The following is a 55232-nucleotide window of genomic DNA, read 5'->3' as shown; positions in this document are numbered from 1 at the left end:
CGGCTGGTGTCGCACGTCGGTCGTGGCTCGATGGGCATCGTGTGGCAGGCACGTGACGAGCGGCTGGACCGGGTCGTCGCCGTCAAACAGCTCGTCGCGGACGGCGGCACCGCGGTGCGGCAGGCGTTGCGCGAAGGGCGGCTCGCCGCGCGGCTGAAGCATCCGCACGCGATCGCCGTGCACGACGTGGTCGAGCACGGCGGAAAACCGTGGCTGGTACTGGAATTCCTGCCCTCACGAAGCCTGTCCGCGATACTCGCCGAGCGCGGCACGCTGCCGCCGGAGGCCGTGGCCACGATCGGCGGGCAGGTCGCCTCGGCGCTCGCGGCCGCGCACGCCGAGGGCATCGTGCACCGCGATGTCAAGCCGGGCAACGTGCTCATCGCCGCCGACGGCACCGCGAAGATCGCGGACTTCGGCATCGCCCGCGCACTCGGCGAAGGCACCGCGACCGGCGCGGGCATGATCGCCGGTACGCCCGCCTTCCTCGCGCCCGAGGTCGCCGCCGGCGAGGACGCCGGGTTCGCCGCGGACGTGTTCTCCCTGGGCGCCACGTTGTACACGGCGCTGGAGGGCGCGCCGCCGTTCGGCACCGACGACAACCCGCTCGCGCTCGTGCGGAAGGTCGCGCAGGGGCGGATCGATCCACCGCGTCGCAGCGGGCCGCTGACCGGAATCCTGCTGCGCGTCCTGCGGGCCGGACCCGCCGAACGACCGTCGATGGCGGAGTTTCACGAGGCGCTGCAAGCGATCGCGGCCGGGCGCACCCTGCCGCCGCCGAGGGATCCGACGCTGCTTCTGCCGCGCCGGCGAGAATTCCCGCGCCGCACCGTCCTCGCCGGAGCCGGGGCCGCGTGCCTGGTCGCGGCCGGTGTCCTCATCGGCACCACGCTGGGCCGCGACGGCGGCGACGCCGCGGCGACAACCCCTCCGCCGACGGCCACGACCCTGCGGGCCGTTCCGCGATGCCAGGCGGAGTACCGGATCACCAACGCGTGGCCGGGCGCCCACCAAGCCGAGGTGACCGTCCGCAATACGGACCAGCGCGCCATCACCGGCTGGACGGTCACCTGGACCCTGACCGGCGGTCAGCAGGTCGGGAACCTGTGGAACGGCTCGCTGAACCAGCAAGGCACCTCGGTGACGGTCTCGAACGCCGACTGGAACGCGATCGTGAAACCCGGCGGCTCGACGACGTTCGGCCTGATCACGTCCGGGGATCCGGTGCAGCCGCGGCTGACCTGCACGAGTCCCTGAAAGATCGCCTGTGTGCAGGCCACGGGGCGTTAGCCGAGGCGCCCGTTCATCCGCAGCACGGCGACGGCGTTGACGGTGGCGTAGCCGCGCCATTCGAGTGCGGCGGCCTCGGAGTAGCTGGCGAAGTCGACACTCCAGCCGCCGTCGGGCTGCTGCCCGTTCTCCAGCCGGTCGAGGTCGGCGGCGACAGCGGCGTCGTCGACCAGGGCGCGCACCGGTCGTCCGGGCTCCGGGGCGAAATCGAGCAGGTGCAAGGTTTCGCCGGGAGAGCCGCCGGCGACCGGTACCGCGCCGTCGGACGGGACGAACTGCCCGAGATGGGCCAGCAACTTGTGCGCTTCGGGATGGTGATCGGCCGCCGCGTCGAGGAACCGCAGGGCGAAGGACAACACATAGGCGAACGGCGGCTCGCTGATCCGCGCGATCGTGTCGAAGCAGTAGTGAGTGACGGTTTCGAGCCAGGGATGGTTCTTCGCGTCGTCGTCCCACTGAGCGACCCGATACGCCTGCGCGGCGACGGCGGCCGTGATCTGCAGCGATGAGGTATGTGGATCGGCCTGCACCCAGAACGGCGCACATGCGGTGGGGTCGCCGATGGGCAGCGCGAAGGGCAGCCCGCCGTCGGGAAGGCCGGCAGCCTGAAGCCAGTCGAGAAGTGCGGCGGTTCGGGGAGAGGTAGCGGGCCCGGCGTCGGCGATGGCCTCCATGGCGTGCAGCGCCCCGCCCGGCTGGCTCTCGGCTGCACGCAGGTCGGGCTCGAGCCCCCACCCGTAGCCCCCGTCGGCATTGCGATACCCATCAACGGCGGCGAGCACAGCGTCCCGCGCGGCCGGGTCACCACCCGTCAGCAACTCGAAACGCCGCCGATCGAGGATGCGCGCACACCCCGCCATGAACGTCCCGGCGCGGCTGAGGTTGATCGTCATGCCTGGCAGTCTGCTACGACGGGGCGGCGGGGGATTGAACGTTTCGGCCATGCGCTGAGGTGCGCACATGAATCGGCCCCTACCGCGTTTCGCTGGCAGGGGCCGGTTTTGTGTGTTCAGACTGGGTGCCCTCGGCGGGACTACCAAAGGATGGGAACGGGTCTGACCAGGGACTTCTCATCGGCACGTTGACGGTCGAGGCGACCTTCGAGCTTCCGGGCTCGCGTGGGAGCACCTCATGAACGCCAACTCACAGACAGTTGCTCGGTTTGTCACGGTCACGATGGGGTTGGTCATCGGGCTCACCTTCCTCTTCGGGTTCGGCAATGTGTTGAACCTGGCATTGACGCTGCAGGTACCCGCGTTTGTGGCGCCGCTGGTGGCACCGGCTGTTGATCTGACGGTGCTGGGGTTGCTTGTCGGTACGCGGCACCTGGCGCTGTCCGGGGCCAGCGATGACGTGCTTCGGCCGGCACGGCGCCTCTTGGTCGGGGCGAGCGTGGTGACCCTGCTGTTGAACGTTGCTGACCCGGTGTGTGCTGGTCAGTGGGGTAAGGCCGCGTTCGACTCGGTCGGCCCGCTCCTGCTGATCGGATGGGCCGAGGCCGGGCCTGGCCTGCTCCGCGCGCTTAGCGCCGCAAGCGCTGATCCCGGACCAGGGCAACCGTCCGGCGCCTCGTCTTCAGAGCCGAAGCGTGACGATGCGGAGCCGGATGCGCGCAGGCCCACGGCCCTACTTCATGACCAGCGGGTAGGAGCGGAGCCCCGCCGGACTACTGCTCTCGACGAGGAACTCGTAGAGCGCGCTCGCCGCGCGGACGCCGACCACTGGCGACGTTACCGGCGTCCGATCTCCGCGGAGACGCTCCGGAAGCAACTTCGGGTTGGCGCAACAACATCGCGGGCTCTAGTGGCGGAGGTTCGGCCAAAGAACACTCCGCAAAGTTCGACGAACACTGAGGTGGCGAGTGATCGGCTAACGGTCTGACTGGAACCGGCAGTCAATGGCGTTGGATTCGGGCGGCGAACGTGGCTGCCGTGCCACCTTCGCCGCACCCGAAGCAGTGGTAGGTGCCGTGAGGCGGGCGGACCTGGAAGGTCGTCGACGTGCAGAACGGGCAGGGGCCGTACCAGCGACCGGGAACGTGTTCGCGCAGCGCGACGTGGCGGGCGATCACGGTCAGGATGTCGCTGCCGTGGGACGGGTCCGGGGTTGCCGTGGCGGTGGTCATTTCTGCCACCGTAGCGGCGCTGACCGACAGCGCGTCGTCATGTGGACTCGGTGGCGGGTGGCAGATCGAGGGGCTCGGCGCGTTCGTGCAGGGCGGAATCCCGTCTCATCGCGGTACGGAAGAACGTTGTCGCGACGATCGAGCAGGGTGCTGGCAGAGCTGTCAGTGCCTTCGGCTCGGCCTCGCCCGTGGTGATCTGGCGGAGGTACCAGCGCACGCGATCCAGGACCTGGTTGGTGGCCTCGCGGACATTGGCCAGATGTCCCTGCCGGAGTTGCTCGTGTGCACGCTCGGTCGCGGTCTCGATCAGGTAGACCGCCTCCGCCAGCGTCAGCCTGTCGGCCAGGCGGCCCATGATGTCGCGTTCGAGGTCGTGGCGTGGTGCGGGCAGGCCGCGCTCGTGCAGCGCTCGGATCAGATAGCCGGTGTTCTCGGCGTGCAGTAGCTTGCGGCACTCCACGGCGCGCTGCCGGTGCCACCGCTCGGGCCATGGACCGGTCAACGCTGCCACGAGATCGGCGACGAGGGCTTCGTTGCGCGGGCCGGTCGGCCCCGGCCCAGGTGCGGTCAAGCGGGCCGTTTCGAAGTTGAGCGATACCTCCTGAGCCCGGCTGTGGACGGCGCGATACCCCGAGGACGGGCAGTCCGGATGCGGGAACAGGAGTCCTGCTTTGATCAGCTCCCGCAACCGCGCGCGGGCGTCTAGCTCGGTTCCCGCGTAAGGCGGCACTAGCCTCCGCCGCCACCGTTGCAGCGGCGTGGTCGAGGTGAACGCGCTGTCGAAGGGCACCCGAAATACCGCCAGCAGGCTCACCGCCTCCCGCAGCGACAAGGCCGCGACCTTCACCGGCGGATGCTCGTCGTACCAGCCGTGGTCCGCACGCCACCGCTTCACGGCGACTGCTCGATCTGCCGCGTCGACCGCGGACGCACGGCACGGCGCGCAGGCCTGAACCTCGCCTGCATCCAGCCGCTTGAGCACCTTCTGGTAGTCGGGCCGGTTGTCGACATGGACACGAGCACCGCAGCTCGGACACGATGCCGCCGGGACATGCGCACGGACCCGCTTACGCAGGTAGTACGCCAAACCCGGGATCCGCTGCCGGGCTAACGCCGGACGCTCGTCGTAGGCCCGCCGCTCCAGGTCACCGACCTTGTAGACGAACTTCCCGTCGCCATCCACGAGCCAGTAGTCCCGAGCCAGCTGCTGCTCCCACGGATCGTCCGTGATGAACTCCAGAACCAAGCGCCGATCGCGTTGCCCCGACTCCTCCACATTGGGCATCGCCCGCTCACCTCGCCACCGACCATCACGGAGACCAACACCGACTGCCGTATCGCTCTCGACCCGCGCCCGTATCGCCCTCGACGAACATAGCCCAGCCGGCCTTCGACAACGCGTTCCCCAGGCCGTCGCCGCAGTGGTCACGCCAGGTCACGTGGGCGAATTCGGCAGCAGAGGGGCCTAGACTCGGTAATGTCGATATTGGCTGGCGAGTCGATATCGAGGGGGCTATGGCTGAGCGGGTGGGGATACCTGCGGCGCGAGATAGCCGCGGGCGAACATACGGGCGGGCCGCCATCGATGCGGTTCCGCCTCCGTTCGAGGCGTACAAGCCGCTGCGGTGCGGTGCCTGCACCACCGCTGTGATCGCGGTGCCGTCCTACCCGCGCCGCACACCCAATGGCGGGACGACCCAGGTGATGGCGTTCTACCGGCTGACAGGCAACGGCGAACACGACCCGGGCTGCGACTACGACTTCAAGAACCGCGCCGAGACCCTCATCCGCGACAGCCGCGGCACCCTGGTCAAAGACGGCGAGGATTACGAGCTGCGGCTACCGGACCCCGACACGATCGAACCGCCCGACCCCCGGCCACCCGGTAACCCTGGCGAGCCCACAGCTCGCTTGAGGGTCACCACCTCCAATCGCACGCTCGTCCCGGCGCTGAGTACCGCCGCCGGCATCCTGCGGCTCTTGCGCGAGTTCGACGATGACCCCGACGCGGCCCGCCGATTCCGCGCCCGCTACGCCGGGAAGAAACTGCGGTGGAACCAGTTCTGCCGCCACGCGACCGAGGCCGCCGCGATCGCCGCCCACCTGGAACGGCCACCGAAGACCCGGCATCCCCTCGCGGTCCACGGCACGGTCCGCGACATCGGCACTGCACACTCTGGCAACACCCAGCAGCTCCGCGACGAGCACGAGGACTACCTCGACCACGCCGGAGAACGACGACGCCTGCGCATCGTCGTCCGGTCCAGAAACCCCGACACCTTCACCGACGTGCACCCTGGTGATCGATGGCTCGGATACGGACACTGGCGACTGTGGCTCGCCCCGCGCGCACCCATCGCCGAAATACAGCTGTGGATCGACGGCCCTTGGTCACTCGCCACCTGGCGCTAACGCGGGCCGCGGCGCTCCCCGACGGTCGCGCCGGGCCAGAGCAAACTGCCGAGGCGTGCACCGAGGGCGATACCGATGCCAGTGGCGAAGCCTGTGACGAGACCGTTCAACGGCACTTGGGTCTGTCGCTTCGATCGGGATGGCGCGCGGTGCCGCGTGAGGTGCCCGGAGTTGCCGGTGGCCTCGGGCCGAACTGGGACGTCGCCTTCGGCCAGTCGAGGGAGCCGGCGCACGTGGTCGGCGGCTGCGGCGAGGCCGGTGGCGACCGGTTGTCCTTGCCAGACAAGGACTTCGAGAGACGAGGCGTCCGCGTCGCCGAGAACGGCGAAGGCGTGATCGCCGGAGCAGACGGTGAAGCAGGCGCAGCCGTCGGCCTGCATCCGCCGCGCGTGCGCGAGCAGGGCGAGTTCCGCGGCGTCGGGCCCGGGCGTAACACGCAGGGGCGCGACGCCGAGCGCCGCCAGCGTGGAGGCGGTGACGTCGTCGGTGTCCTCGAGGGAGGCGTAGGCGGCGACGGCATGGTGCCGGGGACCGGCTGCGTCGAGCAGCGCGGTCATCCGGGTACGCAGAGTTCGTCGCTTGGGCCGAAACCCCACCACGTTCTCCAGGTCGACCAGCACGACCCGATCTGTCGGCAACATGCTCAGATCATTTCCGCTTCGGCGTGCGCTTCTTCTTGCCCTGCTTGGGTTTCGCGCCCGCCGACGGCATCTTGCGGTCGCCGATGAGATCCCGTCCGCCATTCAGGTACGAGCTGAGCTTGCCCTCCCAGCAGTTCGACAGCTCGTAGGCCAGCCTGGTGCCGTGCTCGCACGCGAGGCGGTCGTCCGGTGCGGCGGCGTTCTCAGCGGCTTCGGGCAGCAGCGTGTTCAGTTCGAGTGCGAGCGCGAGGATCCCGCGGCGGACCTGGCCCGCCGCTGACAGGTCCGCCACCACGTTTGGGTCGTCGAACTGGTCGCTGTCGTCCGTCGGCCGGTAGCCCTCGGGGACCAGGCCGCTGACGTTCTCCACCACGAAGTCGGTGTAGGGCATCGACGGTGCCTGCCGCATCAGCACGGCGACGGCCTCGAACACCGGCGTCGCGTTGCGCGCGAGCACGGCGTCCTCGTCGTTGTCCTCGCGCAGCATGCGGCCGGCGGCCTCGGCGGTGCCGAACCCGTGCCACGCCGCCAGAAGCGAGGCCCGCGTGTCGGTGGGATCGGTCATCCGCAGCCGTAGGACGCACTCCGCGATCAGTTCCAGCGCGCTGGGCTTGTGGCGAGCACCCGCTTGCGTTTCGGTCACGTCAACGACCGTAGCCAGCCACAGCGCCGACACGAACGGGCGATCGGTCAAGTCCGACGCCTCCGTGCCGGACGGAGGCGTCGACGCCCAGGGGCCGTCGGGCATCGGCCTGACGGGGAAGGACGACGAGGCCAGAGCGGCGATCAGGAATGCGCCGCCCCGACCTCTCGTGGGTCCGGTGGTCGTCCCGCGTGGTCGAGCCGTCGCCAGGTGTTTCGGCCTACTGCCAGACGACGGTGATGGGGTGGTGGGGGCGGTCGAGGAAGAACCGGCCGCGTGTCGGGTCGGAGGTGTCGGTGCCGTCGGCGGGGATCTCGAACCGGACGCTGCGGTGCCGGAAGTCCCGGTCCCAGGTGCGGATCTCGTCGGCGACGCGGGCCGCCAGTTCACCACCGTGGGGGCCGTGCCCGACGACGCCGGTTTCGGTCAGCTCGTGGCCCTCGCTGTCGTGGCCGCCGGGACGCTTAGCGAGGTAGGCCAGTTCGCCGTCACCGGGCACGGCCATCCCCGTGCGGAACATCGGGGTGATGAGGCCGGAGTCGATCGCGGTCTGCTCCGCTGGCATGCTGCGCAAGCCGCCAGGTAAAGCGCAGGTGAGCCAGAGGTACAGCCATTCCAGGGATTCCATCCGGGCGAAGGTGACCCCGGTCCATATCTCGCTGCGGGGCTGGTCGAGTACGCCGGTCAGGCGTTCGGGGGCGAAGGGCTGGTCCTGGTGGGACTGGAGGGTGACGGTGTTGTCGCCGGTCAGGTCGATCCGGCTGCGGGGGTCGTCGGCGATCCCGCCGCGCAGCGGGACGAACCCGCACATCGCGTGCTCGGCACTGCGCCAGCCGCCGTCGGGGGCTCGCTCGAACGCGATCGAGCGAGACACGCTCCCGCGAATCCGCAGGGGTATCACCAGCCGTCCGCCGGGTGCCAGCTGAGACAGCCAGTCGCCGGGGATTCCGTACGCGCCGACGGAGGCGATGATGCCGTCGTAGAATGCGCCGGGCTCGTGTCCGCGGGCACCGTCGCCGAGCACGACCTCGACATTGCCGATGCCGGCGGCAGCGACGCGTTCGCGGGCGTAGTCGACGATGTCGCCGTCCACGTCAATGGCAGTGACGCGGCCTTCCTTGCCGACGAGGTGCGCCAGCAGTGCCGCGTTGTATCCGGTTCCGGCACCGATTTCGAGAACACGGTCACCGGGCTGCGGGCGCAGCTGGTCCAGCAGGAGAGCGACGATGCCGGGCTGCGAGGCGCAACTCAACACCTCGCCGTCCGGGGTTCGCTTGGTGACCACGATGTCGTTCGCGTAGGCGTCGGCCAGCTCGACGTCCGGGACGTAGTGGTGGCGTTCGACCGTCCGCAACGCGTCTTCGACGGCCCCGTTGCGGGCATAGCCAGCTTCCTTGACTTTGCCGATCAGGGCGTCCCGCAGGGCTTCAGGCGACATGTCGGTCGTGGTGAGGTTCATCAGCGCCTTTCGTGAGGGTGCCGGGTGACGTGGCCGGTCGGCGCCCGCGGGCACGCGGGCGAGTTCCGGTCGCCGATTCTGGGCCAGACCCCCGACAGAAAGCGGGCACGACGCCCGCCCCTGCGTCGCGCGGCGCTGTCTCCGATCGGCGCGGCGCGGTGGCAACGTCCACCTGCCACGAGTCGGGTGTAGTGAGTGCTTCTCGCTGCTTCGCCGCCCGCCATCAGCCCCGATGCACACGCTGTGACACTGATTCAGCACATTCGGTGTCAACGCGGGCAAGGTCTTCTAGGGATCGGAGCTACCCTGATGGGTAGTGGCGGGGGTGTCTCCGGGAGGGAGCGTGGCCGTGGCAGCCGAGGACCGCGGGCCGGCGGGTGTCGGGCGGCGAGTCCGCGCCGCGCGCAAGCTGCACCCGAACCTGGGCCAGCGGCAGCTCGCCGCCCGGATGCATGTGTCGGTCTCGCTGGTGCGTGCGGTCGAGCAGGGCCGCAAACCGGCGTCTCCGGCGTTCGTCGCGGCGGCGGCGCGGGCGCTGAACCTGACCGTGTACGACCTCTACGAGCAGCCCAGCCCGCAGTTCGGTACCGAACGCGACGGCATCGCCGAGCTGGAGACCGCCGTGATCGCGGGCCCCGCCCTGGCCACCGACGACCCGCCGAGTCCCCTGGACACGCTGGCGCGGGCGGTGGCCACGGTCGCCGACCTCCAGCGGAAATCGCGCTACGACCGGTCGTCGGCGGTGATGCCCGATCTGCTCGCCGCCCTGCACACCGCCGCCGCCCACGCCCGTGCGGGGGCCGAGGCCGAGCGGGCGCACGCGTTGCTGACCCACCTCTACCAGTGCGTCACGATCTGCCTGCACCGCCTGGGCTCACCGCTGGCCGGCCAAGCCGCCGAACGCGCCGCCACCGCCGCAGGCTCCTCGGGCGATCCGCTGCTGGCCGCGCTGTGCGAGGGCGAGATCGGCCTGCCCCTGATGCACCGCGGCGCCTACGGCGCCGCCGAGCGCCTCGCCGCGACCGGACGGTCCCTGGTCGAAGCCGAACCCACCGGCCCGGCGTCGCTGACCGTGCGGGGCTATCTGCATCTGCGCTCGGCGATCCTGTCCGCCCGCTCCGGTGACCGCGCCACCTCCGACGCGCACCTGGCCGAAGCTGCCGACTGCGCCCGCGTCCTCGAGCCCGGCACGGACTTCTACGACACCGCGTTCGATCCGGCCAACGTGACCATCCATTCCGTGGCCGCGGCCGTCGAACTCGGCGACGGAGCCACCGCACTATCCCGGAACACTCCGCTCCCGCCCAGTACCCTGGCTTCCCGGAAAGGGCATCACCACGTCGACCTCGCCCGCGCGGCCCTGCTGCACGGGCGGCGTGACCAGGTCCTGGCCGAACTCAACAACGCGCGGGCCCTGGCGCCGCAGCTGACCCGTTACCACCCGCAGGTCCACGAAACGGTGGTCACCCTCGCCCATCAGGACCGCCGCCGCTCCGATTCCCTGGCCACCTTCGCCCGCTGGGCCGGAATCCAGCTCTGAACCGGAACCCTTCCGGCCGCGACCGGCGCCCTAGCGGACAACGCTGCGCGACGGCAAGGGGCCGTTCACACCGGCCCGGGGTCCTCGGCGGTCGGTCGCTTGCCGAGCACGAACCGCTCGATCAGTGCTCGCGGGCCGTCGAACTGGCACAAGGTGGCCAGCAGGATCACGGCGGGCCAGGCCACGACCGCCATGCCGGTCAGCAACACCGCCCGCGCGACGAACGACCAGTACCAGCTGCGCGTCAACCCCGGAATGTAGGCGCGCCACGCCATCCGCCACACGGTGATCCCGCAGCACACTCCCATCAGCAACGCCAACCCGGCCAGCGTGCGATCGGGAAAAGGGAACACGTGCATGTACAGCTGCGTGATCACGTCGTCCACTGAATTGCCGCCTCGTCTTCCGTATCTTCGAAGGTGATGTTGTGCGCCGTTGAGCACAACGGCGCCGACAGAATGCCGCGGCACGGCACCGTCGAAGTACCACCGCAATGCCACACTCACCCGCGCTGACCGGCGACGATGCTGAGAACGAAGCCCTATGAGGTGACTGGCGGGAGCACCGGAACGGGCGCATGCTGAAAGTTCCAGTCGACGCGTACAAGGGGGGAACTGCATTGAGCACCGCGACCAACACCGAGGTCCGCACCGGATTCGGTGCGGCGATCCTGCTGGGCATCGGCGACGACGACAACATCGCCTGCGTCGCCGAACACGACGCCGCCACCAAGGACGAGGCCCGCCGCTGGATCGAGCAGACCCTGCCCACCACCGCGATGCCGGACTGGGTCCATCAGCGCCCCCACGGCACGGCTGGAGCTTTCCTGTTCGCGGTCTACACCGAAGGCATCCGAGTCCACGACGGGCCGGGCGAGTCCCGCTGGGAGAACTACCCGGACGACGCGCCCGAACACACCGCCGACCTCATCGACGGCGCCGTGCGCTGGTGGCCCCGCGAGGACACCCAGCGATAACGGCCGATGGCGCGCGGCGGGGCTCGTCGTGACGGTCCCGCTGCCTAGACTGCCGCCGTGGCACCCACTGGATCGGAGTCGACACGCCTGGCGATCGTGCGCGGCAACTCGGGCTCGGGCAAAAGCTCCGTGGCGCTGGCCGTCCGGTCACACCTCGGCCGGACGTGTGCGGTGGCGGCCCAGGACGTGGTCCGCCGGACCATCCTCAAAGAACGTGACGTGCCCGGTGGCGTGAACATCGGTTTGCTCTCGACCGTGAGTCGCTACGCCCTCGACAATGGCTTTCATGTGATCGTGGAAGGCATCCTGCATGCCGAGCGCTACGGCGACATGCTCGCCGACCTCGTCGCCGATCACCGCGGTCGCACCGGCGTCTACTACCTGGATGTCTCGTTCGAGGAGTCCCTGCGCCGGCACGAGACTCGGCCGCAAGCGGCCGAGTTCGGCCCCGAACACATGCGCGAGTGGTACCGCGAGCAGGACCTGCTCGGACTGGCCGGCGAGCAGCTCATCCCGCCAACCTCCAGCCTGCAGGACACCGTCAGGCGCATCCTCGCCGAAGTCTTCGAACAGCAGCACAAACGAGATCCCGGCTCGGCCGATCCCGTTGCCTTGGGCAGCGCCGTACGCCAGTGACCACCACCTGCGTGCTCAGCTTCGCTCGGCGGGCGACGGTGTAGATCTGGGAGTCGCGGCCAAGCTCGTAACGCTGATTAGAACAAGCTCTCTTGCTCGGCGGCGTCTGTCGCCGGGTGTTTGGGCTCCAGTCGAGCGTCGCGTTCGAGGTCGTGCAGACTGCGCCACGGCCCCTGTTCGAGAAGGCGGGTTAGTACGGTGACGGTGAGTTCGACGTCGGCCCTCGCCCGATGCCGGTCGGTGGGGATCGGGATGCCCAGGTGGCGTGCGACGTCGCTGAGCCCGTGATGCGCCAGTCCGGTCAGGACGGTGCGGGCGAGCCGGACGCTGTCGAGTAGTGGTGTCGCCGCCAGGTTCGGGCAGTGCTGGCGTTGTCCGTAGATCAGGGTGCGCTCGGTCGCCGCTCCGTGTGCCACAACCCGGTACGGCCAGCTCGTCGTCTCGTCATCGGGCGCGGGCAGTAGCCGGTCGAGGGCGGCCATCACCTCCCCGGCGGGTGGCGCGGAGGCGAGCATCGCTGGTGTAAAACCGACAGCACGCTCGCGCCAGGTCACCGGTATGCCTGCGGGCGGCTCGATGAGCGACTCGAACCTGTCGATCTCGACCAGGGTGCCGTTGCGGTATTCGAGCTTGGTCGCGGCGACCTCGATCGGTTCCGGCGGACGGCCTGCTGGGGTGAGTCCTTCGAAGTCGAGGACCAGCAACTGGGTCCGTTGCATCCTGGCGTCGCCGCCGAGATCAACCAAGCTCATGGCGAGCGCCCTTCAATCGAAGACGTCGACGACCGCCGAGCGCCCGGTGCAGTACGCGCCGCACCGCCCGGGCCGTCCTGTTCGCTGGCCGATCCGTTCCGATGAAATCCAGTCACCGCAACACCTTTCGGATCCCGGCTGTGTGGTCGCGGCGACGTGCGCTGGTGGCCTACCCGCCAGGCGTGGACGTAGTCGAGGGGCGACGCCGCGCGCCTGCCCGCAGCGCCTCGGCGCCCGCTCTGGGCGTGCTCGCTGGAGCCGGGAGAACCTGCCAACGCGACAGCCCGCCACCGTAGTGCTCCGCGTAGGCTTCGGCGCCCGCCCGGTCACCGAATCGCACCTCGTGCAGCCAACGCTGCCTGTGCACCAGCCGGACAGCCATGCCCCTCCTCTCGTCCGCCGACAATCATGAGACTCATCGTCGGCACAGGTGTTCGACACGGGCGATTTCGGTGGTGGCACGCCGATCTTCGGCGCCTTGGCCGCATACAGTCGTTCGCCGCGAAGTCGACGTTTGCCAGCGGCATACGGCGGGAGGATCAGGACGCGGGCGACCAGGACCAGGGGCGGGGCCCATTCCGGCCGCGTAGGCAGGAAACACGGAGTTCGGCTTCCTGGTGGGCGCGGGGGTTTTCGGCGGCGTGTTGGGCGAGGTAGCAGGTCATGCGGAGTTCGCGGATGTCGCGCAGGAGCGCGAATCCGTCCCAGGCGGTGACGTCGTGGCCGTAGCGGTGGCAGAAGTTCCGGTACTCGTCCGCGGTGATCCAGGCGAAGCTGGTGTGTTTGATGGCGGTGGAGACGAGGTCCCATTCGGGTGGGCCGATGGAGGCGCGTTCGAGGTCCAGCAGCACGACCTGGTTGTCGTTGGTAGCGACGACGTTGCCGACCCAGGCGTCGCCGTGCAGCACGGTGTGCGGCAGGCCGGCGGGGAGGTGGTGGTAGCTCTCTTGCAGGGTGGCGAGGTGCTGGTGCAGCCAGGCGCGGTCGTCGTCGGTGAGGCTGGTGGCGGCGGTGATGCGTTCGTCGAGCCGGACGAACGGCTCCAGCGCGGAGAACGGGTGCTGCCCGGCGACGACGGGCAGGTCGTGCAGGCGGCGCAGCGCCGTCGCGACTTGAGCGGGGGTGCCGTTGTGGTGGTCGGGCAGCTCGTGCCAGAAGGTCACCGCACGCCCGTGCGCCTCGATGGGTTGGCCGAGGTCGTCGAGGGCGCGGACGGCGGGGATGTCGTGGTCGGCGAGCCATCGGGCGATGCGGACTTCCCGGGAGGCGGCGTCGAGCTGGCCGGGGCGGGCAATGCGGGCGACGATGCCGCCGGGAAGGCGGAAGATCGCGTTCTCCCCGAGCCGGATGGGCTCAGCGCCCCGCGTGTCGATGCCCGCCTGGTCACATGCGGCGCGCAGTAGCTCTTTGACGTCCTCGGTTCCAGTCGTGGTCACGACGCGGCGACCACCGTGTGGATGCGCTGGCGCAAAGCGGCGACCTCGGGGGTGCGGCTGTGGCGGTGGGCGTAGCGGGACAGCTCGCGCAGATCGTCGGCGGCACGGCGGGAGCGCACGGTGCCCGCGGCGTCGAGCGCGGCCTGGCCGATCACGGCAGCCTCGGCGGGGTCACCGGTGGCCATGGTCAAGGTGGCCAGTTTGGTCTGGGAGATCGCGCGGGAGCGGGCGTAGGCGTCGGTATGCCCGGTGACGGCGTCCGAGAGCCGCGCGGTGGCGTCGAGCGGCCGGTGCCCGTGAACGGCGAGGTCGAACAGGGCATGGCCGGTGTCGCCGACGTGCTGGGCATGGTCGTAGTAGGCCATCCATGGCGGATCGTTGGCCGGGGTCGCGTGGGCGAACTCGTCGTCGGCGCGGCCGACGGCGGCGAGAGCATCGCGGGTGCGCCGCATCTTGGCCAGTGCGCGGGCGTGGGCGGTGTGCAGCATCGCCCGCTCGGTCGCGGTGAGCCGGTCGGCGCGCACCAGGGCGTGCTCAATCCAGGTCAGCCCTTCATCGGGTTTGCCGATCCAGATCGCGTGCCGCGCCATCGAGGAGAGGATCTTGGCGCGCAGGTGCCAGTCGCCGGCCTCTTCGGCGCAGGCGAGGCCGAACTGGAACGCGTGGGTGGCGTCGTCGTGGGCGTAGGCGTCGAAGGCCATGAACCCGCAGGTGTGGGCTAGGTAGCCGATCGCGCTGCGCAGCGGGCCGCGTAGCGCCTCGTCGCAGCTGGCATCGAGCAGCCCGGCCGACCAGTGCAGCTGAGCTTGGACGGCTTCGCGTGCGAGGCCACCGCCGTAGGTGTGGTCCCAGCCGGCGAACACCTTCGCCGCGGTGGCGATCTGGCCGATCTCGGCGGTGCCGACCCGGGCGGGCACGGGGGTAGGTTCGCTGCCCTGCAGCCGGGCAGCGACGGGAGCCAGTGTCAGCGCGCCGACACCGAGGCCGACGCTGCGCAGGAACTGCTTGCGGTCCACGTCCGCCAGCTTTACCACCGTTCGCCGCCGGTTGGTGAAACCCAGCGCGGCATCGGTGGAAGCGCCCAGTACAGCTCGCAGCGCTTCGCGGTAGAGCGCGCTGGGCCAGCGGATCACGCCGCGTTCGAGCTTGCCGATGTAGTTGGCATCAGTCACGGCCTGCGTCTCGTGGTGCACCGCGATGTGCTGATTGACCAGGTCAGCAAGCTCTTGGCGCGACAGGCACTCGCCCGGCTGCGTCGATGACTCGGTGCGCTCCCGAGCCTGCCGGAGCTGATCGTTGTCCATCGGTGCGGGCTGCCCTCCCACGTGCTGACCAGCCCTATCCTGACACAGCTCGTGGTCGTCCCAACACCATCGGTCGAAGGGGGAGGATGCGAATCCTCCCCGAATCCTCCCCTTGACATCCCGCGTTCGCGGCTTGGCCCCGCAGTGAGCCGGAGTCAGGGTCGAACCATGGCACACGTGATCACCCGGCAGAGCAACCGTCCACGCCGCGCGAGAGGTTCCGTCGGGCGACGGAGCCGGTCAGCGGCGGGCGCGTCGGCGAGGTCGGCGTGGGGCGCGTGAAGCGTGGCGGAAGGGTGGCGGGACTGTGTGGCCGTCGTGGTCGCTCTCGACAGTCCGATAGGCCGGATGGCCGAGGTCGTCGACCAGGCCGCGCGTCATTTGCCGCCGCCCGGCCAGCCGTATCTCTGCCCGTGCTGCTCGACCGACCCGTGGCCCTGCCGCGAGTTCGACGATGCCGCTCGACGCCTGATGGCCGCCGGGCTGCGCCTCGCCGAGTTCGTGCCGAGCGAACTGCACCAGCGGCTCTGGCCCCAGCAGAGACGACATCCGGACGAGTGAGACCAGTGAAGGAGTCACCACCGATGGACGAGGTACTCAGCACCACGCTGCGGCAGGCTGTCGCCGACCGCCTGGACTACCTCGACGTCCTGGCCGCGACAGGCGACACGCCCTCCAAAGCCGCTCTGGCGGAAACGGAGATCACCCGCTTGACGACCGCTTGGCGGCAGGTGCTCGACCAGCACGCGCTCGACGCCCGCGGCCAGTGCGCCCGCTGCTCGCGCCGATGGCGCCACAGCGAGTGCACCGTCTGGGAGACGGCCCACCAGCAGCTCATCGGCGACGACGCACCACCGGGGGCAGATCGAGCAGGGCGTCACCGGCTACGGCCGTTTCGTAATTCCAGGGCGTGACCGATGAGGAGATCATCGCGAATGCAGTTGCTGGGTCTGAAATCGAAATCGCTGTCATCGTGGCTCTAGCCCAACTCGGTCTCTACGGTCTGGCGGTACAGCAGCTCGTACAGGTGCGCGCCCTTGATGAGGACCGAGGCTTCGACGGGGCGTTCGTTGTTGCTGTAGATGACGCGCAACTGCCGGATCACCGGCGTCCCATCAGGGAGGTCGAGCGTCTCGGCTTCTTCCACCGTCGGCGGGCGTGCCGAAATTCGGTCGACGAAGGCTTGCTGAGGAAAGCCAAGGTCGGCGAGGGCCTGGGGTGCGCCGCCGCGGATCTTCGCCGAATTGGCGAGCTTGCTGTTCGCGGCGATCTCGGCGGGATAGTACGACGCGGACAACTCCACCGGCCGCTCGTCGTGGACGAGGATTCTGGTGCGGACGATCGCGGAAGCGCCCGGCGCCAGCTGCAATCCTTCGGCGATGTCCGCCGGTGGGACGACGTCGTCGACGTTGAGCAACTGATAGCGGAACTGGCCGGGTTCAGGCTTGATGTAGGCGGAGGCGTCGATGATGAACGGCTGCCGATCGCGGACGTAGACGCCTTTGCCGACACGGCTGTCGAGGAAGCCTTCGTCCTTGAGCGCCTTCAGCGCGTGCTGGATGGTGGCGTTTGCTGCGCCGTACTGCTCGACGAGTTGCGCGGTGGACGGCAGTTGAGCACCTGGGCGCAGCTCGCCGCGCATGATGAGATCGCGCAGTTCTGCTGCGATCTGCTGATGCCGGGGCCGGGCGTCACGGGTGCGAGGCAAGTCCGACTCCTGGGGACGCAGTCGGGACGGTCATGGCGTCAGCTCGTATCGCAGCCGTCGCCCGTCGGCCACCATCGTCATCACGCTGGCTTCGACGGGCAGATCGTTCTCGGTAACAAGTGCGCGGGCGAGCAGCAGCACACACGACGGGTCGTCCAGTTCCAGCACGGCCCGTTCGTCTGGTGTGGCCAAGCGTGCGCTGACGTCTTCGCGGACGCGGCGCGGCGGATATCCGAGGTCCGCCAGGAGAGCGACAGCACCACCGGGGATCTTGCGGGGCTCGGCCAGCCTGGTGCCCTGGGCGATGTTCGCGGGGTAGTACGAGTCGACAAGCTCGACCGGATGATCGTTGAACAGCATGAGGCGGCGCCGGACGACCACCGCCTCACCCTCATTCAAGCCCAGCATGTCGGCGACCGTCGCGGAGGCGACCATCTCGTCAACACTCAGCAACCTTTGAGTTCCCGTGCCGCCATGCTCTGCCGCCTCGACGCCCCAGGCGTCGCCCCGTTGGCCGCTCACGTAAGGCATCGACACGCTCGTCCACGGGCCGGCGCTCGTCATCGCTCGCCCTCCTTGTGTCTCGCGGTGGGAGGTACTCCACCCGTTGACCTTAGTCGTAAGGCAGCAAGGCCACGATCGACGCTCATCCATTCACCTTGTCACCTTTCTGATATCGCAGTAAGGTTGCTTGTGGTGAAGGTACTACGGATCGTCACCGACTCCGTTCGACCCCCAGCCATTCCGGCCGCTGTGCCATCCGGGCCGGCAAGACAGTTCGGCCGCCAGCGCACATCGTCCGAGTGCCGTTCGGCATGACCGAGGAAGGAGGGCTACATGAAGGCCACTGAGGAGAAGTGTGTGGCGGATGGCCAGATCACCATCTCGCAGTCGTTCGGCTTCAGCGCCAGCCACGAGCTGAGGCAGCTACCGGCCAGTCACAAGTGTCGCCGCAACCATGGCCACAACTACACGGTGACCGCCTCGGCGCTCGTGCACGATGACGCCCCCGGCGACCTGTCGCCTCTCGGGGACCATCTGGCCGCGACGTTCGACCACCGTCTGCTCAACGAACAGGTCACCTTCCACCCGACGAGCGAGCTTCTCGCTGCGCACCTTGCCGAGTGGTTCCGGGACAACATGGAATCGGCAATGCCGATCACGCTGGTCGAGATGGTGGTGTCGGAGACCGCGACCACGTCAGCGCGCTGTGACGGCGTCACCGGCGAGGTGACGATCTCGAAGACCTTCAAGACCAGGCACGGCGACGTCGCGCTGGTGCTGGGGGCGGACGGACTCAACGAGGTTGGGTTCATCACCGATTTCGGCGACCTGAAGCCCTTCGGAACGTACCTCCAGGAGCCTGACGCCGACGCGGGGCTACGTGCTGCTGGCCCTGCGCTGGTCGCCCACCTGGCTGGCTGGTTCGTCGACAACGTCGAGCCGAAGATCCGCGGCCGGCTCGTATCCCTACGGGTCGACTCGGGGACGACCACCGGCCTGTGGGAACGAGGCGATGCCTCGTGAACACGCTCACCTTGGCTCCTGAACGGGTAGAGGGTTCCGCGATTCTCACGGAGAAGTTCGAGTCGTTCCAGGGCGAAGGCCCGTGGACCGGGCAGCGCTGCGTGTTCGTCCGGTTCTCCCGATGCAACCTCCGGTGCGGCTTCTGTGACACCCCAGAAAGCTGGGACTGGAGCAGGTACAACCCGGCCGAGGTCAGCGACCGAGTCCCCATCCCCGAGCTGGTGTCGTGGGTGCGTGAGCGCGGCGTGGACATGATGGTGATCACCGGCGGGGAGCCGACGTTGCAGCAGCCCGCCATGACCGCCCTCGCCCGCGGCCTAGCGAAGGTGCGGGTACAGGTCGAAACCAACGGCACGGTTGCGCCCACACCGGAACTTGCCTCCTTGGTCGATCTCTGGGTGGTGAGTCCGAAACTCGCGAACTCAGGCATGACCTACTCCACCCGAATCAAGCCCGATGCCCTCTCGGCGTTGACCGCGACAGACCGCGCGGTGTTCAAGTTCGTTGTCACCGAACCCGACCGCGACCTCGACGAGATCGACCGGCTCGTCGAGGAGCATCATCTGGCTCCGGTGTGGGTGATGCCGGAAGGCACCACCCAGGAGAAGGTTTTGGCCGGTATGGATGCTCTCTACGGCCCGGCCACTGATCGCGGGTGGAACGTCTCCACCCGTCTGCACATCCTGACCGGAGCGCGGTGACACCGATTCCCAGACTGAGCACCGGATCGCGCGGTTTCCCGCGCCAGCACCAAAACCTCAGCGACCTCCGCGCGCCGGGGCACTGCGAGCCGCCGCTGCTGACGTCTTTGACCTATTTACCAAACCCGGAAGCGAGGCGAAGTCCGTGACCAACACCCTCGACAGGCTGGCTTCCAGCGACAGCCAGGATCTGGTGTCGCCGGGACCGGTCGACACCGAGCGCGTTGCCGATCTTGTCGGCCAGCTCCTCGCCGCAATCGGCGAGGAGCCCGGACGGGACGGCCTGTCGGACACGCCAGCCAGGGTCGCCGCGTGGTGGAGCGACTTCTTTTCTCCGGACCCGTCGGCCGCACCGACCTGCTTCACCGAGCAGCACCTGAGCGGCCAGCTGGTCGTGATCGGCGGTATGAGCGTCTGGTCGCTATGCGAGCACCATCTGCTGCCCATGAACCTGGACGTCGCCATCGGTTACGTACCGGACGGCAAGGTGATGGGCCTGTCGAAGTTCGGCCGTATCGCACAGCAGTGCGCCGGTCGTCTTCAGGTGCAGGAGCGCTTCACCCGGCAGGTAGCCGACGAGATCGCCGTCGTGATCGGCAGTACCGACGTGGCCGTCGCGGTCCGCGGTACGCACCTGTGCATGAGCGCGCGGGGCGTGCGGATGGAGGCAGCTCGTACCACCACACTGCAGGCCCGCGGCCGATTCGAGAGCGATCCTGTGCTCTCCCAACAATTCCTCACCCTCGCCACGGACAGGTGGAGGGTCGCCTGATGGCCAAGAGCATCGCCTTCTCCGCGATCGCCCCGCCCGACTACCTGGACGATTTCGTCGCGCAGGAGCCCGCCAGCGTCCACCACGTGGCGGCCCAGCGTGTTCTGACCGACGCTGCCTACCGCGCGTTCTTCCACCGCGAGGCGCAGCGGGGCGCGGAGACCATTGTCGACAACGGGGTCTTCGATCTCGGCCGCGCCCTGCCGGCCGCCGACCTGATCGCGGCGGCCCGCATCGTCGACGCCCGCGAGATCATCCTCCCGGACGTCATGCGCGACGGGCTCGCCACCATCAAGGCCAGCGACGAAGCCGCCCGCGAGATCCTCGACCTCAGCGACGAGTTCCGCCTGTGCGTCGTGCTGCACGCGGCAGACGATCACGAGTGGCTGCGCTGCTACGACTACTTCGCTTCCAGCGACTACGTCGGAGCGATCGCGCTACCGGCCTCCCGGCGCCCTGCGCCCGAAGACCAGCTCTGCCGCACCCGCTGGGCGGCCACCCGGTACCTGGAAGACCGCGGCATGATCGAGAACAGCATCGTCTATCGGCTGCTCGGCCTCGGCCGCACCGGGCACCTGGAACTCGTCGAACAGCGCGAGCACGAATGGATCGCCTCGGCCGACGGCGCCGCCCCGGTCATCCTCGGCGCGATGGGCATCGCGATGCTGCCCGGCGGCCCCTACGAGAAGCCCAAAACTCCTCGGATCGAGGACATGGGCCCCATCCCCGAGGAACGGTTCGACCTGATCCGACGCAACATCGCCGTCGTCCGCGAGGCGGCCGGCAGCAGCGTCCGTATCCCGGAGGCGGCCTGATGAGCCTCCTCGCCAACACAATCCCGACCGCGGGAGCCAGCTCGGCGTTGCAGACGTCCCCCATCGCGGTGGACGGGCACACGATGGCCCCGGACCGCCTTCTGCGCTACCTCCAGATCAAGGTGCACCACCTGATCCAGGACCACGACTGGGACAGCATTCACGTCGTCGGCAGTTACGACCGCCAAGCGGTGATCTCAACGCACGAGAAGACCGGCAAGCTGTTCAACTTCGAGCGCCCCACTGCCGAGGCCCAAGGCCGCGCCCTCATCGTCAAGGCATTCCCCGGTGCCGACTACGTCCACCACTACGCACTGATCATCGCCACGTACTTGTCCATGACGGGAAAACCGGCCGACACGGTCACCTACGAGTTGCCCGACCCGACGTTGTCCCGCGAAGCGGTGGGGAAGCTCGACCTCGAACTTGACGGCGACCTCGTGATCGTCGGTTGGGGCCTGGCGCACCTCGCCCCGTCGGACGGTGTGTGGAACCACGGGCACGGCTACGCTTGGCAACGCACAGAGATCCACGGCCGCCGGGTGGTCTACCTCGGTTTCCTGCACAGCATCTGGGGCGACGTCGCCGGGCGCGTGGTCACGCGCCTGGCGGGGCTCGGTGCCCGCGACGTCGTCTACGTCGGCAAAGTCGGCGCCCTGAACCCAGACATCGAGCCCAACACGCTACTTGCCACCGGAAACACAAGTCTCGTGGGCGGAAGCCTCGTGACGTGGCCCGACTTCTTCGGCGACTTCGCCACCGCCCAACCAGGCGTGCACACCGGCCTCCACGTCACGTCACCCTCGATCCTGCTGGAGAACCGGGACTGGCTGACCGAGCACGCCGAGCACGCCTTCGTTGATCCAGAGATCGGCCCCATGGGGGTGGCAGCACGCGATGCCGGGATTGGTTTCGGCTATCTGCATGTCATTTCCAACAACCTCGCTCGCCATTACGCCGCGGACTTGTCCAACGAGCGTCACCGCGACGTTGTCCGGCGACGCACTGTCCTAATCAGACAGATCCAAGACATCATCGCCAACCGACTGGCCACCCGGCCGATCTGAACCCCTTGGAGGAGAACCACATGACGAACGCGGCACCTTTCCTCGACCCCACGCGCGGACGGGAGATCACGGTCGTCGGCATCGACGGCGCGGGCAAGTCAACCCTCGCCACCCGCCTGCACCAAGCGCTCAACGACGCCGGCCACGAAGCGATCCTGATCGGCAAGCACAGCACCGAAGTCCCGATGGACGCCGAGTTGTCCGCCTACGTCGATCGGCTCAACGCATTGGTCTATCGCCGCGACGCGCGCGTCGCCCAGGCGTGCGGCGATCACTACTGGCTGCTGGCGTTGGCCGCCTGGTACACCCTCCAGGACAAACTCGTCATCCAGCCCGCTCTCGCCGCCGGAACACACGTGATCCTCGACAACGCCCACCACAAGATCCTCGCTCGCTACGCGGTGAATCCCGACGTCTCCACCAGCCTGGCCGAGCAGGTCTTCGCCCACCTCACCGAACCCGACCTGGTGTTCTTCCTGCGCATCAGCGCCCGCGACGCGCTCGCCCGCAAGGGCGAGTTCAGCTCCCTGGAAACCGGCCACTCCGGCGGCGCGGACGAGGACTTCATCCGCTACCAGGACGCCGTTCTCGCGAAGCTGCGCGAGCACGAGCAGCGCGGCGGGTGGCTGTCGATGGACGTGACCGACATGGACCGCGACGCGGTCTTCAAGACCGCCGCCGACGCGCTCGCCGACCGCCTCCAGCTCGCCATCTGACCCCGCCCACAGTCATCACGAGGAACGCACCATGCCAGCGACCCGACCAACCGACGGCGAGTACGTGTGCCACGGCATCACCTGGGCGACAGGAGATCCCCGGCTGCTGCTGGCCCCGCTGCCCGACGGGCCGCTGGTCTACGCCGAGATCATGAACCAGCGACTCGGTTTTGCTGTCGGTACCGGCCGGTGGTGCACCGGCCGGTACCGGTTCGCCGACACGGTGCGCGTCGAGGCCCTCGCGTGTCCCGACCGCGCGCCGGCCGAGCAGGGCGACCAGTGCGCCCGGTGCTTGCGCCAGGACGAGTTCCGCTTCGCCCACCAGTTCCACCAGGACGGCAACGTCCCTGCGGCCCTGCGCCAGTACATGGACCAACCACACTGGCTCTACCTCGCGACCTTCGCCGACGGTGCCACCAAGGTCGGCACCGCAGCCGAACCACGCAAGCAATCCCGCCTCGACGAACAAGGCGCCCTGATCGCGACCTATCTGACCAAGAGCGCCGACGGCCGCGCCGTACGCCATCTCGAAGACGCCATCACCCGCAGTCTTCAGGTGCCCCAGACCATCCGGGCCTCGACCAAGCTCAAGGCGCTGGCCACCCTGACCGACCTGTCCACCGCGAGCGCGACCCACGACCGGCACGTCTCCCGCGCCGCTGACGCGCTCGCCGCGATGAACACTCCGGCAAAGCTGGAGACGTGGACTCCTCCTGCCGAAGGCGACCGAATGCGCGTCGCCAACGGTGTACGGATGCTGTATCCACACGATCTGCGCGACGGTGAGCACGGCTTCACCGTCGTCTCGTGCGTCGGCACCCAGGTGCTGGCCGTCCTGGACGGTGACGACGAGGTGGACTACGTGCTCGACCTCGGCACCCTCAAGGGTCGCCGCATCACGCTCGGCCCGTTCACCTCGCCCGCCGCCGCCTTCCAGAACTCCCTCTTCTAACCGACCCCGGCTGGCTCCTCGCGTCCGTCCGCCACGAGCCTGGCCTGCACCCCTGAAGCGAGGTACCCGCGATGGCACCCCTGGACGCCCTTCTCGGCTGGGACGAGGACACCACCGCAGAGGCGTACGCCGCCTTCACCCGTGCCTTCCCCATGTATTCGGCCACCAGCCGGGACCTTGCCCGCCGCGCCGATCTCACCGACAGTCGGCTGGTGGTCGACCTCTGCGGCGGAGCCGGCGCGACCGCGGAGGCAATCCTCGAACTCGTCCCGATCGACGCCCAGGTCATCTCCCTGGACAATGCCGCTGCCATGCAGCGCGTTGGCCGACGCACCCTGGTCGACCCGCGCCTGACCTGGGTCACCGCACCAGCCGAAGATCTGGCTGACCACGTTCCCGGCGCGGCGGACGCCGTAGTGTGCAACTCCGCGATCTGGAAGACCGACGTGCCACAGGTGTTCGCCGCCGTCCACCAGGTCCTACGACCCGGCGGCCGGTTCGTGTTCAACGTCGGCGGCGGCTTTGCCGGCGTCCGCCACCCCGACGAGACCAACGTGCGCACCGGACCCTCGCTGAACACTTTGATCGGTCAGGTCGCGGCCCGTGACTACGGCTACGCCCCGCCTCCAGCCGCCGAGCCAGCTCCGAAGCTGCCGCTGGACACGATCGCCGACCACCTGTCGGTCGCCGGACTGACCGTGCTCGACACCGAGGTCGTCGCCCAGCGCGGCACGATGGCCGAGAAGAAGGCGTGGTTGTCGATTCCGGTCTTCGCTCGACCCGACGGGGACTTCACCCACGCTCAGCGGATGGACATCCTCGACAAGGCGTACTCGCTGACCACGCCTGACGCGCCTACCGTGACGAGCTGGCTCGTGGTGGTCGCACAGCGCCCCATGGAACAACGTTGACCGCCCCGCCACCGACCAGTAGCCACGGCAGCGGGACCAAGTACTGCGACCACGCTGCCGTCGGCGTACTCATCTCCTCACCGGACGGGCTCCTGGTCTTCGAACGCGCGAGGCCCCCTGCGGGCATCGCACCGGTCGCCGGTCATGTCGACCAGCACGGAGGCCCCGAGCAAGCCGCCCGCATTGAGGTCGCCGAGGAAGTCGGCCTGACCGTCACCTCACTTGACCTGCTGCTGACCGCATGGCGGCCCAACCACTGCCGCCGACCGACCAGCGACCACGTGGGCCATCAGTGGTGGATCTACCGGGCCCAGACGTCAGGACCGATCCGACCTTCTGCCCAAGAGGTGCGCGCGCCCCGATGGCTACACCAAGATCAGCTCCAGCAGTACGCGCACCGCACCGCGGCCTACGCCGAAGGGCAGCTGAGCGAGGAGCAGTTCACCGCGAAGCCCGGCTTGGAGCCGGTATGGGTTCGATTTCTGCACGAACTCCAACTCGTGAGGCTGCCCGACGACATCCTGAGTCTGATCGACAAGGTCCTCTGAGCGTGCACCGGCACGGGGCCTCAGTGCGCCCCTACAACGTTCCCAGCTGCCAATCGGCGCACGTATGCGCGGATACGTTCGCGGTCCTCGGGGAACACGCTCTCCCACGTCTCGTCCAGGTCGACCCACTTCGACGGCTGCCCAGTCTCCCCGCCGAGCGGAACATCACGGCCGACGACGGCGCCGTAGGACAGGCTCAGCGTTGGCGCCCAGTCGGCACGGAAGGAGCGGACAGCCACTGCGGCCGGCACAGGCAGCAGCTCGCCCGCTACACCGGCCTCCTCCACGAGTTCACGAGCCGCAGCCGCCCGCGGCGTCTCGCCCGGCTCGACTTTGCCGCCAGGCGGCACCCATCCACGGACGCGGTGCCGTACCAGCAAGACGTGGCTGTAGGCCGGATCGGTGACCCAGACCTCGGCCGCGAGCGGCTCCATCAGCGTCTGATGGGCGCGCAGCCACGCCTGGGCGTCATCGAACTCCATCGCGGCAAGGCGAGCATCGGCGACCGCCGCTTCCACGGTCAACTGGTCAATCACCTGACCCAGCCTAAGCCCACGTCGCAGCCGCCACGGACATTGCAGAGAGCACCGCCCGCCGTGTCCGAGCCCACTCATGAACGCTCTGCAGGCTGGATGCCCCCGAATGATGGAATCGTCGGCGTCGAGTCACCATGTTCATGCAGGTCAAGCCAGGTAACACCTCATTCACACGCGATCCGACCGCCAGCCTACGGCGACCACGATGCAGCGGCTCGCCGCCGCGGAGATCCGGGCGATGACGCGCACCGGTCTGCCGTCATGGGCGTCGCCGATCCCGGTCCCACCCTCAGCCTGAACGGGGACACCCGGGCCGCAGCGCCCGTTCGCTCCGCTCCAGCGGCGCACGGGTGCCATATCCGCACGCGAAGTTACAGTGTCAGTGGGTTCGTTCGAGCCGGGGTGAACGAGCCCGCCCTCGGGGAGGCCAGTTATGGCGCACATCACCAGCACACACCCGTGGTGTCCCTCGCTGGACACCACCCGGGCTGGGGTAGCCCGGGTGCGGGACGCGGCACTGGGCGGCAAGGACAACTACGCCATCGACCGGGAACTGCTGGCCGAACTCGAACACGCCGCCCCCGGCTTTCGTGATCTCGTGCGGGCCGAGCGTGCCTGGCACACCCGCGCGGTGCGCTACCTCGCCGCCAGCGGTTTCGACCAGTTCCTCGACTGCGGCGTCGGACTGCCCGCTCCGATCGACAACACGCACGAGATCGCCCAGCGCCACGATCCCGAAGCCCGGGTGGTCTACGCCGACGCCGACTGCATCGCGGTGGCTCACGGCCGTGCCCTGTTGCAGGACAACGACCGCGTACTGGTCGTCCAGACCGATTACACCTACCCCGAAGAACTCTTGCCCGCCGCGGGCGCCCTGCTCGACTTCAGCCGGCCGATCGCGGTATTGCTGACCGATACCCTGCACCACGTCGACGACGACGCCCATCCCGACAAGCTCATGGCCACCTACCGCGACGCCCTCGCCCCCGGCTCCGCCGTCGCGGTCAGCCACTGGTTCGACCCCGAAATCGGCGCGGGGCACGACGCTGCCCGCGCTCTCGAAACCGCGTGGCAAACCCGCTGTCCCGGCTCCGGCCGCTATCGCACCCGGACGGAGATCGACGCTCTCCTTGACGGCCTGCAACTTCTGCCCCCCGGCTTGGTGGCGCTCGACGACTGGTGGCCAGACGGCCCTGCCCTGACCACACCGGCAGCGACCCGCGCGCTCGGACTGGCCGCGATCGCCACCAAGCCCTGACTGACCTCGAGAGTGGCTTGCAACCTCCGTTGACACGCGGACGGCCGGCGGATTAGCAAGCCGGGTGGCATGCGGCGCAGAGCTGAGCCTCCGGAGGGATGGGTGCGTCGACGAGGCCGACGCGTCCGCATCGGGTCAAAGCGGCGGTGTGGTCGCCGGCTTTGGCTGGCACTGGTCTGTCGGCGATGACGTGCACGAGGTGGGGCGTGTTGTACCCGATGCACGACTGACCGGGTCGGGCCGTCGCGAGTGGCTGTGCCCTCGGCTGGAGTGGCAGGTCGGGGTCGAACGTCGGCCAGATCGGCGGCTCTTCGTCGATCGGGGAATCTGCGTGGCTGGTGGGTGGTGGTCGTAGCTGGTGGACGGTGGCCAGTTCCGCCGTGTCGGCGCGCGCCGGGTGACTCCGCGCGGTGTTCGCGGTCGTGCCGGAGGAGGGCCCGGTGCGTTTTCTGCGGCCGGGTGGACGGATCTGGACCCCGGCGCTGACCAGGAGCGCACGGACGGTCTTGACGGACATCCTGTAGCTGCGGGCAAGCCCCTGCAGGGACGCCCCGGCCTCGTAGCGCACGGTCAGTCCCGGTGGCGGCAGTTGCATGCCAGGGCGCCGGGCAGCGGCGCTGGCGGCCCGGCTGCCGGTCACCGGCCCGGAATGCCGGTATCGGGGACGCGGGCGGAGGCGAAGTGCAGGAAGGGGTCCTCCTGGCTGATCGGGAAGCTGCCCCCGGCGACCCAGTCGTACGTGCGGGCGGTGTTGGGGTCTTCGAACCGGAGGAAGTTCGGCGTCGGCCATCGCGGGGCGGCGGTCGGTGGGCTGCTGAGGGGGTGGTTCATGGGCGTCGGTGTCCCGAAGGCGAGGTCCGGTAGGCCCCGGGGGTGCCGCGCGCCGCGAGAACGACGCGCGGCACCCCCGGGCGTGGGTCAGGTGGCGTTGCCGGTGCGGGCGACGTGGTAGATCCAGTCCCGGAAGTCCGGCGAGCTGGTGTAGACATCCGGCGCGGTGCCGCAGAACTCGGTCGCGGCGCGGCTGGCGCCGCCGACGAGCTGCTGCACGCCGTTGATCGTGGCCAGGGCGGGCCCGCCGGAGTCTCCGTAGCAGCTGCCGTCCGTGCCCGAGGGATTGTCGGTGCACAGCTCGCCGACGGACAGGGCCGCGTCCGCGCAGCGGGAGGGCGCGGTGACGCGGGTGTCGAGCTGTTGCAGGTGCAGCGGCAGGTCGGCGCTGGTGCTGTCGGGCTCGGTCACGCCCCAGCCGTAGAGGCTGATCTTGCTGCCCCGACGGGCGGTGTCGCGCGCCAGCTGGACGGTCGGTTGCTGGAGCAGGTGGTCGAGCTTGAGCATGGCGATGTCCGAGACCGTGTTCTTGGGCGCGCCTTGGGCCCAGTTCCATTCGGGGTGGACCACGATCTTGGTCACAGTCGCGGTTTCTCCGCCGGAGAGCCGATCGAGACTGCCGACCCGGACGTGAAACGACTTGTCCGCGGTCGGGATCGGCGCCGCGTCGGAGGCGAATCGCCGGGCCGTGGACCCGTTGGCCGCGCCTGCTGGCGGATCGGTGACGCAGTGCGCGGCGGTGACCACCCAGCCCCGGAACACCAACGCCCCGCCGCAGGTGTGGTAGTTGACGTACTTGGTGCCGTGCGCGGGCGCGTCGTATTGCAGTGAGGTGATACCGGCCGGCGCGCTCGTGGCTGGGTGCCCGCCGACGATCATCGGTTCGACCGGAGGCGGAGTATCGGCTACTGCTGCGGTCACCGGGGCGGTCAGCGCGGCGGCGATGCTCACCGTGACGGCTGCTGTGAAGGACATGATCTTTTTGCTCACGAAGGCTGTTTTCCCATCTGAAAGAAAAGAACGGTTTGTCCACAATGGATTCGTTGCGGTCCAGGCAGATCGGTGGCCCGCGGCCTGGATGGCTGAACGGCATCGGCGGCCGGCCCAGCTACTCGACGATGTCTTCGCGTTCGGTCACCGCGTGCAGGGCGGGTTTGTCGTGTCCCGGCATGCCGGTTCGGCAGGGCTCACTGGGATTGTCGTTGCTGCCGCACGGGCCGAAGATCAGGCAATGGGAGATCTCGTTGGGGTGGAGCGTGCGCGCATGGTGCTCCAGCAGGACGAGCACGGCGGGGAAGACGCCGGTGTGCAGGCCGATGATGAGCGGTGTGCTGCGGTGACGAGCGCAGCCAATGATGGTGCCGGACGAGGTGAAGCGGGCGATCCAGTGCTCACGGTCGCGGTAGAGGTCGCATTCGAGTTCGTTCAAGCCGATATCCGCCGCGGGATACCGACGGTTGTCGTCGTTGAGCGCGTCACCGAAACTCGCGGGGTAGTAGAAGTTGGCCACGATGTCCGAGCCGCGATCGAGAATTGTCCAGCCGCGAGAGGAAAACCAAGCGATCAGCGGGTCCACGGTTCCGTCGTCGGCGGGCGGGTGCTCCTGGCGGCCGGTCCCGACGAACGGGTCGAGTACGTCCCGGACACGGGTCAGCATGGTGTCGAATAGGTGGAGCATTCGATGGTGGCCTTCCTTGGGGGGGCGGTGGGCGGTGTTGTGCGTGGCCCGCCAACGGGCGATGGCCTTCGCGACGTCGAGCGGAGAGCCCGTGCGCTATCCGCCGTACGGCAGCGGACACGGTTCGTCGGGGATGAAGCCACGAGCCTCGACCGTCGTGGTAGCGCGGTTAGTGCGGTTCGGGCGGACGTGTCCTGGCCTCAGTGGCGTCGGCGTCGTTCGGTGGCGTGGGACGCGAAGCGTGTCGTAGGTAGGGCCGAGGCCCGGTCCGTGGCCGTGCGGGTGGGGTGCGGACCGGGGGAAGCCGCAGCGTCGGCTGCTCGCGTTCCGGACTGGTAGCCCGGAGGTCGCGGTCGTGTACGGGCCAAGCCGGGGGTGGTGGCTGTTTCTGCTCGGCTTCGACGCGAGCGGCTATTGCCGCGACCGAGTCCGGGCGCTCGTTCCAGCGCCGTCGCCGACGGCGAGCGCGGGCTCGCACGACGAGCACGGCGCCGGCCAACAGCAGCGCGGCCGAAAGGCCGACGAGGAGGGTCGGGCTCATCGTCAGACCGGTCGTTGTGGATCATGGTGCGCCCGTCCGGCTGGCGTCGGCGGGACGGGCGGGAACACGTCCGACTGCGGCGAGGGCGACCTTGTGATCGACCAGCCATGCTCGGTCGCCGTTGGCGACGATCGCCTTCTCCACCCGCGAGATATGCGGATAACACGAGCACAAGCGCGGCAGTTCGTCCCAGTGTCGGTGCTGGCGAATCCGGCAGTGTGGCCCGAAAAACGCAGCTCCGCATCCGCCTCGCGGACGGAAACACTTTCCGCTCCAGTAGTGCCCGCGCATCTCGGGCATCGGAGACACCGTCACGCTCATGCAGGTGCTCCTGCCAGTTCGGCGAGGTGCTCAGCGGCGGCGGCGAGGTCGGGCACCACGGCGACACGCGGGTCGCGGTGAACGTCATCCGGGATGTCGACGTCGCGGGTGTTGACGAGCACGGCTGCCCGGCACCCGGCGGCGAGCGCTCCCCGGACATCTTCGGGCACGCGGTCCCCGAGATGGACGATGTCGCTGACCGGCACCTGGTGCTCGGCGGCGATCGTGGTCCAGCACCGGGGCTGGGGTTTGCGTGCACGCAGCTGGTAGCTGGTGTAGATCCCGGTGAGGTGCTGTCCGCACTGGTCAAGAAGGTCGCCTATTCTGGCGGGTCCGGCGATGCAGGAGACGTTCGACAGCGCCACCACCGGTGCCAGGGCTGCGAGGCGTTCCAATGCGGCCAGCGTGCCGGGGTAGGCGGTGAACCCGCCGGTCGGCCATATCTGCGGCCAGTCGGAGGGGTTGATGAGCAACCGCTCGCGCACCAGTGCGGCGACCTCGTCGGTGAGTTCGGGCACGACGTGCAGGATGTTGCGGTCGATCTCGGCCGCGTTGTCCGGCGCCAGCGCGATGTCCCGCAGCACGTCCGCCGTGCCGGGGCGATCGAACGAGCCGAGGGTGTCGCCTACGTCAGTGGTGATCAGCACGCGGTACCTCGCACTCGACGGCGTGTGGGTACGGCGAGGCGAGCCATCACCGCCGCCGCGATGACACCCAGAAGTTTGTGGAGCCCTTGGTCGAGGTCGGAGAGCGCCGTGCCCGGCCCAGACGTGTCCGGCTCGTAATCGGGCTTGCGCATCACGGTGGCGACCGCGATGAAGGTGTCCTTGTGGTTGACCCGCTTCGCCAGCCACAACAGGAAACGACGACGGTCGATGATCCAATGCGTCCCGAAGTTGATCACCGCACCGGCCAGCCTGGCACGCCACGGCAGGCGCAGGCAGAAAGTGCGTGCGACGGCCTCAGTGATGACCAACTGCCCGGCGGCGTAGGTCAACACATGAGCCGTGGCCGCCCGGCGCCCGACGACACAGGCCGGCACCGGGGTCTCATTCTCACGCGAGACCTCGGATGCGGATTTGCCGTCGCTGGGATACACCAGCTCGTCGCCGTGTAGTCCTTTGAGGACAGCATCTTTGGGACGCTGGAGCCAGCGATCCGCCCATAGATGCGACCCGTGGAACGCGCTGGCGAGTGCCCCGAACAGGGCGACCCGCTCCACGACACTGCCGGGGAGAGCCGCCGTGGTCATTCTGCTTGCTCCTGCGTGCTGCGCGCTTCGTTATCGGAGCGCAGGTAGAACAGCTCGAGATACACGTCCGCGTCTGCGTCGTCGGACTCGCGATCGACGCGGCGGGGCTGGTCGAGATCGACGGCCCACAGCTGAATCCCGGTCTGTACCGGGTCGGCCAGCCATTCGGCGGCACCCGCGAACACCTCCGCGCAGTCGCGGCCCCTGAACGTCGCGCAGTCCACGGCGCCGCGTGCTGGTTGTCGGCGTGGCATACGAACCGAACCTTTCTTCTTCGAGATGGCCCCGCATGAACGTGACCGGCGAGCGTCGGTTCTGCTCAACCGGTACCGGGGAGCGAGGAGGGGATGGACTCGCCGCGGACGTCTGCAGGGGACTGCTCGGCCATGACCGGTGTTCCGGTGGCCAGCAAGAATTGGCGCGCCGCCGCGACCACCGAGTGACGGGCGGGCACGGTGTAGCCACCGGCGCTGGCGCCGAAGCGCAGCCACGGCCCGAGCCGCGCGAGGTACGTCAGCCACAACCGCTCAGCGATCGCGGGAATATCGGCCTGCAACGCACGAGCGGCATGCCAGGAGTTCAGCAGTGGCTCGGGCCAGCCCGCGGCAACGCCCGGTCGCGAAGCCACCACCTGGGCCGCCCGCGAGCACTGCGTCAACATCGCGGTGAACACCTCCGGCGGCGGAAGCTGCCCCTTGACCAACCCGAGATCTGCCACCCATGGCACCACCGGGACCGGATCGCGTACTGAGGAGGCGACCGACGCCAACCGCAGCGCGGTCGGCAGCAGGGCGGACGCTTCACCACGATCCACCGGATCCCGGTTCATCGACCGCGCGAACGCCTCCGGATGCGGAATGCGGGGCAAGGTCTGCCCGACATCCAGCCCGGCCTCGCGAACGGCTGCCAACAGACCCAGGCCGTGCCCGTGCTCCCAGCCCATGCGCATCAAACCCCAGGACGGCGACAGCACACCGGGCACAGCGTCGCCGGACAGCACCAGCGTACGGGCCTGCGGGTCCACCAGCGTCAAACCCAGCGATGGCGCGCACAGAGGTCGCAGCACGTGGATGGCCAGCAGACGCTGCCACCACGGCGCGGCCAATGGGCTGCACACCGCTCCCGGCCGCTCCTGCTCGCGCAGCCTGCGCAACGCCGACGCGAGCCGCGACTCCGCGGCCGGTGCCTCAAGATCCGCAGGCACGATCGGATCGGCCAGGACGACTTCCTTGGCACCGATCTGAGCTGCGTGTCGCAAGCCCCGCGCTACGGCGGCACCCCAGCCGGCCCCCGGCAGCGTCAGTTCAACACGGGAACCCCGCAACCGGGCGTTCTGGAACGCCACGCGCGTCCTCTCGTCCGTCGCGGCACTGGTGTCCACCAGCACGGTGCAGATCGGTCGGGAAAGGTCCGTCGTCAACACCGCCTGCTCGGTGTGCTCGGCCACGAGCGCAACCGTGTCGCCACTGGCGTACGCCGGGAGCACGACCACCAGCGGTGGTGGTTGGTCGTTTCCCGTGAAGGATGGGACGGCGCGACCATCGGCGGGAGGGGGAGTCGTCGTGTCGCCGGATGGTCGTGCCGCCCCGCGCCCCACCTCGTTAGCCGACCCCGGGGGACGGGTCTGGCCAGGGCGAGATGAGGACGTCATTGGCCGGGCTGGAGCCGTCACGACATCTCTCGTTGCGTTGTGCAACGGATTCGGGGATGTGTCGCCACGCCGCCGCTCCCAGCCTCGCCCGCGAGGTAGCCGGAACGCGCAGAGGAACCTCCCCTGCTCGCGCAGAGGGCGATTAAGCGGTGTGAGAAGACGGGACCAGAGTGGGGGAAGCGGGCGACGTCGTCGTTCTCGCGCGTCGCTTGGGCACGCCGCACTCTCTCGCGTTCAAGCCCTAACCGAACAGTCACTCTTCCCCCCTTGGAGTAGGTCGTTTTGGCCCCGCCCGAACGCAGGAGGATAAGTGCAGGATGTCGCCCTGAAGTACCACCGAAGTGCCACAAGAGCGATCACGCACCTCTTCCTGCTCGCTTCGGTTGGGCCTGGCTTCTGTAGTAGCAGGCCGGGTTTGCTCGCTTGGCGTGCTCCGTTGACTAATCGCACGGATAACGAGACTGCGAGCTTTGCGCTTGGCGGGCGGAAGTGGAAGTAGAAAGTCGTAGGACGCTTGTAGGTCGCAGAATTTCCATGCGTCCGGCCAACCCGCGGTCGGACCCAAGCTCGGCTACAGAAAGTAGACTTCGCCTTGGCTGGCTCTGAACCTACACCTTGATGGCGACGTCCACCGAAAAGCTGCTTTGAGCGATTTCAGAAGGAAGACTCTGCTCGCCGAAGCTCACCATTCGAGCGGTTCGCGGTCATAGAAGAGGCCGCCAGATGGGCCATCTTCAGGAAGCGTGGCAAGCCAGACCGGGGTGTCGGCTCCTTGTTGGACAGAACGCGGCGCATTCGGTCCGCCGAGGTCCGTTCTGACCCATCCCGGAGACGCAGCGTTGACGAGAATTCCCGTCCCGCTCAAGCGAGCGGCGAACACGCGAGTCAAGGCATTTATAGCAGCTTTACTGACCCGGTATGCAGGTTCAGTCGCCCGGTTTAGATGATGTAATGACCCGAGGGTGCTGGAGATATTTACGATGCGACCATAATTGTTTGCGGTCATCGCTGGTATCACCGACTCGCACAGTCGCCAAGCGCCCAGTACGTTCACATCCATTACGTTCTTGAATGCTTCGACATCGAGTCGCAGTGCGTCGTGATCCCCGTCAGATATTCCTGCATTGTTCACAAGAATGTCAATTCTTCCGAACATGCGAAGAACAGCTTGGACAGCCTCGCGTACAGAATCGGGCTGGGTGACATCGAGCGTGGTCTCGCAATAGGTGCCCGAGGCAGCGGAATTACCTTCCACTGTGGGCGATTCGGGGCCGTGATTGCGTACGCCCGCGCACACCGATATTCCGCGAGCAGAAAGCTGACGGGCGATTTCCCGTCCGATACCCCTGCTGGCTCCGGTAACGATGGCGACTCGATCTTCAGAAGCAGGCATATCAGCAGGCGATCCGTTGGAACTGTCGATCGAGTTTGTTAATCCGCGGGTCGCCTTTATAGCGATCGAGGGTGGCTCTGCCGACGCGTATCGTCTCGATTGATCGGACTGACTGCGTTTGCGCTGCGAGATCGATCGCTGTGGCGAAATCGCGGCACGCCATGTCGAGTTCGTTGGCATCGGCGTAAGCCTGCCCGCTGCGGGCGTGATAGATCGTTCGGTCGCGAACGTAGTCGCTGCTCATCGTGCTCAGCGCGGAGTCAATCAGGGGCCTCGCGCGTGCGGGCTGGGACAAACTCACCCAGCAGGCGCCAGCTTGGGCGTCCAGTTCGGCGTGGTCGAAGTAGTAGATCCAGTCCGGGGCGTCGGCGGGGGCGGTATCGGCCGCGTCGAGATACCGCTCGGCGAGGTTGAGCTGGTGACCGCAGCCCCTGGCGTCTCCGGCGATGGCGTACGCCCGCGCCTTGCGACTGGCAATCATGGCTCTCAGGCGGGCGTTGCCGCCGCGGCCGAGGAAGTCTGATGCCGTGTCAAGGAGGGAGAGTGCATCGTTCGGATGCCCTTCGAGCATTACTTGGAAGCTCATGCAGGCGAGAACATGTGCGCCGGCTTCGGGAGCGTTCGCCTCGACTGAGGACCGCAGAGCGGTGACGTAGTGCTCTTGGGCAGCGGCGTGTTGTGCGACGTCGAAGTGGAGCCAGCCGCACAGGCGGGCAGCTTCGGTGATGTGGGCGAAAAGGGTCTTGCCGGTTGTTTCGTCGTAGGTGGCGGTGTCTGCGAGGGTCGAGAGCCAGCGAAGCTCGGCGCGGGCCAGGTGTCGAAGATCTGTGCCGCCGAAAACATCGTCCAGGTGGCGGAGTTCGGCAAGTCGGTTTCCCAGGCGGTCGAGGACCTCACGGCTGAGGTATTCCCCTCGCGTCTCAGCCACGAGCGCCGCTGCTCTGGCTGTCGCCATATTGGAGGCCCACTCGGTGGCGACTCCGAGCAGGCTGGCGCCCGAGAGGGCCAGAAAGCCGCGACGATCCACTCGATCTCCTGTCACCCAGCGAAGTACCTTCATGGTCCCGGCGATCGACCATGGCGGCTCGACCACTTGCCCGTGTGTGTTGGTTGCGCACCACACCCAGGATGGCCATCCGCGCTCTGTGACGAGAGTGTGCGGGACGCCCAGCACCGTGGCCAGCACGTGCTGCGATTCGTCGCTGGGCGTCTTCTTGCCCGACTTCCACTTCCATATGAGCTGCCGGTCTGCTCCCGATCGCAGCCCTTGGCGCGCGAGTTCTCCGCGGTAGGAAGAGGCCAACTTTTCCAGCGTCAGCCCGCGTTCGCGCAAGACGACGGCGAGGGGGTGAAGATGGTCATCTTCTGCGGTGGCCATCGCGTCCTCCTTCCGGGTTCCAGCGCGAGTCATGGGCGACGGGACGGTTCGATCGCCTGGTTCAGTTTCGAGTCCTACAAGCGACCTACAACTGGGGTCTGTTGCGATTGCGCCTCGCCGTGTGTGCTGGTGGGTGGTTGGTTATCCGATCTTGGGCGGAATGGTGGTGATGCGAATGGTGTGATCGCGATCGACCACCTCGTGGAGCGGCTATGCCGCTGGTTGGAGTGTGAACTGGCCAGCTGCGGCGCCTTGCGTGAACGCGGTCCACTCGACCACGGTGTAGGTGAGTGCTGTGCCGTCAGCGGCGTGCAGGCGCACGCCACCATCGGTCTGGTGTTCGATGCGTAGTGCGTGGTTGCTGCCAGCGGGTGCCGTGCCGGTGACCTCGGCGAGGAAGCCGGGCCACGCGGCTATGTCGACGGTGAGTACCGGGCCCTCGCCGTGGTCTTTCGTGTCGCGAACCAGGACGGCGGACGTTTCGAAGAGAACTTCGACGCAGCCACCTTGCGAGGGGCTGAAGCTGGACTTGAACCAGCCCGTGCGTGGGCGAGCGGGGTTACGCGGATCTGTGGTCACGCTGCGGCCTCCATTTCGTGGCGGATCTGCTGAATCAGGGTCAGCGAGTCGGCGTCGTTGAGCGCAACCGCGTTGGAGACGTCGTCCAAGCCGAAGACGTCTTCGAAGCTGGCCTTGAACTCGCGGACGACCTGTACTCGGTCGATGAGGTTGCCGGTGATCGCGGTTTCCTGCCAGATCAGGTCCGGCAGCAGCGCGTTGTCGAAGCTCAACAGGCTCAGCGGCCCGCCGGTCAGTGCGTGCGCTCCGGCTTCGTAGTTCACAACTCGCACCCTGACGGTGCTGTTGGGCCGGGTGATCACTTCGGTGAGGTGGTCGAGCTGGCGGCACATGACGGCACGCCCTCCGACCTGTTGGCGCAGAGCGCCTTCGGCGAGCACGACGTCCATCTTCAGGCCCTCGTCGAGCAGGGCCTGGCGAGCCAGCCTGGTTTCCAGCCGGGGGCCGACGTCGACGGCCTTGATGTAGGGGCTGCCCGCGCGGATCGTCGCGCGGGCGTACTCGTTGGTCTGCAGCAGTCCCGCGACGTAGATCGGTGCCCATTCGCGCACCAGACTGGCGCCGGCTTCCAGGCCGAGGAAGCGCAGGAACTCCTCGCTGTACAGCTCGGTGTAGTCGTGCCACCAGTTCCGCTGCTCGGCTTCGACGCGCAGGGTTTCGAGTAGCTCCCGCTCGGCGTCATCGAGTTCGTAGGTCTCGACGAGCTGGGCCAGGTTGTTCGCGGTGACGCGGCGCTTGCCGGCCTCGATGGCGGAGAAGTTGCTCGGCGCGATCCCGACCCGCTTGGCGACCGCGGCGGCCGTGAGGCCCAGGTCGCCGCGAGCGCGACGCAGTCGCACACCCAGCTCCCACGCTCGCAGCGTGCTGGAGGCGTGTTGCTTCGCCAAGGCCCGGTCCTTCCTGCTGCTGGATCACTCGCGGGACATACTCCACGAGATTACTCGCCTCTAGCGATAAGAACACCCGTACGGGCTATATGTCTCAGATAATTATCTGGCTAATCTACCCACCATCGCGTTCATTCCTGTAAGCAGGGATGCATTCTCGAAGGCCGACAGCCCGATGAGGCGCGGCGGTACGCCACGAGCTGCCGCTGTCGCGGAAGGTGGGTGACAAGCATGAGGCGCAACCGACACAGGCTCATGACCCTGCTGACCAGAGCTGGGTGGAAGCCCCTACGAAACGCCGGGATGGTGCCGTGTCGTGATCGCGACGGCCGCCGATCCCACGTCGAGGTTTCGGTTGCGAAGCACGGACCCCAGATCACGATCGCCAGAGGCGGCGTCGTGGTGGTGTTCGATCCACGTGCTGCGGGTCAGCTACGTGCTGCGTTGCGGGACGCCATCGAGTTGCACGCGCGGCTCGATGAATCCGCGCGAGAGGGAATCCCCGCGCCTCGGAGCCATCCGGGAGCGGCACCCACCCCGCATCGCGAGGCACCGGGAGGGCGGCACGCCGCGGAAGCTGCTGGCCGGGTGCCGGTCGTTCTTCGCGACGACGACGAACGCGAGCCCAGCGGCCGTCACGCCCTCCAACCGACGCCGATGGTCATGTCGGAGGCAGCGTGATGGCCGGTCCTCGCGAAGCAGCGGTTCGACAACCCGTCCAAGGGTCGTGGCACGGCGCAGGGGGCCGTGCCACGACCGAGGACACGGTCGTCGACGTGCTCGACATACCCGAGAACCTTGCCCGGCCTGTGGTCGCTGAGCTGGCGTCGGGTTGCCTTCGGGGCCCTGTCTTGCGGCACGGTCCCGGGCGGTGGGCGGTGCTGACCGCGCCACATCGGCGGGCCGATTTCGCGCTGCCGGAGTCCCTGATCGACGCCAAGGTCCGGCTGATGCCGGACGGCGCGCAGCTCACGCCGGGCCCGGGACCTGGCCGCGGCGTGAGGACGCGAGACGACTGGGTCGTGCCTCCTTGTCCGGACCAGCTTCTGCCGCCCTGCAGCATGGTCGTCGCGTTGCTGGAGCGCGTTGTGCAGGCAAGGACGTTGTCGTGAGCCGGCACGCCCTCGACGAAGCTCGTGCGCCTGAGTCGCTGCCCGTTCCGCTCCCGTCGTCCGAGCCGATTGCCGGGCCACCAGGAGATGTCGGTTCCGAGCGCGCTGTGTTGTACGAGCAGGTGCTCGAAGGGCTGCACCGGTGGAACACGGACGCACCGCGCCGCACGATGACGGACTTCCATGACTGGTTCACCCCCGCGATGCCGGTTGGCGAACCAGCGCCCGCGGACGAGGCACCTGGACCGCAGAATGGTGATGCTCGGTGTTGAGCACACATCCGTATCCGGCGGGCGCGTTGACGGAGATGCGCTGTGCCGCGACCGAGTACGCCGCGCACGGCTGGCCGATCTGCCGTGGTGCTCCGGCACCGTCTCCTAGGACGAGCGTCCTCGAGGACCAGTCGTTGCCCGAGGTCGCCGATCTGATGTGCCGAGGCGAGCCCGTGTCTGAGGACGAGGCGTTCGAGGCGTGGACGGATCGGCCGTGGCCCATTCTCCTGCGTCCCGGTGCGATCGGGGTGATCGACCTCGGTCCTGGCGGCAGCGGCGCCGAAGCGGCGCTCCGGAGCGCCGGATGTCTGGGCCCGATCGTGGTCGGGCCGGGCCTTCGCTGGCACCTGATCGTCGACCACGTCGCCGATACCGGAGTTCGAGCGGGTGATCCGCCGCGCTCGGTACGGGAGGGGTGCGTGCTGCTGCCGCCGAGCCAGGTTCCGAGGCAGATCTCGCGCTGGCGGATCACGCCGCAGGAGACCGCATGGTTCGTACCCGACTACGCCAGCGCGCGGGCCGCGCTGAACGGCCAGACACGAAGGGACTGATGGGCATGTCCGTTTCCTGCATGGCGCCCCCGGCATCGGCCGGGGACACAGCGGCGCGGCGATGCGAGTACTACTGGGCCACCTGCGGGCTGCCCGCCCAACTCGCGGACGGCAACCGGATCGCGCTGCGCCTCGGCGGGCTGCTCGGCGCGGTCACGATGCCCGCCGCGCTGGGACGGAAGGTCGCGCCCAGCCTGCGGGTACGGGCCATGCCCGCCCCGGCGCTGGCGCATCCCGGTGGGGAACGGTGGACGTTCCTGAGCGGGCCGGGCAGCGCGACGCTGGAGCACATGGCCGCGCTGGTGCCGTTGGGCGTCAGCGTGGTCGGGGACAACGCCCTGGTGGTGCTGCCGTCGCCGGAGACCGAGGCGCTGGATCTGTGGCGCTGGGTCGACTGGCCCACCCGAGCCGATCTGCCCGCGCAGGCCGCGCTGCTGGCCACCACCCGTGCACTGGCCACTCCGGTGCCGACCGCTCGATCGGAGACGCCATGACGCCCACAACCTCGTTCGATGCCGCCGAACCGACAACCGGGATGAGCTGCCGCGCGGATGGCGCCGGGGTCGACGTCGCGGGCTGGTGGGCGCTGCGCCGGGCCGCGCGCGGAGAGCTGCGTCGCCACGATGGCGAGCTGTTCACCGACGGGGGCCGGGCGGTGCCTGAGTGGATTGCGCAGGCAGGTGAGGAGCTGCTCGCGTCCGGCCATCTCGCCGCCGACGCTGATCGGCCTCTCATGCTGACCGCGTCCGGATCGGCCGCGCTGGCAGGAGGACAGCCGTGAACACGGCGAGCGTCGACCCGGAGCTGGCCGCATTGCGCGGCGAGCTGATCGAGCGTGCCGCCGCCGATCAGCGCGCCCGCGCCGAGCTTGGCTCCGTGGCTCTCACGCCGGAGCAGTGGGAGACCGTTCACCGCGTCGACGAGGACAACGTGCGCTGGTTCGCGCCTATCGTGGCGGTGCACGGCTGGCCCGGCCGCCGGAGCGTCGGTGTCGACGGCGCGCACGCCGCCTGGGTGCTGGCTCAGCACGCGCCCGCGCCGTACCGGGCCTGCTGGCTGCCGAAGCTGCGGGCCGCAGTGGCCAATCGCGACGCTGCGCCGCGCGATCTGGCGTTTCTGGCCGATCGGGTCGCGATCGACCAACAGCGCCCGCAGCGCTATGGCACCCAGTGGCTGCGGCTCGGTGCCGAGGCGGCCGGCCGTCTCTACCCGCTGCACCGTCCGGCCGAGGTCAACCTTGCGCGCGCGGACGTCGGGCTCGACCCGTTGCCGGACTCCGCGATCGAGGCCGCGTACTCCAGCTTCGCCGAGATCACAGCCGCGACCCGAGGAGGTTCACGATGACCAACTTGCAGTGGGGCGTCAGCCCGTACCACCCCGGACGCGCGCACACCGCCCTGCCCGACACCGACGTCTCCGTGTGCACCCGTCACCTGCACGAGGGCCAGCTCGTGCTCGAATCCCTGGGCCCGCGCCGTCCGGCGAACCTGCGGATCTGCCCGGAGTGCGCTGTCGAAACCGTGGCGCTGCTGTACCCGCTTCCAACGCCGCACCGACGTACCTCGTTCGCACAAGCGTCATAACACTCAGTGACGGCAGGTAGTTTTACTCAGTTGCACTGAGTAGTGTTGCGTGTCACAATTAGTCCGAACGGTGTAATCGGTTACCCGGTAGTTGCATCGGTTGGGAAGATGCGGGTATCCAGGGAAGATCGGGTGATCTTCCCGACTCCGGGGAGAGGTCTTGCGACGCGGGGCCGGATGAGCTGGGAAATCTCCCGTGCGCTGTGACTGGTGGCTGTTGCACGGTTTTGACGGTGTGACGGTGGCGAGGCGCCCCCGCGTGGGCGTTGGGTGGTGACTGCCTGTCATCGACAGGTTGGTCACTCCGCGTGTCGGCGCGGGACAAACGAATCTCGGCTGTCGCGGTCGTCGCTCCACTTAGTGAGGCGGACGTCCGATCCGGTCCCCACAGCCTGCGGCCCAGTCCTCGGACGACGCCGCGACGCGCTGCTCCGCCACAAGCGGCTGTAGCGCGTCGATCCATCCAGGGGGAGACGTGGAATTGAGGTCCATCAACGCTTTCGCGGAGGCGGTGCACCGGCTCCGCCGCCAGCGAGGCATGACGATCGACGACATCGCGGCCCAGACCAACTACAGCGCGAGCTACTTGTCGAAGATCCTGCACGGCGCGCGCCCTCTGGCACCGGCTCTGGTCCGCGAAGTCGACCGCGCACTCGGCGCCGACGGCGAGCTGGAACAGCTCGCCCATGAGCAGGACGAGATTCGCCGTCCCCCCGCTCGTCCGATGCAACTGCCACCTGCCGCCGCGGACTTCGTCGGCCGCGAGGACTATCTCCACCGACTCGACGCCGCACTCATTGAGCACGCCCGCCCGGGAGCTGCGGTCACCGCCGTCATCGAGGGCGGCTTCTGGGTCGGCAAGACGTCGCTGGCGTTGCACTGGGCCGCGCGGGTGCAGAACCGCTTCGCCGGTGGCTGCCTGTTCGCCGACATGCGCGGGCTGGCCCCCGGGCGGGCCGTGGACCCCGGCGACGTCCTGGACGGCTTTCTGCACGCCCTCGGCGCAGGTGCCGACGCGTTGCACGGCACGATCGAGGAACGCGCCGCCCGCTACCGCTCGCTGCTGGCCGCGCGTCCGGCCATCGTCGTGCTGGACAACATCGCCAGTTACGAACAGGTCCGGCACCTGCTGCCCGGGGCGGGCAGCGTGGTGGTGCTGACCAGCCGCGAGCACCAGCCCTCCCTGCTGCTGCACAGCGGCGGCCTGCATATCGACCTGCCCCCGCTGTCGCCCGAGGAAGCCCTGACCCTGCTGCGCAGGCGCGCCGGCGAGGCACGTGTCGAGGTCGAGCGCGAGGCCGCCGAGGCGATCGTGCGCCGCTGCGGACGGCTGCCGATGGCGGTGCTCATTGCCGCCGAACGCATCCAGCAGCACCCGCACGACTCGCTGCAGAGCCTGGCCGACCGGCTCGGCAGCGAAACACGGCGCCTGGACGTGTTCACATCCTCAGACCCTTCGATGAACGTCCACGGCGTGATCGACCTGTCCTACCTCGCCCTGTCGCCGCTGCAGCAGCGTGTGTTCCGGCTGGCCGGCATCATCCCCGTCCCGCTGCTAAGCGCCGAAGCGGTCGCCGCCCAGACCGGCCTTGACGTCGGTACCGTCCGTGAAGTGCTGGACGTGCTGCGCCACGCCCACCTGCTCGACGACGCCTACGTCGGCGCCGGACGCCTCTGGATGAACCACCTCCTGCGCGCCTACGCCTATCAGCGCGCCGTCGTCGAAGACTCCCTCGACGAGGTGGCACGGGCCCGCTACCGGCTCCTGCGCTGGTACGTGACAACCGCGTGGAAAGCCAGCAACGCCCTGACCCCGAACTGGGCCGGTTCCGGGCTCACACTCGACCTCGAACTCGACACCGGAACCGGCACCACGACCATTCCGGAGGTCGCCACGCCGTTCGCCCCGGACGACTATCACGGCGCGCTGGCATGGTGTGACACCGAAGTGACCACCGCGCTCGAACTCGCCCGCCACGCCCGGTCCATCGGCGCCGGAGACGCCGCCTGGATGCTTCCGGCCTTCTTTCTTCCCTACTTCTACCTGACCAAGAATTGGAGCACCTGGCTCACCGCGGCCACCGAAGGACTCGCCGCCGCGCAAGCCCTCGACAGCACCCCGGGCATCGCCCGCTGCACCCAGAGCCTCGGCTGGGTCCTGCACGAACTCGGACGCACCGAGGAAGGCATCGACCACCTCCGGCGCGCGGTCGACCTGCAAACCGAGTTGGGCGACGACCGGGGCCGCGCCTGGAGCGAGTTCGGCCTCGCTGCCGCCTACAGCGCCCTCGACCGCCACGACGACGCCAAAGGGGCCTACGAACTGGCCGAGACGCTCTTCGCGCGCGTCGGCCTCGACCTCGGCGTCGCCGTCGCCCGCGCCATGCTCTCCGGAACGCACCAGAACCTGGGCAACACCGAGGACGCCCGCGCACTCGCCGAGGACGCGCTCGCCCGCGCCCTGGCGCTCGCCCCGAAACAACCCGTCGCCAGCCTCGCCCATCACCAAATGGGCTTGGTCCTGCTGCAGCAGCACCAGCCACGAGCTGCGCTGACCCACTTCGACGCGGCCCTGGCCGTCCGCCGCATCGGACACGAACGCTGGGGTCAGGCCGAAACCCTCGTCGCCCGAGGCGAAACGCTGACCAAACTCGGCGACCCCGAAGGAGCGCGCGCTTCCTACCGCGCCGCGGGGGACATCCTCGAATCACTGCAGGACCCGCGTGCACTCGACATTCAAGCCCAGATCGCCACGATCAACGTGTGCCTGAGCACCCGCGACGAGCCCGGCACCTGAGCCACCCAGCCATAAGGCTCTTTCTCCGCCTAGAACCCCAGTAGGGCTTCGGGACACGCCGAGGCCCTACTGATGCGGCGTAGTTCTATCCCGATACGCTCATCCGCGCGAGCATCGAAAGTAACAGCATGTGCCGACACGGGCACGCGATGTCGCCAGTCCCTCGGATAGATGAAAACTGTTTTCGTCTGGACAAAACGAGCACAAAACCAGCACAAAAAGAGCACAAGACTGTCCTCGGCTACCGGGCCCCGACGCGTTCTCGTTGCTCCACTGTGGAGGTATGCGAACCGAGTCACCTCCCGGAACCGTCGACCCAGTCGGGGGATCGACGGCGCCTCGCCCGGTCTCGCTTGCCGGGGCGACACTCCTCCCCCTAGGTGTCGCCCCGGCGTCCGGAACTCAATCCGGGTATCCCGTCAACACGGAAATGCCGGGAAGTCACAACCTTTTTCTGGAAGCCATATCTGCATTTTTCGCACAGCGCCAGCCCCTTATTCTCGCCGCCGGTCGCTTCGCGATGTCATCCCTGGAATTCCAGCAGCTCTTCTCGACGCCCGTGGCCGTCTCGTGGATTGGTTCAACCGCGCCGACGCATGTCGATTCCCTCTGTGAACCATCACGGTTGGGCGGTCAACCGCACCTGACCCCGAGCGCCGAGTCGCGCTCGGACCGGCTGGTGCGGCGGCTCGCCAGGACCCCAGCCTCCGCGTCCGCCGCACCGCCGCCCCATCCCGAGCCCCACCGTCCTGGACGGAGCACACCGATGGCGCACTTCCTCCTTCTTTGCTCCCATACGCGTGCACTCGACGAGATCGGCGAAGCCGAACTCACCGAACTCGCCGAGAACCCCGAGGCCATTCCCAGCTATGCCTGGTGCGATCGGTGCGTCACCTGGCAGCCCATCGCAGAACTTGTCACAGCGCCCGCCCCGCCTCCGAACCTCCACGCTTTTGCCGAAGCGACCGACCTGGAACCCGCCACCGGTCCGTCTGCCACCGCGACGAGGACCGGCCTGGCGGTTTCCGGTCCACGCCTCGACGAGATCCCAGGAACTGCTGGCACCGAACCCGCACCCGCGGTGGAGGACGCGGGGGCGTCCACGTCCGCCACGGAACCCACCGCCGGACGACACCGCAGCTCTTCCCGATCGGAGCAGTACGCGCGATGACTTCAGCCACCCCGTACGCGCGGATCGTCACGATCAAGGCCGATCTGTCTGTCGACCACGATGAGGACCAGCGCAACCACGACGCGAGCCGGGCCGGATGCCGCGGTCCACGCCAGCGCCTTCGTGCTCGTCTTGGAGGTGTTGATGATGTCGATCCTGGTGCCCGCGGTCGGAGCCGCGAGTATCGCGGCGGGACCAGCGCTGCTCGCGGCCACGGAACGAACGACGGGCACAGTGGTTGTCACTGGCCGGCTGGCACGCATCGCACTTCCCACGGCGATGTCGCTGATGACGGCGGTGCTGTGTTGGGCTGGGTTGCCTCGACTCGGCGCGACACCGATCTGGCTGGCATGGTGCTGGGCGTGCGCACTGGGATGCGGCCTGGCGCTCACGGACCTACGTTGCCGAAGGTTACCGTTTCCGCTGGTGGCAGCGCTGGCGGGCGGAGGTGCTGTGTTCATGCTCTGGGCCACCGTGATCGACGGAACCTGGTTCCGGTTCGGCTTCGCCTGCATCGCAATGGTGGCCGTGCTCGGCCTTGCCTTGCTGGTCCAGATGTGCGCGCCGGAACACACAGGGGGCGGCGATACCGCGCTGTATGCCGCGCTCGCGCTGTATCTCGGCTGGTTCGGGTGGGATGGCCTGTTGCGCGGTCTGCTCGTCGCGAGCGGGCTTACCGCCCTGGTCGCGCTTGCGGTAGCAGTGTCGTCCAAGAGTATGAAATCCCGGTTCCCCGCAGGTCCACCCCTGCTCGCCGGCGCGCTGGTAAGCATCCTGTTGACATAGGCGCATGGCGGCCTGCGCAGGCGCGGGTCGGCATGGACATCAGCATCGGGAGCACTGGGGAGGACCCTGTGAGCAACATCGGTACCAATCGTCGGCGACTGCACGTCATCCTGGCTGGCACCTTCGCCATGTTGCTGGCGGGGTGCAGCGGCGAGTACAACCCGGCACCGTCACCATCGTCTTCGCCGAACCTGTCCGCGCCGTCACAGGCAGCGACCTCTTCCGCCCAGGACGAACGCGCCGCGGTCGAAGCCGCCTACAGCCAGTTCTGGGTCAGCACGTTCCATGCCAGCGACAAGCCGGAGAGCACCTGGCATGACGTAGTGGCCGCGGTGGCAGTCGACCCTCAGCTCACGACCACCTTGAACGCGATGCAATCTCAGAAACAGGCCGGGATCAAGGTCTACGGCGATGTCACGGCGCGCATCGTGTCAGTTCAGATCACCGGCGCCTCCGCGAAAGTAGTCGACTGCCAGGACGGTTCAAGGGCAGGTCAGGCGGATGCCAAGACCGGTGATCGGAAGACCGTCGGCGTACCGCGGAATCCAGTCAATGCAGACCTCAAACGCGACAGCGCTGACGGCCGGTGGAAGGTCGCTCAAGTCACGTTCCCCGGCGGGACATGCTGATGGTCCGTCGACATCTCGCACAAGTCCTGACAGGCGTGCTGTGCCTGGGTGGGATATCAGTGGCGGGCCTGCCGTCACCAGCCCAGGCAGATCCGCCTCCGCCCAGCAATGACGATGGTCAGGTCATCGTCGTTCCGGGCGACCTCTCTGGTCTGGTCGCCCCGCCACACATCGACATGCGGGCCTTGGAGCAGCGAGGCCAGGCACCTGTGCGGCCGGGCGGTCCGGCAAAGAAGTCGGCCGGCACCGGCCAAGATCGGCAGGCCGCCGCCGGTTCGAGCGATGCTGCCGATTCGCCGAGCGGGATTCCTCCCGGATGCTTTCTTGGCGGTTTCGGTGTCGGAGGTGCCCCCGGTGCTGGTCGGCCGGGTGGTAGCGCGTTCGGCATGCGCTGCCTGCCGCCGCTTCCCGCGGACGCCCCGGCGCCGCCGGGTGCGCCTGCGGCACCGCCCTTGCCGACTCCGGCTGAGCTGGCGGCGCAGGCGTTCGAGCAGTTGCAACTGCCGTTGCCGGTGCCACGGCATTCACCGGACGTGCGGCTGCCGGACGGGCGGGACGCGACGATCGTCGGCGAGAACACCTGGATATGGACCGACCGGGGGGTGTGGCATCCAGCCGTGCAGCGGGTGCAGGTCGGACCTGTGTGGGCCGAGGTGACCGCGACCCCGGTAGGCATGACGTTTAACTCGGGCACGGGCGGTTCGATGACATGTTCGGGACCGGGCACACCGTACGACCGCTCCTTTGGTCTGCATGCGGCGAGCCCGGATTGCGGGTTCGTCTACACCCGCAGCTCGGTGGGCCAACCGAACGATCAGGCCAGCGCGGAGTGGGCGATCCAGTGGTCGGTGAGCTGGGTCGGATCGGATGGAACTGCTGACGTCGGCGGGGACTTCCCGCAGATGCAGTCGAGGGCCAGAGCCAGCTTCGCAGTTGCTGAGGTGCAGGCTCTGCGCGCGAATTAGCGGACCGAGAATGCGATAGAAGCATTCCGTCAGACATAAGAAAACTGTATTTCCAAAAAAATGGGTAAGGAGTTGCCCAGTGGGTACTGCTGTGTCTTTTTCCGGGCCACGCCAGGCAAGTGGCGGCTCAGCTGACGTCGAGCTGCCCAACGACGGTGATGGGCCGCGGGTGCCGCGTCGGCGGCGGTGGTGGCTGCTGGGCGTCGCGTTCGTGCTGGCCGCGGTGGTCGCGTTCGGCAACTATGCCCTGATCGCGGGTCAGGACGCCCGGATCGATGTCGTGGTGCTGACGCGGGACGTGGGCTGGGGCCAGCGGATCAGCGACGGCGATCTCGGGGTGGCGAAGGCGGTCCCGGACCAAGGCGTGTCCTCGATTCCGGCCCGTGACCGTGCCGGAGTAGTCGGGCAGGTCACCCGCTCGGCCTTGCCCGCGGGAACTGTGCTGGCGCCCGGCCAGGTGTCCGCGCAACCGGTTCCTGGGCCGGGTGAGCGGTTGGTCGGGCTCGCGGTGAAGCCGGGTCACCTACCCGCGCGCGGTCTGTCGCCCGGTGACCTGGTCCAGGTCAGCCCGGTGACGGGCGGCACCGGGACCGATGCGGGACAAGCTTCGGCGAGTACGGCCGCGCCGTTTCGGGCGCGGGTGGTGGGCACCGGGCCGCCGGACTCGACCGGCGCGGTCACGGTCGATGTCGTCGTCGGCGCGGATGCCGCACAGGCCGCGACCAGCGCTGCGGCGGGCCAGGTTGTCGTGGTCCAGCTCGGACCAGGCGCATAGCGAGCAAATCTTCGTCGGGAAGGGCGGTGAGGGTGTTGGCCATGATCACGATCGTCTCGGGCAAGGGAGCACCGGGCGCGACCACGACGCTGGCCGCGTTGGCGGCGGCGTGGCCCGCGCCGGTGCTGCTGGCCGACTGCGACCCGGCCGGTGGCGACCTCGCGCCGGGCTGGCTGGGTCAGTGGCTTGTGGACGGCACGGTTCGCACCGATCTCGGCGTCCTGTCGCACGCCACCGCGACCCGCCATGCGACAGCGGGCGACCCGGCCACGCTGATCGACCACGTGCAGACCGCGCCGCCCGCACGGCACGTAGGCCTGCTTGCCGGGTTGACGTCGCCGGAACAACACGCCGCGGTCGGGACTGCGGGATGGACTCGCCTGACCGCGTCGCTGGCCGCGTTCAGGACCGTGACCGGTCATCCAGCCGACTCCTTGGTCGATGTCGGCCGCTACGGCGCGGCTACGCCGTGGCCGTTGCTGCTGGCGGCCGACGTCGTGTTGCTCGCGGTGCGCCCAACCCAGCGGCACGTGCTGGCCGCACGCCCCGTGCTGGCCACGCTCGCCGAACGGATTGCCCCGGAGCGACTCGGGCTGGCGGTATGCGCGACCACGCCTGCCGGCACCCGAGAGGTCCGCGCGGCACTGGGCCGCGATGCCGGGGTCGAAGTTCCTGCGGACGCGCGGGCGGCGGGGGTGCTCTCGGACGGGGTCGACGGAGGTGCCCTGTCCCGTCGGTCGCCGTTGCTGCGGGCAGGCCGCCGTGCGGCGCGCCGCCTGCACGGGATCTACCACAACTACACGCTCGCCGAATTGCACGCGCCGACACCGCGAGTGTCCGCAGGCGCGCTCACCGGAGGAACACGATGACGTTGCCACACAACGGATACCGCCTCCCGAACGGTCCCGCCAGCTACCCGCATCCGGTGCCGCTGGCATCGCCACACGGCGGCGTCCCCAGGGGCAGCGGCAGGCCGCCGCAGGCGTTCGGGCAACCGCAGGACCACGCGGCGAGCGACGAACTGGACCCGCGCGCTGTAAGGGAAATCCGGGAGTCGGTCGCGGCACGGCTGGAACGTGTCGCCGCTGGGGAGACCCGTCTGGACACGCCCTTGTCTGCGGAGGAGCAGCAGACACGCATGCGCGCGTACGTGGCCGAGGAAGTCGCTTCTTGGGTGCAGCGTCGCGCCACTGCCGGACAGGCACCGCTGTCGGTGGAGGCGGAACGCCGGTTGACTCGCGCGGTGGTGGCCGCGTTGTCCGGACTGGGCGCGCTGGAGGAGCTGCTGGAGCGCGAAGACGTGGAGAACATCCACGTGCACGGGTGCGACCGCGTGTTGCTCGAACTAGCAGACGGATCGATCGAGCCGTGGCCACACCCGGTGGCCGATACCGACGCCGAGTTGGTCGAGATGCTCGCGGCGATGTTCGCGCGCCAGGGCCAAACGTCGCGCGAGTTCAATGCTGGCCGCCCGCTGGGAAACCTTCGCATCGGTGCTGGCGGCCCGCTGGGCGCTCGGGTCGCGGCCGTGATGGAAGTCAGCGACCGGCCGCGAGTGGCGATCCGTCGCCACCGCCTGGTCGACGTCACCCTCGACGACCTCGTGGCCAACGGCACGCTCGATCCGGTGATCGCGTCGTTCCTGCGTGCGGCGGTGCGCGCGGGCTGCAACGTGATCGTCTCCGGCGGTCCTGCCGCGGGGAAAACCACGCTGCTGCGCGCGTTGTGCACTGAGATCCCGGACTACGAACACGTCGTGACCGTCGAGGAGGAATACGAACTCGGCCTGCACATCGGCGCGCGCCCGTTGGTCACACCGCTGGAAGCCCGGCCGGCCAACAGCGAAGGGATCGGCGAAATCACCCTGGACGATCTGCTCAAGCAGACTTTGCGGCACTCGCCGAGCCGGGTGGTCGTCGGGGAAGTCCGCGCCGGAGAGGTCACCGCGATGCTGCGGGCACTGGGCAACGGCGCGACTGGCGGGATGTGCACCCTGCACGCCACCAACGCGTCCGCCGTCTTCGACCGGATCGGGGCGCTCGGGCAGCTGGCTACCCCGCCGCTGGCGATCGAGGCCGCCCACCAGTGGACCGCCTCGGCGATCGACCTGGTCGTGCACGTCGCCCGCACCGACCACACCCACCTCGGAGCGCACCACCGACAGCGGTTCGTCTCCGAGGTCATAGAGGTCGGTCCGGTCGGTGATTCCGGCCGCCCGGACACCACCAGGATCTTCGCCCCACGCCCTGCCGACGGCCGCGCGGTTCCGGCCTATGCGCCCAGCCGTGACCTGCTAGAGCGCCTAGAGCGGCACGGCTTCGACCGCGCCCAGCTCGACACCGCCGGTGCGGGGATAGGCACCGGAAACATCACCGGTTTCCCAGAAGGAGGCCGGCGATGACGAACGTGTGGCCGGGCTTGCTCGGCGTCGTCGCCGTGCTGGCCCTCGCCTGCGCGGTTGCGGCGATGCTGCCTCCTGCCCCGCGGAAAGCCGGTGGTGGCGTTCGAGGTTCCGTGCCGCAGCGAGCGGCAGGCTGGCGGGAGCGCCTGGCACGGCTTCCGCTGCGGCGGGTTGCTGTGGCGGTGGTCGGGGGCGCGGTGGTGTGGTGGGCCACTGGCTGGCCGGTGGCGGCGATCATCGCCGTCGCCGGGGCGGTGACCGTGCCGATCCTGGCCCGCGGACACGACGCGCAGCGACTGATCGCGCGCTTGGACGCATTGGCAAGCTGGGTACGGCGGCTGGCCGACGTACTGGCCTCCGGCGCGGGCGGGCTGGAGCAGGCGATCACCAGCTCGGCTCGCACCGCCCCCGACGCGTTGGCCACCGAGGTCGAGACCCTCGCAGTGCGGCTGCGCACCCGCGGCCTGGAGCAGGCATTGCGCGCGTTCGCCGACGACGTCGGCGACGAAGCCGCCGACGAGGTCGTCCTCGCCCTGGTCCTGCGCGCCCGCGCCGGTGGACGCGGTCTGGTCGATGTTCTCGACGCGAAAGCCACCGCCCTCGAACGGGAGGTCGTGGCCCGCCGGGACATCGAAGCCGACCGGGCGAAACCGCGCACCGATGTGCGCGCGATCCTCGGCATCACCGTGGTCTTGCTGGTCGGGTTGGTGTTGTTCGCCCGGGAATTCCTCTCGCCCTTCGACGGAGTGCTGGGCCAGGTGGTCATGGCCGGGATCGGGGGTCTGCTCGGCGCGGCCGGGTGGTGGATGCACATCCTGATCCGCACTCGCCGCCCCGCCCGGCTGCTCGGTGTCTCCTCCCGGACCCCAGTCGGCGCACCGAAGCCGAAGCGCTCGCTGACCGTGGTCACCCAGCCCGACGCGGAGGCCCTGCGATGAGCCCGGGTATCGCTGCCGCTGTTCTCGGCGCCCTCGCCGGGATCGCGCTCGTGTGCGTGATTCTGGCGTTGGTACGGCCAGCACCGGTCAACCTGGCCGCCGCGGTCGCGGAGCTGGACGACCGCGCAGCGCGTCGCGTGGACGGAGCTGCGCCGCTGGGTCGCTGGTCGGTTCGACTGCACCGCCTGGCCGGGTACTCGGCGCGGTCATCGAACCGGTGGTGGGGTATTCCGGCCGGCGACCTCGACGTGCTCGACCAGACGGCCGAACGTTACATCGTTCGACGCCTGGCATGGGCTAGCGGCGCCGCTGCAAGCGTCGTGGCGATGGCAGGTTTGGCGTGGTTCGGCGGCGTCGGTTTCCCCGGCACTGTTGTGATCCTGGGCGTGCTGGTCGCTGCGGTGGCCGGGTCGCTGGTGCCAGTGCTGGCCGTGCGCGAGGACGCCACTCGGGCGCGAGAGGAGTTCCGGCGCGGGGTCGCCGCGTATCTCGACCTGGTGGCCCAGGAACGGGCGACGGGTCGCGCCCCGAGCCAAGCACTCGCCGAAGCTGCCGCGGTGGCGGACTCGTGGGTGTTCGCGCGGATCAGTCGCACACTCGGCCGGGCGATGCGCGCCGGGCACACCCCGTGGGAAGCCTTATCCCGGCTGGGCAAACGGATGGGTGTCGTCGAACTCGCCGACCTGGCCGACATCCTGTCCACCGCCGCTGATGGCGCTGCCATCTACAGCACGCTCATCGCGAAAGCGAGCGCGCTGCGCTCGGCCGCGCTCGCCGGAGACAAGGCCGACGCCAACGGGCGTTCCCAGCGGCTCGCGCTCCCGGTTGCCCTGTTGCTGGTCGCATTTCTCCTGCTGGCCATCTATCCAGCCCTGCTCCGGCTGCTGACAGCCGGTGGTTAGCCGCGCAGCCTGAGACGAATCACCTAAAAACGTTGCACACCAAGGAGTTGAACATCATGACCGAGATCCTGGAGCACTACCTCACCGCGGCGCGGCGTCGCGTTGCGCAGCTTGAGCTGAGTCTCGGCGGCGCAGTGATGTTGTTGTTCGTCACCGTCACGGCCCGCTGGGAACGCGTGCGTGCCACCAGTGATCGCGGATCGGAAAGCGTGGAGAAGGCCGTCCTGGTGGCCATCGGGCTCGCTGTGGCCATCGGACTTGGCGTCGCGATCCGTGCCGTGGTGCAGCAGTTCCAAGGCCAGATCAAGTGACGAGACGAAGGAGCCAGGATGCCTACCAACGAGGAGATCGAACGTCGTGTCGCGGAGGCCGACGCGCCCCGCAGCGCCAAGCGATCCGCTGCGGCACAACGAGTCGGCGATCTCGCTACGCGTCGTGCCGAGATCGCTGCCCAGCTGAACGAGGTCGAACGAGAACTCGGCGAGGTCCTCGCCGACTCCAGCGACGTCATCGATATTGACGAGCTAGCCGAGTTCACCGAAGTGCCTGCCACCGACCTCGCCCGCTGGCTCGAAGCGGGTAAACCAGCGTCTACGAAGCGAAAGAAGCCCGTTAATAACGGCTCCCGCGCGAAGAAAACCACACAGCCGCCGAAAACCACCACCGCGAAGACGGTGCCCACGCCACGTCCCCTCGCTGCGGCTCCAACACCCACCGCAGACACACCGGCGGCAAGTAGCTCGGCGGCCCAGTGATGCGTACCAGCGGACTCAGCTACCGGGGACATCCACGGGCGACGAAAAGCACCGGCACAGCTCAGATCCGCGACCAGGGAGCAGAGTCCGTCGGCTTGGCCATTCTGTTTCCGATTGCCCTGGTGTTGATCCTCTCGGCGGTGCAGGGCGGCTTGTGGTGGCACGTCCATGCCGTCGCCGCGCAAGCCGCCCAGGCCGGAGTGGAGGCTGGACGTCCAGTCGGTGGCACGACCACCACAGCGGCCGAGGCCGCGCGCTCGTTCGCCACCCGCGCCGGCCGCGGCGTCCTCACCGCTCCCGAGGTCCACACCACCGTCACCGCGGACACCGTCCAAGTGGAGGTGTCGGGCACCGCCATCCGGCTGGTGCCGATCCCGGGCCTGGACATCCGCGTCGCCGCATCCGCGCACGCCGTGAAAGAGCGCTTCACCGTGCCCGCGCTGGCGGCTGGAGACGGCCCATGAGGTCCCGAAACCGAACACACCATGACTGGTCGCGCTGCTGGAGTGACACGGGTTCAGTCAGCGTCGAAGCCGCGGTCCTGGTGCCTGCCGTGCTCTTCGTCGGGCTGCTGATCATTGCCGGTGCCCGGGTCAGCTCGGCACAGCAAGCGGTCGACAACGCCGCCGCAGCCGCAGCGCGAGCTGCCTCGATCGCGCGCAGCCCCGACGCGGCACAACAGGCCGGAACCCGCGTCGCCCGCGAACGGCTCGACCGCGAGGGCCTGACGTGTCACACCTCCAGCGTGTCGGTCGACGCCAGCCAGATCGCGGTCGGCCGCGCCGGACAGGTGCGGGCACGTCTGACTTGTCAGGTCGCGTTGAGCGATCTCGCACTTCCGGTCCCCGGCGGCACGGACACGATCACGAGCACCTTCACCAGCCCCACCGACCCCTACCGAGGCATCCCATGACCACCCGGACAACGCCGCGGGACACGGGATCGGTCAGCGTGATAGTGGCCGTCTTGGTGCCCGCGCTGCTGCTCGTCTTCGCCTTGGTAGTGGATGGCTCCGCGCGGTTGCGGGTCATCGCCCGCGCCGACGCGCTGGCTGCCGAAGCTGCCCGCGCGGCCAACACCGCGGTGGACACCCGCAGCCCCGCGGTCAGCATCGACACGACGACCGCAGCGCGCACTGCCGCCGACTACCTCGCTCGTGCCGGGTATCCCGGTCAGGTCAGCGTCGCCGGACCGCGCGCGGTCCGCGTGACCGTCACCGTCGTCGAGCCAGCCCCCATCGGGCTGCTCGGCGGTACCGCCGAGGCCACGGGCACCGCGCTGGCCGAACTCGGCGTCGGCACCCGGACCGGCGACCTGCCATGACCGCCGCACCAGCACAGCGGATTCGCGGGGCATTCGCCGCGCTGGCCTTGCTTGCCTTCATTGCCGGGCTACCGTGCGCACTTCTCGCGCTTGGCGCCGATCCCGCCCGCCTGCTTCCCGACCATTGGCCCGACCCCACCCCGATCGGCCAATGGCCCGAACGGATCTGGAACACGCTGCGGTGGGCGTGGCTGACCGGCGACCTCGTGCTCTGGCTGGTCGTGGCGGTGGCGTGGGCTGGCTGGTTCTTGCTGACTCTTTCCGTCGTGGTCGAGGTGATTCGCCAGACGGGGCACGGTGTCCGTACCGCCCGCGGTTTGCTGCGCCGGGTGCCGCGTGGCCGATGGATCGCCGGACTGGTGGCCGCCGTTCTCGTGGCCACCTCCGCCGGTACCGCAGCGGCATCGACAGCCCCGGCAACACCAGTCGCGGCCACCGCGCCGCCATGGCCCCACGAACATCCCGTCACGGCAGCCCGGGCCTCCGCAACGGACACCGCGACCGACCAGACGGCGGGAACTGTCGGCGCCCCGAGCACGTCGTCTCCCGCAGCAGCGGGAACGGACGACGCCGTGCCTTACACGGTGGTGCACGGCGACACCTTGTGGGACTTGGCTGAACGCCACCTCGGCCGTGGCACGCGCTACCACGAGATCGTGCGGCTCAACCCCGGCCTGCTCGCCGACAGCCCAGGCGACCTGGAACCGGGATGGACGCTGCTGTTGCCACCGGATGCCGTCGCCTTGCCTCGTCCCGCGGACATCGCCACGGCGAGCGGGCGCACCGTCACCGTCGAGCCCACCGACACGCTCTCGGCCATCGCTGAACGCGAACTCGGCAACCCGGACGCCTGGCCCGCGATCTTCGACCTCAACGCCGGCCGCACCCAACCCGACGGCCGCGCGCTGCGCCACCCCGACCAGCTCCTGCCCGGCTGGCACCTCGTCCTGCCCGCCCAGGGAGCACCACCACCCGCGCAGCCACCCGAGCAGCCCGCGACGCCACCGAACAGCCCGACACCCGCGCCCGCCCCAGA

General features: G+C 68.8%; 65 protein-coding genes (1 of these 65 running past the window's edge). 40 read left to right on the top strand and 25 right to left on the bottom strand.

Annotated elements, in window-relative coordinates:
* Positions 1–1257: the 3' portion of a protein kinase domain-containing protein gene (locus tag HFP15_RS17055; RefSeq protein ID WP_168516654.1), read on the top strand. It extends 36 nt beyond the left edge of the window; 1257 of the gene's 1293 nt are visible here — the last part of the coding sequence; the start codon falls outside the window, past its left edge; its stop codon occupies positions 1255–1257.
* A 29-nt stretch (positions 1258–1286) separates the two neighbouring features.
* Here the strand turns inward: HFP15_RS17055 and HFP15_RS17050 are convergent, their stop codons facing one another.
* Positions 1287–2183, bottom strand: coding sequence for a hypothetical protein (locus tag HFP15_RS17050; protein WP_168516652.1), 897 nt, complete (start codon positions 2181–2183; stop codon positions 1287–1289).
* Between the two features lie 238 nt (positions 2184–2421).
* Here HFP15_RS17050 and HFP15_RS17045 point away from each other — a divergent pair, with 238 nt between their 5' ends.
* Entirely contained in the window at positions 2422–3171 is a 750-nt protein-coding gene (locus tag HFP15_RS17045; RefSeq protein ID WP_168516650.1) for a hypothetical protein, read from the top strand.
* Positions 3172–3184: 13 nt separating this feature from the next.
* On the opposite strand, the gene HFP15_RS17040 is transcribed toward HFP15_RS17045, so the two are convergent.
* Positions 3185–3415, bottom strand: a complete 231-nt coding sequence (locus HFP15_RS17040; RefSeq protein WP_168516648.1) for a CHC2 zinc finger domain-containing protein — start codon at positions 3413–3415, stop codon at positions 3185–3187.
* A 37-nt stretch (positions 3416–3452) separates the two neighbouring features.
* Positions 3453–4700 (bottom strand): hypothetical protein, encoded by a 1248-nt coding sequence (locus HFP15_RS17035; protein ID WP_168516646.1) that lies wholly within the window; start codon positions 4698–4700, stop codon positions 3453–3455.
* A gap of 230 nt (positions 4701–4930) precedes the next feature.
* Between HFP15_RS17035 and HFP15_RS17030 the strand changes: the two genes are divergently transcribed.
* Positions 4931–5827, top strand: a complete 897-nt coding sequence (locus HFP15_RS17030) for a hypothetical protein (RefSeq protein WP_168516644.1) — start codon at positions 4931–4933, stop codon at positions 5825–5827.
* On the opposite strand, the gene HFP15_RS17025 is transcribed toward HFP15_RS17030, so the two are convergent.
* The 3 genes from HFP15_RS17025 to fxlM form a co-directional block, all read right to left on the bottom strand.
* On the bottom strand, positions 5824–6468 hold the full coding sequence (locus HFP15_RS17025) for a hypothetical protein (RefSeq protein WP_168516642.1): 645 nt from the start codon (positions 6466–6468) through the stop codon (positions 5824–5826). The genes HFP15_RS17030 and HFP15_RS17025 overlap by 4 nt on opposite strands.
* Positions 6469–6475: 7 nt before the next feature.
* Positions 6476–7111: a hypothetical protein gene (locus tag HFP15_RS17020; protein WP_168516640.1), complete on the bottom strand. Its 636-nt coding sequence runs from the start codon at positions 7109–7111 to the stop codon at positions 6476–6478.
* 220 nt (positions 7112–7331) lie between these two features.
* Positions 7332–8570, bottom strand: coding sequence for a methyltransferase, FxLD system (gene fxlM / locus HFP15_RS17015; protein ID WP_168516638.1), 1239 nt, complete (start codon positions 8568–8570; stop codon positions 7332–7334).
* 349 nt (positions 8571–8919) lie between these two features.
* Here fxlM and HFP15_RS17010 point away from each other — a divergent pair, with 349 nt between their 5' ends.
* A complete protein-coding gene (locus HFP15_RS17010) occupies positions 8920–10110 on the top strand; it encodes a helix-turn-helix domain-containing protein (RefSeq protein WP_168516636.1) in 1191 nt (396 codons plus the stop codon).
* A gap of 65 nt (positions 10111–10175) precedes the next feature.
* On the opposite strand, the gene HFP15_RS17005 is transcribed toward HFP15_RS17010, so the two are convergent.
* On the bottom strand, positions 10176–10487 hold the full coding sequence (locus HFP15_RS17005) for a hypothetical protein (RefSeq protein WP_168516634.1): 312 nt from the start codon (positions 10485–10487) through the stop codon (positions 10176–10178).
* 242 nt (positions 10488–10729) lie between these two features.
* Here HFP15_RS17005 and HFP15_RS17000 point away from each other — a divergent pair, with 242 nt between their 5' ends.
* Positions 10730–11086, top strand: coding sequence for a hypothetical protein (locus HFP15_RS17000; RefSeq protein WP_168516632.1), 357 nt, complete (start codon positions 10730–10732; stop codon positions 11084–11086).
* Positions 11087–11143: 57 nt separating this feature from the next.
* Positions 11144–11722 (top strand): kinase, encoded by a 579-nt coding sequence (locus HFP15_RS16995; protein WP_168516629.1) that lies wholly within the window; start codon positions 11144–11146, stop codon positions 11720–11722.
* A 77-nt stretch (positions 11723–11799) separates the two neighbouring features.
* Here the strand turns inward: HFP15_RS16995 and HFP15_RS16990 are convergent, their stop codons facing one another.
* The 3 genes from HFP15_RS16990 to HFP15_RS16980 form a co-directional block, all read right to left on the bottom strand.
* The gene (locus HFP15_RS16990; protein WP_210717363.1) at positions 11800–12474 is read right to left on the bottom strand and encodes a 3'-5' exonuclease; all 675 of its coding nucleotides are present in this window, start codon (positions 12472–12474) and stop codon (positions 11800–11802) included.
* Between the two features lie 539 nt (positions 12475–13013).
* Positions 13014–13910, bottom strand: a complete 897-nt coding sequence (locus tag HFP15_RS16985; RefSeq protein WP_168516627.1) for a phosphotransferase enzyme family protein — start codon at positions 13908–13910, stop codon at positions 13014–13016.
* Positions 13907–15214: an NsdA family TPR-like regulatory protein gene (locus HFP15_RS16980; RefSeq protein ID WP_210717362.1), complete on the bottom strand. Its 1308-nt coding sequence runs from the start codon at positions 15212–15214 to the stop codon at positions 13907–13909. The genes HFP15_RS16985 and HFP15_RS16980 overlap by 4 nt, the downstream gene beginning before the upstream one ends.
* 348 nt (positions 15215–15562) lie before the next feature.
* Here HFP15_RS16980 and HFP15_RS16975 point away from each other — a divergent pair, with 348 nt between their 5' ends.
* Together HFP15_RS16975 and HFP15_RS16970 are read left to right on the top strand one after the other, a co-directional pair.
* On the top strand, positions 15563–15775 hold the full coding sequence (locus HFP15_RS16975) for a hypothetical protein (RefSeq protein ID WP_168516625.1): 213 nt from the start codon (positions 15563–15565) through the stop codon (positions 15773–15775).
* 23 nt (positions 15776–15798) lie between these two features.
* Positions 15799–16128 (top strand): hypothetical protein, encoded by a 330-nt coding sequence (locus HFP15_RS16970; protein WP_168516623.1) that lies wholly within the window; start codon positions 15799–15801, stop codon positions 16126–16128.
* Between the two features lie 65 nt (positions 16129–16193).
* Here the strand turns inward: HFP15_RS16970 and HFP15_RS16965 are convergent, their stop codons facing one another.
* Positions 16194–16922, bottom strand: coding sequence for a GntR family transcriptional regulator (locus tag HFP15_RS16965; protein ID WP_168516621.1), 729 nt, complete (start codon positions 16920–16922; stop codon positions 16194–16196).
* Positions 16923–16952: 30 nt separating this feature from the next.
* Positions 16953–17486 carry a GntR family transcriptional regulator gene (locus HFP15_RS16960; RefSeq protein ID WP_168516619.1) on the bottom strand — a complete coding sequence of 178 codons (534 nt, stop codon included), beginning with the start codon at positions 17484–17486 and terminating at the stop codon, positions 16953–16955.
* Between the two features lie 273 nt (positions 17487–17759).
* Between HFP15_RS16960 and HFP15_RS16955 the strand changes: the two genes are divergently transcribed.
* The 9 genes from HFP15_RS16955 (at position 17760) to HFP15_RS16915 (ending at position 24931) form a co-directional block, all read left to right on the top strand.
* The gene (locus tag HFP15_RS16955) at positions 17760–18449 is read left to right on the top strand and encodes a 6-carboxytetrahydropterin synthase (RefSeq protein WP_168516617.1); all 690 of its coding nucleotides are present in this window, start codon (positions 17760–17762) and stop codon (positions 18447–18449) included.
* Entirely contained in the window at positions 18446–19150 is a 705-nt protein-coding gene (locus HFP15_RS16950) for a 7-carboxy-7-deazaguanine synthase QueE (protein ID WP_210717361.1), read from the top strand. Before HFP15_RS16955 ends, HFP15_RS16950 begins: the two co-directional genes overlap by 4 nt.
* Before the next feature lie 145 nt (positions 19151–19295).
* Complete coding sequence (gene folE, locus HFP15_RS16945) at positions 19296–19922, top strand: GTP cyclohydrolase I (protein ID WP_168516615.1); 627 nt, start codon at positions 19296–19298, stop codon at positions 19920–19922.
* Positions 19922–20737: a hypothetical protein gene (locus HFP15_RS16940; RefSeq protein ID WP_168516613.1), complete on the top strand. Its 816-nt coding sequence runs from the start codon at positions 19922–19924 to the stop codon at positions 20735–20737. The genes folE and HFP15_RS16940 overlap by 1 nt, the downstream gene beginning before the upstream one ends.
* Complete coding sequence (locus HFP15_RS16935) at positions 20737–21804, top strand: nucleoside phosphorylase-I family protein (protein ID WP_210717360.1); 1068 nt, start codon at positions 20737–20739, stop codon at positions 21802–21804. The genes HFP15_RS16940 and HFP15_RS16935 overlap by 1 nt, the downstream gene beginning before the upstream one ends.
* A 20-nt stretch (positions 21805–21824) precedes the next feature.
* Positions 21825–22520, top strand: a complete 696-nt coding sequence (locus tag HFP15_RS16930; protein WP_168516611.1) for a dTMP kinase — start codon at positions 21825–21827, stop codon at positions 22518–22520.
* 31 nt (positions 22521–22551) lie between these two features.
* Positions 22552–23472, top strand: coding sequence for a DUF2797 domain-containing protein (locus HFP15_RS16925; RefSeq protein ID WP_168516609.1), 921 nt, complete (start codon positions 22552–22554; stop codon positions 23470–23472).
* A 71-nt stretch (positions 23473–23543) separates the two neighbouring features.
* Positions 23544–24383, top strand: coding sequence for a class I SAM-dependent methyltransferase (locus tag HFP15_RS16920; RefSeq protein WP_168516607.1), 840 nt, complete (start codon positions 23544–23546; stop codon positions 24381–24383).
* Positions 24380–24931 carry an NUDIX hydrolase gene (locus HFP15_RS16915; protein ID WP_168516605.1) on the top strand — a complete coding sequence of 184 codons (552 nt, stop codon included), beginning with the start codon at positions 24380–24382 and terminating at the stop codon, positions 24929–24931. The genes HFP15_RS16920 and HFP15_RS16915 overlap by 4 nt, the downstream gene beginning before the upstream one ends.
* A 20-nt stretch (positions 24932–24951) precedes the next feature.
* Here the strand turns inward: HFP15_RS16915 and HFP15_RS16910 are convergent, their stop codons facing one another.
* Positions 24952–25467 (bottom strand): NUDIX domain-containing protein, encoded by a 516-nt coding sequence (locus tag HFP15_RS16910; RefSeq protein ID WP_312871623.1) that lies wholly within the window; start codon positions 25465–25467, stop codon positions 24952–24954.
* 433 nt (positions 25468–25900) lie between these two features.
* Here HFP15_RS16910 and HFP15_RS16905 point away from each other — a divergent pair, with 433 nt between their 5' ends.
* Entirely contained in the window at positions 25901–26725 is an 825-nt protein-coding gene (locus HFP15_RS16905) for an SAM-dependent methyltransferase (RefSeq protein ID WP_168516601.1), read from the top strand.
* Between the two features lie 636 nt (positions 26726–27361).
* Here HFP15_RS16905 and HFP15_RS16900 read toward each other — a convergent pair.
* The 11 genes from HFP15_RS16900 to HFP15_RS16850 all read right to left on the bottom strand — a co-directional run bounded on the left by HFP15_RS16900 (position 27362) and on the right by HFP15_RS16850 (position 37236).
* Complete coding sequence (locus tag HFP15_RS16900) at positions 27362–27556, bottom strand: hypothetical protein (protein ID WP_168516599.1); 195 nt, start codon at positions 27554–27556, stop codon at positions 27362–27364.
* Positions 27557–27643: 87 nt separating this feature from the next.
* Positions 27644–28531: a S1 family peptidase gene (locus HFP15_RS16895; RefSeq protein ID WP_168516597.1), complete on the bottom strand. Its 888-nt coding sequence runs from the start codon at positions 28529–28531 to the stop codon at positions 27644–27646.
* Positions 28532–28664: 133 nt separating this feature from the next.
* Complete coding sequence (locus tag HFP15_RS16890) at positions 28665–29132, bottom strand: hypothetical protein (protein ID WP_168516595.1); 468 nt, start codon at positions 29130–29132, stop codon at positions 28665–28667.
* Between the two features lie 960 nt (positions 29133–30092).
* Positions 30093–30743 (bottom strand): HAD family hydrolase, encoded by a 651-nt coding sequence (locus tag HFP15_RS16885; protein WP_168516593.1) that lies wholly within the window; start codon positions 30741–30743, stop codon positions 30093–30095.
* Positions 30737–31348: a hypothetical protein gene (locus tag HFP15_RS16880; RefSeq protein ID WP_168516591.1), complete on the bottom strand. Its 612-nt coding sequence runs from the start codon at positions 31346–31348 to the stop codon at positions 30737–30739. Before HFP15_RS16880 ends, HFP15_RS16885 begins: the two co-directional genes overlap by 7 nt.
* Positions 31345–31602, bottom strand: a complete 258-nt coding sequence (locus HFP15_RS16875; RefSeq protein WP_168516589.1) for a hypothetical protein — start codon at positions 31600–31602, stop codon at positions 31345–31347. Before HFP15_RS16875 ends, HFP15_RS16880 begins: the two co-directional genes overlap by 4 nt.
* 65 nt (positions 31603–31667) lie before the next feature.
* Positions 31668–32795: a hypothetical protein gene (locus HFP15_RS16870; protein ID WP_168516587.1), complete on the bottom strand. Its 1128-nt coding sequence runs from the start codon at positions 32793–32795 to the stop codon at positions 31668–31670.
* 886 nt (positions 32796–33681) lie between these two features.
* Positions 33682–34392 carry an SDR family NAD(P)-dependent oxidoreductase gene (locus HFP15_RS16865; protein WP_168516585.1) on the bottom strand — a complete coding sequence of 237 codons (711 nt, stop codon included), beginning with the start codon at positions 34390–34392 and terminating at the stop codon, positions 33682–33684.
* A gap of 1 nt (position 34393) precedes the next feature.
* A complete protein-coding gene (locus tag HFP15_RS16860) occupies positions 34394–35770 on the bottom strand; it encodes a helix-turn-helix domain-containing protein (protein WP_168516583.1) in 1377 nt (458 codons plus the stop codon).
* Positions 35771–35980: 210 nt separating this feature from the next.
* Positions 35981–36349, bottom strand: coding sequence for a DUF397 domain-containing protein (locus HFP15_RS16855; protein ID WP_168516581.1), 369 nt, complete (start codon positions 36347–36349; stop codon positions 35981–35983).
* Positions 36346–37236, bottom strand: coding sequence for a helix-turn-helix domain-containing protein (locus HFP15_RS16850; RefSeq protein WP_168516579.1), 891 nt, complete (start codon positions 37234–37236; stop codon positions 36346–36348). The genes HFP15_RS16855 and HFP15_RS16850 overlap by 4 nt, the downstream gene beginning before the upstream one ends.
* An 878-nt stretch (positions 37237–38114) precedes the next feature.
* Between HFP15_RS16850 and HFP15_RS16845 the strand changes: the two genes are divergently transcribed.
* The 8 genes from HFP15_RS16845 (at position 38115) to HFP15_RS16810 (ending at position 44722) form a co-directional block, all read left to right on the top strand.
* Positions 38115–38348, top strand: coding sequence for a hypothetical protein (locus tag HFP15_RS16845; protein WP_168516577.1), 234 nt, complete (start codon positions 38115–38117; stop codon positions 38346–38348).
* 265 nt (positions 38349–38613) lie between these two features.
* Entirely contained in the window at positions 38614–39171 is a 558-nt protein-coding gene (locus tag HFP15_RS16840; protein WP_168516575.1) for a hypothetical protein, read from the top strand.
* Positions 39171–39665, top strand: coding sequence for a hypothetical protein (locus HFP15_RS16835; protein WP_210717359.1), 495 nt, complete (start codon positions 39171–39173; stop codon positions 39663–39665). The genes HFP15_RS16840 and HFP15_RS16835 overlap by 1 nt, the downstream gene beginning before the upstream one ends.
* Complete coding sequence (locus tag HFP15_RS16830; RefSeq protein WP_168516571.1) at positions 39662–39952, top strand: hypothetical protein; 291 nt, start codon at positions 39662–39664, stop codon at positions 39950–39952. The genes HFP15_RS16835 and HFP15_RS16830 overlap by 4 nt, the downstream gene beginning before the upstream one ends.
* Positions 39949–40515 (top strand): DUF6624 domain-containing protein, encoded by a 567-nt coding sequence (locus HFP15_RS16825; RefSeq protein ID WP_168516569.1) that lies wholly within the window; start codon positions 39949–39951, stop codon positions 40513–40515. The genes HFP15_RS16830 and HFP15_RS16825 overlap by 4 nt, the downstream gene beginning before the upstream one ends.
* Positions 40512–40754 carry a class III extradiol ring-cleavage dioxygenase family protein gene (locus HFP15_RS16820; RefSeq protein WP_009155753.1) on the top strand — a complete coding sequence of 81 codons (243 nt, stop codon included), beginning with the start codon at positions 40512–40514 and terminating at the stop codon, positions 40752–40754. Before HFP15_RS16825 ends, HFP15_RS16820 begins: the two co-directional genes overlap by 4 nt.
* 475 nt (positions 40755–41229) lie before the next feature.
* Complete coding sequence (locus tag HFP15_RS16815) at positions 41230–43551, top strand: XRE family transcriptional regulator (protein WP_168516567.1); 2322 nt, start codon at positions 41230–41232, stop codon at positions 43549–43551.
* A gap of 766 nt (positions 43552–44317) precedes the next feature.
* On the top strand, positions 44318–44722 hold the full coding sequence (locus HFP15_RS16810; protein ID WP_168516565.1) for a hypothetical protein: 405 nt from the start codon (positions 44318–44320) through the stop codon (positions 44720–44722).
* Between the two features lie 2 nt (positions 44723–44724).
* On the opposite strand, the gene HFP15_RS16805 is transcribed toward HFP15_RS16810, so the two are convergent.
* Entirely contained in the window at positions 44725–44937 is a 213-nt protein-coding gene (locus HFP15_RS16805) for a hypothetical protein (RefSeq protein WP_168516541.1), read from the bottom strand.
* Between the two features lie 211 nt (positions 44938–45148).
* On the opposite strand from HFP15_RS16805, the gene HFP15_RS42835 reads away from it, so the two are divergent.
* From HFP15_RS42835 to HFP15_RS16735, 14 genes are all read left to right on the top strand, one after another.
* A complete protein-coding gene (locus HFP15_RS42835; RefSeq protein ID WP_246271788.1) occupies positions 45149–45508 on the top strand; it encodes a hypothetical protein in 360 nt (119 codons plus the stop codon).
* A gap of 68 nt (positions 45509–45576) precedes the next feature.
* Entirely contained in the window at positions 45577–46137 is a 561-nt protein-coding gene (locus tag HFP15_RS16795; protein ID WP_168516561.1) for a hypothetical protein, read from the top strand.
* Positions 46131–47102 carry a hypothetical protein gene (locus tag HFP15_RS42830; RefSeq protein WP_246271787.1) on the top strand — a complete coding sequence of 324 codons (972 nt, stop codon included), beginning with the start codon at positions 46131–46133 and terminating at the stop codon, positions 47100–47102. The genes HFP15_RS16795 and HFP15_RS42830 overlap by 7 nt, the downstream gene beginning before the upstream one ends.
* Before the next feature lie 79 nt (positions 47103–47181).
* The gene (locus HFP15_RS16785) at positions 47182–47877 is read left to right on the top strand and encodes an SAF domain-containing protein (RefSeq protein ID WP_168516559.1); all 696 of its coding nucleotides are present in this window, start codon (positions 47182–47184) and stop codon (positions 47875–47877) included.
* 41 nt (positions 47878–47918) lie between these two features.
* Positions 47919–48746 (top strand): hypothetical protein, encoded by an 828-nt coding sequence (locus tag HFP15_RS16780; protein ID WP_168516557.1) that lies wholly within the window; start codon positions 47919–47921, stop codon positions 48744–48746.
* On the top strand, positions 48743–50278 hold the full coding sequence (locus HFP15_RS16775; RefSeq protein WP_168516555.1) for a TadA family conjugal transfer-associated ATPase: 1536 nt from the start codon (positions 48743–48745) through the stop codon (positions 50276–50278). The genes HFP15_RS16780 and HFP15_RS16775 overlap by 4 nt, the downstream gene beginning before the upstream one ends.
* A complete protein-coding gene (locus HFP15_RS16770; protein WP_168516552.1) occupies positions 50275–51216 on the top strand; it encodes a type II secretion system F family protein in 942 nt (313 codons plus the stop codon). The genes HFP15_RS16775 and HFP15_RS16770 overlap by 4 nt, the downstream gene beginning before the upstream one ends.
* Positions 51213–52118: a type II secretion system F family protein gene (locus HFP15_RS16765; protein ID WP_168516550.1), complete on the top strand. Its 906-nt coding sequence runs from the start codon at positions 51213–51215 to the stop codon at positions 52116–52118. The genes HFP15_RS16770 and HFP15_RS16765 overlap by 4 nt, the downstream gene beginning before the upstream one ends.
* Positions 52119–52174: 56 nt before the next feature.
* Positions 52175–52429 carry a hypothetical protein gene (locus HFP15_RS16760; RefSeq protein WP_009155742.1) on the top strand — a complete coding sequence of 85 codons (255 nt, stop codon included), beginning with the start codon at positions 52175–52177 and terminating at the stop codon, positions 52427–52429.
* Positions 52430–52447: 18 nt separating this feature from the next.
* Positions 52448–52873, top strand: a complete 426-nt coding sequence (locus tag HFP15_RS16755) for a hypothetical protein (protein WP_168516548.1) — start codon at positions 52448–52450, stop codon at positions 52871–52873.
* A gap of 95 nt (positions 52874–52968) precedes the next feature.
* A complete protein-coding gene (locus HFP15_RS16750; protein WP_281355584.1) occupies positions 52969–53337 on the top strand; it encodes a TadE/TadG family type IV pilus assembly protein in 369 nt (122 codons plus the stop codon).
* Positions 53334–53786: a TadE/TadG family type IV pilus assembly protein gene (locus HFP15_RS16745; RefSeq protein ID WP_168516545.1), complete on the top strand. Its 453-nt coding sequence runs from the start codon at positions 53334–53336 to the stop codon at positions 53784–53786. The genes HFP15_RS16750 and HFP15_RS16745 overlap by 4 nt, the downstream gene beginning before the upstream one ends.
* The gene (locus tag HFP15_RS16740) at positions 53783–54196 is read left to right on the top strand and encodes a hypothetical protein (RefSeq protein WP_009155738.1); all 414 of its coding nucleotides are present in this window, start codon (positions 53783–53785) and stop codon (positions 54194–54196) included. The genes HFP15_RS16745 and HFP15_RS16740 overlap by 4 nt, the downstream gene beginning before the upstream one ends.
* Positions 54193–55232: LysM peptidoglycan-binding domain-containing protein (locus tag HFP15_RS16735; protein ID WP_168516543.1), on the top strand; the 1040-nt coding region annotated here is incomplete at its 3' end. The genes HFP15_RS16740 and HFP15_RS16735, both read left to right, overlap by 4 nt.

The sequence above is a fragment of the Amycolatopsis acididurans genome (genome assembly GCF_012328925.1).
GTDB lineage: Bacteria > Actinomycetota > Actinomycetes > Mycobacteriales > Pseudonocardiaceae > Amycolatopsis_E > Amycolatopsis_E acididurans.
Note: the sequence above shows the minus strand (reverse complement) of the source record. Positions and strands in the feature narration are given on the sequence as shown.

Coding starts and splice junctions, on each gene's coding strand:
- HFP15_RS17050 (WP_168516652.1), bottom strand. CDS start 2,183: ATGACGATCAACCTCAGCCGCGCCGGGACGTTCATGGCGGGGTGTGCG.
- HFP15_RS17045 (WP_168516650.1), top strand. CDS start 2,422: ATGAACGCCAACTCACAGACAGTTGCTCGGTTTGTCACGGTCACGATG.
- HFP15_RS17040 (WP_168516648.1), bottom strand. CDS start 3,415: ATGACCACCGCCACGGCAACCCCGGACCCGTCCCACGGCAGCGACATC.
- HFP15_RS17035 (WP_168516646.1), bottom strand. CDS start 4,700: ATGCCCAATGTGGAGGAGTCGGGGCAACGCGATCGGCGCTTGGTTCTG.
- HFP15_RS17030 (WP_168516644.1), top strand. CDS start 4,931: ATGGCTGAGCGGGTGGGGATACCTGCGGCGCGAGATAGCCGCGGGCGA.
- HFP15_RS17025 (WP_168516642.1), bottom strand. CDS start 6,468: ATGTTGCCGACAGATCGGGTCGTGCTGGTCGACCTGGAGAACGTGGTG.
- fxlM (WP_168516638.1), bottom strand. CDS start 8,570: ATGAACCTCACCACGACCGACATGTCGCCTGAAGCCCTGCGGGACGCC.
- HFP15_RS16990 (WP_210717363.1), bottom strand. CDS start 12,474: ATGAGCTTGGTTGATCTCGGCGGCGACGCCAGGATGCAACGGACCCAG.
- HFP15_RS16980 (WP_210717362.1), bottom strand. CDS start 15,214: ATGGACAACGATCAGCTCCGGCAGGCTCGGGAGCGCACCGAGTCATCG.
- HFP15_RS16975 (WP_168516625.1), top strand. CDS start 15,563: ATGGCCGAGGTCGTCGACCAGGCCGCGCGTCATTTGCCGCCGCCCGGC.
- HFP15_RS16970 (WP_168516623.1), top strand. CDS start 15,799: ATGGACGAGGTACTCAGCACCACGCTGCGGCAGGCTGTCGCCGACCGC.
- HFP15_RS16960 (WP_168516619.1), bottom strand. CDS start 17,486: ATGACGAGCGCCGGCCCGTGGACGAGCGTGTCGATGCCTTACGTGAGC.
- HFP15_RS16955 (WP_168516617.1), top strand. CDS start 17,760: ATGAAGGCCACTGAGGAGAAGTGTGTGGCGGATGGCCAGATCACCATC.
- HFP15_RS16940 (WP_168516613.1), top strand. CDS start 19,922: ATGGCCAAGAGCATCGCCTTCTCCGCGATCGCCCCGCCCGACTACCTG.
- HFP15_RS16935 (WP_210717360.1), top strand. CDS start 20,737: ATGAGCCTCCTCGCCAACACAATCCCGACCGCGGGAGCCAGCTCGGCG.
- HFP15_RS16930 (WP_168516611.1), top strand. CDS start 21,825: ATGACGAACGCGGCACCTTTCCTCGACCCCACGCGCGGACGGGAGATC.
- HFP15_RS16925 (WP_168516609.1), top strand. CDS start 22,552: ATGCCAGCGACCCGACCAACCGACGGCGAGTACGTGTGCCACGGCATC.
- HFP15_RS16920 (WP_168516607.1), top strand. CDS start 23,544: ATGGCACCCCTGGACGCCCTTCTCGGCTGGGACGAGGACACCACCGCA.
- HFP15_RS16905 (WP_168516601.1), top strand. CDS start 25,901: ATGGCGCACATCACCAGCACACACCCGTGGTGTCCCTCGCTGGACACC.
- HFP15_RS16900 (WP_168516599.1), bottom strand. CDS start 27,556: ATGAACCACCCCCTCAGCAGCCCACCGACCGCCGCCCCGCGATGGCCG.
- HFP15_RS16895 (WP_168516597.1), bottom strand. CDS start 28,531: ATGTCCTTCACAGCAGCCGTCACGGTGAGCATCGCCGCCGCGCTGACC.
- HFP15_RS16880 (WP_168516591.1), bottom strand. CDS start 31,348: ATGACCACGGCGGCTCTCCCCGGCAGTGTCGTGGAGCGGGTCGCCCTG.
- HFP15_RS16875 (WP_168516589.1), bottom strand. CDS start 31,602: ATGCCACGCCGACAACCAGCACGCGGCGCCGTGGACTGCGCGACGTTC.
- HFP15_RS16865 (WP_168516585.1), bottom strand. CDS start 34,392: ATGCCTGCTTCTGAAGATCGAGTCGCCATCGTTACCGGAGCCAGCAGG.
- HFP15_RS16860 (WP_168516583.1), bottom strand. CDS start 35,770: ATGGCCACCGCAGAAGATGACCATCTTCACCCCCTCGCCGTCGTCTTG.
- HFP15_RS16835 (WP_210717359.1), top strand. CDS start 39,171: ATGGGCATGTCCGTTTCCTGCATGGCGCCCCCGGCATCGGCCGGGGAC.
- HFP15_RS16830 (WP_168516571.1), top strand. CDS start 39,662: ATGACGCCCACAACCTCGTTCGATGCCGCCGAACCGACAACCGGGATG.
- HFP15_RS16820 (WP_009155753.1), top strand. CDS start 40,512: ATGACCAACTTGCAGTGGGGCGTCAGCCCGTACCACCCCGGACGCGCG.
- HFP15_RS16810 (WP_168516565.1), top strand. CDS start 44,318: ATGGCGCACTTCCTCCTTCTTTGCTCCCATACGCGTGCACTCGACGAG.
- HFP15_RS42830 (WP_246271787.1), top strand. CDS start 46,131: ATGCTGATGGTCCGTCGACATCTCGCACAAGTCCTGACAGGCGTGCTG.
- HFP15_RS16780 (WP_168516557.1), top strand. CDS start 47,919: ATGATCACGATCGTCTCGGGCAAGGGAGCACCGGGCGCGACCACGACG.
- HFP15_RS16775 (WP_168516555.1), top strand. CDS start 48,743: ATGACGTTGCCACACAACGGATACCGCCTCCCGAACGGTCCCGCCAGC.
- HFP15_RS16770 (WP_168516552.1), top strand. CDS start 50,275: ATGACGAACGTGTGGCCGGGCTTGCTCGGCGTCGTCGCCGTGCTGGCC.
- HFP15_RS16765 (WP_168516550.1), top strand. CDS start 51,213: ATGAGCCCGGGTATCGCTGCCGCTGTTCTCGGCGCCCTCGCCGGGATC.
- HFP15_RS16760 (WP_009155742.1), top strand. CDS start 52,175: ATGACCGAGATCCTGGAGCACTACCTCACCGCGGCGCGGCGTCGCGTT.
- HFP15_RS16755 (WP_168516548.1), top strand. CDS start 52,448: ATGCCTACCAACGAGGAGATCGAACGTCGTGTCGCGGAGGCCGACGCG.
- HFP15_RS16745 (WP_168516545.1), top strand. CDS start 53,334: ATGAGGTCCCGAAACCGAACACACCATGACTGGTCGCGCTGCTGGAGT.
- HFP15_RS16740 (WP_009155738.1), top strand. CDS start 53,783: ATGACCACCCGGACAACGCCGCGGGACACGGGATCGGTCAGCGTGATA.